Below are 49,693 nucleotides of genomic sequence, written 5' to 3'. Positions count from 1 at the left end.
CAGGAACCTCGCTCTGTCTTGAAAGCTAAACTGCGAACGTGATTAAGCCTTTTTCAGTGCCATTGGACTAAAGTCCTCACTACAAACTTATAACATTTTAAGATTTATAGCAACCGCCACAGCCGGCGCGGACATAAATAACCTCATGAATAGAGCCGATACCCGTCAAGCATAAATGGTTTGATTCCCGTACTGTCAACTGTCAACTGTCAACTGTCAACTGCTTTAAGAGATATCGGAATCTGCAAAATTAACTCGGTTCCTCGGCCCGGAGCAGAAATACAACTGATTTGACCTCGATGTTTTTCCACTACAATATCGTGACTGATTGCCAACCCTAATCCAGTACCGCGGCCTACAGGCTTCGTAGTAAAAAATGGGTCAAATATCTGGTGGCGCACTTCCTCACTCATCCCACAACCGTTATCGGCAATGTTAATCACAACGGATTGAGTGTTTTGAGTGGCTAATATTGAATCGTGATTGTGCAGCGCAGCTTCTGACTCAAAACCTACTGAAGTGCTGATGGTAATTTTGCGGGGAGACGATTGATTTTCCAGGGCATCAATAGCATTAGTTAGCAGGTTCATGAATACTTGATTTAACTCACTGGCGTAACAGGGGACTCTGGGCAGTTGGCTGTAGTGTTTAATGACCTCAATCTCACCAGCTTTGTGTGAGCCCTTCAGTCGGTGTTGCAAAATAACTAAAGTATTGTCAATGCCTTCATTAATATCGACTCGCTTGTACTTTTGTTCGCCAAGGTGGGAGAATTTCCGCAAAGACATCACAATTTCACTAATCCGAGAAGCACCCTCTGTCATCGAATTCAGCAGTTTTGGATAATCCTCTGCGATGAATTCGGGTTGAATCTCATCCAATTCGCCGATAATTTCTGCAACTGGGTGGGGGTAGTAATGTCGGTACAATTCAACGAGGCGAAGCAAATCTCGCGCATAGTCGGCCGCTAGAGCAATATTGCCGTAGATAAAGCTGACGGGATTGTTGATTTCGTGAGCAATTCCTGCCGCTAGCTGACCTAAAGAAGCCATTTTTTCCTTCTGTACTAACTGAGCTTGAGTTTTCTTTAGTTCAGTGACGGTTTGTTCGAGTTCCTTGGCATAGGATTGTGTTTGCTGGAACAACTGGCGCTGCACGAGTTGATTTGAAACGCGGGCCAAAACTTCTAGTTCGTGAAACGGTTTTGTGATATAATCTATACCACCAACTTCAAAGGCTTTGACTTTATCAAACACTTCATTTAAAGCACTGATAAAAATAACTGGAATGTCCTTGGTTGTGGGAGAAGCTTTCAATGCTTGGCAGACTTTGTAGCCGTCCATACCGGGCATCATGATGTCGAGCAAAATCAAGTCAGGAGGAGTTAACTCGATCGACCGCAGCGCTAGTTTGCCGTCGGGTGCGGTGCGTGTTTTGTACCCTTGCTGCGAGAGTATTTGAGCTAAAAGTTGCAAATTAGCCGGAATATCATCAACAATTAAAATATTCCCTTTTATGACGGGAGTTGATTCGTAATTCATATCTAGTGCTGTAAAATAACCTTTATAGGTTTGTAGTGAGTACGATCGCCCGATCGCGTTTTAGGAGGACGATCGTACTCACTACAAACCTATCTCATATCCTTATTATTTTGGTTCGGGATGGATGAGAGCTAGTATTTGATTGAACTGAAACTCGTTAGCCAATGTGGCTAGAGCGCTAGCTAAAGCGTCATTGCGATCGCGAATTTGCTCAATGTGGCTCAGAATTAACTCTAAATCGCACTCAATTGTGGCTTTCTCTAAAGCTGCCAGCCAGTCTGTGGGTAAAGCTGCCAGACTCTCTGGAGTCGGAGCCTCAATTTGAGTTGAATCGGGAACACTCTCCGGTTCACCGTAAATGTAACGCACTCCCAGATGTTTGTGCAGGGTCGCAAAAATTTCTGTATCTCGAAAGGGTTTGTGGATAAAGTCATCGCAATCATCTGATACAGTAACGGTTGGCGCTTCCTCGGCGTTACTGGCACTCACGGCAATAATTGCCGTAGCTTGACCTTTAACGGTGGCTTTAATGCGTTTGGTCGCTTCATGTCCATCCATCACGGGCATCCACATATCCATAAAAATTAAGTGTGGCTCAAAACTCGACCACATTTCAATAGCTTCCATGCCGTTGGTGGCTTCTTGGAGTTCAAAGTTAAAGGCAGCGAGGAGTTCGATCAGCAGTTGGCGGTTGTCCGATCGATCGTCCACAATCAAAATACGATAGCGTGGCTGGTTGCGTTCCAGCGCTATCACCCGACGCAGTGGCTGTACGGGTTGAGTCGCCGGGGCATCAACGGCGCTGACGGCGAGATCAAACGCGAAGGTGGTGCCGCGTCCTACTTCACTGCGTACAGTAATCACGCCGCCCATCAGCTTGATAAACTGTTGGCTGATAGCCAGTCCCAAGCCTGTTCCTTGCTGAGATTTTGTTCCTGTTTTGGTTTGCACAAAGGCTTGAAAAAGTTTATCTAACTCATCAGCAGCTATGCCGGAGCCAGTGTCTTCTATTTCAAAATGTAATTGGTAATTACTGATTAGTAATTCCCGATCTTCACCCTCCTTAACCGCACTTACTCTTACCCTAATTTCTCCTTCTTTCGTAAACTTAATGGCGTTCGAGAGGAGATTGATTAAAACTTGGCGCAACTTAAGTTGATCTGTTTGCACATATTCGGGAACTTCGCTCGAGCACTCAAATATTAACTGCAATTGTTGCTCCCTTGCCTGCAGTTGAAACATCTCTTCCAAATCGTTCAACAGGCTGCTTAATTGAAAGTCTGTTGGGTTGATTGTAATGCGTCCCGCCTCTATTTTGGCTAAATCTAATATTTGATTAATTAGAGCGAGCAAGTGTTCTCCGCTGCGGTTGATAATGCGGATATTTTCCTGTTGTTCGCGAGTGAGGTTGGTAGAGCGCTGCATCAATTGGGAGAATCCCAGAATTGCGTTGAGCGGGGTGCGGAGTTCGTGGCTCATATTTGCTAGGAAAGTGCTTTTGGCAAGGTTGGCAGCTTCTGCGGCCCAGGCGGCTTGTTGAAGCTGTACTGCTTGCTGTTGAGTGGCTTCGAGCAATTGAGCTTGTTGTAAGGCGACTCCCAATTGAGTGCTAATTTGCAGCCCAATATTGATTTCTGCTTCGCGCCAAGTGCGGGGGCCAGAATTTTGATAGCTGGCGAGCAAACCCCAAAGTTGACTGCCACAAAATATGGGGAAAATAACGTAGGCTTGAGCTTGAAATTGTTTTAAAAGTTCTAGGTAACAAGGACTCAACCCAGCGCTGTATATGTCTTCAATTATGCGGTAAGGAACGCCTATAGCGTACATACCGCCTTGATGTTTTTGTAGATAGGTATCCAGCACTGGTGTACCGCCGGCTTGCATAGTTTTCACGGTACAGCGAGAGTCTTCGACGAGAGTGTTTGGCACATTAAAATCGTCGGGTTGTTGCATCAGAGATATCCAGCCGGCAGCCATTGACTCGGCAACAAATTCCCCACTCCAATCAGGATTAAAGCGATAGATACCGACACGATCGCATTTTAGGGTTTGTCGCAGTTCAGAGGTTGTGGTTTTGAAGATGGTGTCAATATCTAAGGATTGACGGATGCGATCGATCGATCGGGCGATGGCTTGTTCTCCCTGGGCGCTTTCTCGCAAAGCTGACTCGGCTTGTTTGCGATCGCTAATATCCAAAACAGTGCCGAACAAACGGATCAACTGCCCTTTTTCATCATAAACCGGTTTCCCTCGAACTTCAATGTAACTGAGCGAGCCATCTCTTCGGATCAGCCGCAGATCAATTTCAAAGCTTTGCCCCGACATAGCTTGCTGGCGCACCATTGCCAGATAGCGAGATCGATCTTCTGGATGAAAACGTTCGATTAATTGTTCGGTTGGCAGCGGTTTTTGAGTCGGATCGAGCTCATAAATGCGATATAGTTCCTCACTCCAAGTAGTTCTTTTTGTGGCGATATCGTGTTCCCAACTGCCAATACGGGCAATTTTTTGGGCTTCCAGCAGTCGGGCTTCCGCCAACTGGCGATCGCTAATGTCGCGCGCTACCCAAACTGCAGAGCTATCCGACAGCGGCGAAATTTTAGCAGCAAACCAAACTTCTTGGTTATTAATCTGCAGACAGTAATCAAAACTAATAGTTTGTTGAGCTTCCAATGCCTGTATAACTTGAGCGAAATAAATCTCCGCGTTTTCCTCATCAAAAAATTGTTCGATGATGGAGTCGATCTGATTCGTGTGATAGTTGTATTGAAAAATCCCTTTTGTAGGTATAATTTGGATAGTTTCTTCTTGCACATCAAAAAGCAATACAATATCTGTAATAGACTCAAATATTTTCACAAATTGCTCAGTAGAAGTGTAAAGTTTTTGTTCGAGCAATTTGCGATCGGAAATTTCAGATTGTAAGAGTTCCTTAGCACCAGCTAAGGCGTAGCTACGTTCGGCAACTTCGGTTTCTAAAGTGCGATTGTAGTCGCTTAAGATTTTTTCAGAATGTTTGCGCGGTGCGATGTTATAAAAAGCATTGATAGCATAAATAATGTTTCCGCCTTCGTCGAAAAGGGGTGTGGCGCGCACCTCAAAAGGAATAAATTTCCCATCTCGATAAAGTTCTATATCTTCAAGGAATACTGTTTCGCCGCGCAGTGCTCGGAATGCAGGCAGTTCTTGAGTTGGATACGGCTGGTTTTGGCGGTACATTTGATAAACTTCTACTGCTTCTTCTAGAGTCGAATCGGGGATAGTTTCTACGCCGAGCCAATGCTTGGCAGTTTGGTTGAAGTAAACGACTTTACCGGAGGCATCGTGGATAGATACTCCCGCCGGTATGGCTTCGAGAAATTGCTGGAGTTGGCTCTCTCTTTGCGCTAAAGCTTCATTTAAAGATTTTTGGTCTGCAAAAGCCTGTTGCAGTTGCGCTGCCATAAAATTGAAGGAATTGGCGAGATCTCCGACTTCATCCCAGCGTCTAATTTCTAAAGGTTGATCCCATTTTCCTTTTGCCACATTTTTGGTAGCGGTATTCAAACGCATAATTGGCTTTGTTACCCAACGGGAAGTCAACAATCCGATCGCGATCGCCAGCGGCAGTGTACCGGCCAATAACCACAATGTATTGCGCGTATTTGCTTGAATCGGCCCCACGAAATCAGACTCTGGCACCACCACCACAATCAACCAATCCAAACCACGGACATCTCGGTAGGGAGTGACGCGGACAAACTGCCTATCGCCCTTGTTCGCCAGGGTAAATTTCTCGGTTGTTTGCAACGTACGGAAGTTGCCAAAGCGGTTGGCGAGTTGTCTAGCAATATCTCGCGTTCGGGAATCCTTGCTGTTGGTGGCTAGTAATGGCGCCGGTTGCTTTTTTGCGGGCGTCACCAAGGGGGTTTCTAGTGTGGATGTGGCAATCAGATTGCCCGATCGATCCATAATAAAAGTTTGTCCTGAAGCCGAGAATTGCAGCCTAGCCAAAAAGCTATTGATTGCCGAGGGCCCATTATTATCCGTGAGGCGATCGCTAATCCGTTCTCCTACTTGTTCGATTAACTGATGCGCTACATCTTCGACTGATTCCTGACTACTTTTGAAAGAAAGATAGCCCACTAGCCCAACTATACTTACCGTTTGCAAAACTAACGGAACAATCAGAACCGTTCGCAGCGGCAGCTTGCTGAAAAATTTGGCGGTTAGGCGGTTGAAGTGATAAATGGGCATGGGCGTAAACCAATTGCGCTGATAATCGTATTTTAACTGCTGTAGCGTGCCTTTCCCGGCAATTGGCGCGCCCTAAAAACTGGGAAAATTGCCGCCTGGTTCAATACAGCCAACTACCAGCGAAGATTGGACGCGGATGGGAAAATTTGCTTCTGTTAGTTCTGTTTCTAGCTGTTGGAAATTTGATTCATTTTTACTTGCAAAAACAGTTATTAATTTTTTAAGTGCTTTGTGTTTATAGGCAATCATCTTGTTAATGAAAAGCCAGCGGGGGCGGGTTTATGAGATTGTAGATTAGGGGAAATTATTATTGGTGAAGCCGCCCCTAAAAGATTTAACATCATACAAATCCGAATCAAACGGAAATGATATTATTTGTGGGTTCATCGAACCCGATCGCCCTAATGCAAATTTTTTAACTTGGCTAAAACGGTGGCAAAGAGAGCGGGTTCGATCGGCTTTGTTAAGTGTTCGTTGTAACCAGTGGCGATCGCCTGATCGCGGTCTTCTTCGCTAGCATAAGCTGTCAGCGCCACGGCCGGCAAGCGCTTGATTTTGTCTGATTCGGACGATCGCACTTTGCCGATCAGCGAGTAGCCGTCCTCAACGGGCATACCGATATCACTAACTAAAATATCCGGCGGCGACTGCTGTAAAATGTCGATCGCCTCCGCAGCCGAAGCAACCGCAGTCGCAGTCGCCCCGCACTGTTCCAGGGCAACAATCAAAAACTCGCGGTTGTCGGGCTCGTCGTCAACTACCAACACCTTTAAACCAGTCAAAATACCCGGAGGCGTTGGATTGGATTTCCTTTCTCCTCTCAACTGGGACTGCTTACTCCGAGGCTGTTTGAATGGCAGTGTCACCGTAAATGTCGCACCCTGGTCTTTACCGGGACTTTGCGCAGTCACAGTGCCCCCGTGGAGTTGCACCAAGTGCTCGACGATCGCCAATCCCAGTCCCAAACCGCCCTCAGCCTTAGTTTTCGAGGCGTCTGCTTGTCGGAAGCGATCGAACACGTAGGGCAGAAAATCAGCAGGAATGCCCTTTCCGGTATCGCTGACAGTAATTTGCACGTAATTGGGTGATGAGGAATCGCTAACAGCCACCGCAGACAAGCGCAGTTGGACATTTCCCCCCGAAGGCGTAAACTTCACGGCGTTAATCAGCAAATTCCACACTACCTGCTGCAACCTCTGGGCGTCGCCCCACATCAAGCCGACTGCGGGGTCAAGTTCTAACGAAACGGTGACAGACTTGGCCTCGGCTGCCAAACGAACTGAATTATGAGCCGCCTCGATCGTCCTTACCATGTAGAACCAGCCGGGTTTCAGGGCCAGCTTGCCTTGAATAATCCGGGAAACGTCGAGCAAATCTTCCACTAGCTGGATCTGCACCTTCGACTGACGCTCGATGGCTTCCAAACCCGAAGCTAATTTATCTTGGTTGTAGGGGTGGGCGCGCAGGATCTGTGCCCACCCCTGAATCACATTTATAGGCGTTCGCAATTCGTGGGAAAGAGAGTCTAGAAACTCGTCTTTCCGGCGGCTGATCGCTTCTGCTTCCGCCCGGGCGGCCTGTTCGCGATCGAGCAACTGAGCGCGTTGGGCCTCGACTTGCTTGCGATCGCTAATGTCGGCGATGATCGACATACAGTTGATATTGCCGTTGCTGTCGCGGACTGGAGTTGCCCACAAACTGATGTCGATCGAGCTGCCGTCTTTCCTTTGGCGGTGGGTTTCCATGCCGGCGATCGCATTTCCTTCGCGAATTTTTTTCAAATTAGCCGTGAATTCCTCCCGCTTGTCTGCGGGAAGGCAGGGCACAAATTGACCTACGGCTTCTGATTCATGCCAGCCAAAAATCCTCTCGGCGGCTGGGTTCCACATTTTCACAGTGCCGTCGTCGCAGTCCAAAAGGGTAATTGCTAGGGGACAAGCCTGAATCAAGGCTTCTAAAGTTTGATGGATGTGCGATCGCGCTGCTTCTGCTTGTTTGCGAGCGGTGATATCGACGTTCACCCCGATCATCCGCAAAGGCAAACCGATCTCGTCCTGAAACACCTTAGCCCTGCAAGCAATCCAGCCCACGCTTTTGTCCGGGCGGCAGATGCGGAACTCTATGTTTAATTCCTCCCCGGACACCGCCGCAGCTTTTACCTGCTGTTGAGTCAAAGCGCGATCGTCTGGATGCACCATTTCCACCCAACTTTGATAGCTGTCGATACCGCCGATCGGCAGCCCGTACAAAGCCTCTAACTCCGGCGTACACGCGATATCGCCAGTTTGGACGTTCCATTCAAAAGTTCCGATTTTGCCTGCTTGCTGAGCGATTTGCAGCCGTTCTTGATTGTGTTTGAGTTCGGCCTCCACCCGCGAGATTTCGGTCAAGTCGATGTAGAATGCGACGATCGTCTCTGGTTCGCGATCGTCCGGGGACAGAGTGGTTCCGCCCATCAGAATCGGCACGCGGCTGCCATCTTTGCGGATGTACTCTTTCTTGAAAGGAGTTGCGACTCCCTTAGCCCGCAGTTCCCCGACCGCCTGGGCGTCTAGGTGCAGGTATTCGGGGGGGGTCATAATGTCCCACCGCATTTGACCCGATAGCAACTCTGAGCGGGTGTAGCCGACCATGTTGAGCAGGGATTGGTTGGCGTAGGCGATGCGGCCGCTAAAATCGCCGATCGCGACTCCAAAAATATTTGACTCGAACAGCCGCCGGAATATGGCTTCGCTTTGCTGCATTACCCGTTTTGCTTGTTTGCGATCGGTAATTTCGGCAATCACGGTGCTGACTCCCAGCAGTGTTCCTGATTCATCGCTCACTGGGTAAAAGCTGATTTGCCAATCCCGCAAAACTCCCGGCTGTTGCTTGGTTTCGGCCTTAACTTCCAAGTCGAGCACGGGGGTTTGCGTCGCCAGCACTTGACGGTAAATCCGCTCTACCATATCGGCCATTTCGGGAATTACTTCTCTAACGGTGCGCCCGATGTGATCCGCGATCGATCGGCCGTTGATCGCAGCGAGGCATTCGTTCAGGCGGATGTAGCGCAAATTGGTATCGATAAAGCACAGCCCAACCGGTGTTGTCTTGTAAACTAAGTCGAGTTCTGCTAGTTGGCGGCGAATGCGTATTTCGTTTTCTCGAAGTTGATTTTGGGCTTGTTTGCGATCGGTGATATCGAGTACGAAGAATGCTCCTTTGTCTTTGCATCCTGGGAAGTTTCCGCCACCGACTAAAACTGGGAACCGCGTGCCGTCTTTGCGGAGATATTCTTTTTCAAAAGGTGTGCAACTTCCTTCTGCTTCGACTTGCGCGATGGCGACGCGATCGAGTTCTAGATATTCCGGCGCGGTAAGTTCGAGCCAGCGAATCTGTCCCGAAACTAAGTCTTCCCTTGTATATCCGATCATTTCCAGTAAGGCGTCGTTAGCGTCCGTAACTTCCCCGCTGACATCCCAGAAACCGATGCCGATCATGTTAGATTCTACCACGCTGCGGCAGCGCATTTCGCTTTCCCGCAAAGCTAATTCGGTTTGTTTTTCTGCGGTAATATCTGTGATAATTAGGCCGACTCCGATTATTTCTGCCCTTTCATTTTTTACTGGGTAGTAGTTGGCGAGCCAGTAGCCCAAATATCCCGGTTTCCCATCAGGTTCGCCGCTCATTTCTAAGTTTAAAACAGGCTGACCCGTTGCTAAAACTTGCTGAATTATCGGCGCAAATTTGGCTGCATGTTCTGGCAACAATTGCCGGAAGTCTTGGCCGAGATGCTGTTCTATAGGCAAACCGTTGAGTTCTGCTAAAACTTGATTGATACGAATGAAGCGCATTTCGCTATCCAGAAAGCAAATCGCTAGGGGAGATGCTTCTAATAGCGAGTCAATTAAGGCGAAGGATTGCGATGTTTGACATAGTGCTTCCTGTGCTTCTGTGTAAAGTCGGGCGTTGTCTAGGGCGATCGCCACGCGATATGCTAAATCTTCTAGCATTGCCAAGTCTTCTGCACTGTAGCGGCGGCCAAACTTTGACGTAAAGCAAGTGATGGAACCCATTACCCGCCCGCGGGCTTTCAGGGGTACGCAAGCGTGAGATCCGATATTGAGCGATCGCAATATTTCCATTTCTGCGGCATTTTCCGCTCCTGCTGCTAGAATCTCCTCATCCACTTCGGTAATTAGTTCGGATTTCCCGCTGCGGATTACCAGCGGATAGCCGTTAACAGCATTGTCGGCGCTCAAACTTCTGATTCTCAAGTTATTCAGAGTATCAACTATAGAGGCTTCTGCGTGAGCCGCAGCGACTCGGCGCACTTTTGAGTCGGTTTCGGTCAAATGAATGCAGCACCCGTCGGCGATCGAATTTATTGCTAATTCTGCTACCTTTTGCAGCACCGTTTCCCCGTCAAACGCATCGGCCAGCATTTTGCTGACTTCTGCTAAAAATGCCGAGCGCTGCTGTTCTATTTCCGCTTTTTCCCTTGCTGTTTGCTCGATTGTTAACTGCAATCTTTGAGCTTCTGCAAGTTTTATTTCTGTGATATCGCGGGCGACAATTAAGGCGGATTCTGGTACGCCATTTTTGTCCAATTCTGGAACTACGCGGGATTGATAACTTCGGATGCCGTTGATTGAAAAAGCCTGAAATTCGACAATTTCTTCTCGACCTGTTTCTAACACTTTGTGCAGGGTTTCATCCCACTTCTGGCACAGTTCCGGCGGCACTCCTATTTCTTGACTGGTTTTACCCAAAAAGAATGAAAGTGGTTTTCCTTGGGTTCTTGCAACTGCTTTATTGACATAAATATAACGCAGATCTTTGTCAGTGCGGATAATTACATCTGGCGTATTTTCTAGCAGCGTTCTCAGTTGCTGTTCGCTACTTGCCAAAGCTGCTTGCGCTTGTTGTCTTTCCGTGACATCTCTCACCGTGCCCACGTATCCGATGAGTTCGCCGGAGTCGGAGAACATCGGCGAGGAACAAACGTTAATCCAGCGCACAATCCCCTGTGGTGTTTGCAGGCGATACTCGATCGCATATTCCCCACCTTGCCGAGTATAATCCAGCCATCGGGCCAATACGCGAGATCTGTCTTCCGGGTGAATGCACTTCTCCCAACCGTCTCCTAAAAGTTCTGTCAAACTCAAGCCGCAAATAGCCTGACAGCGAGGGTTGGCATAGGTGTAGCGCCCCTCACAATCTGCCATAAAAATGCCGACAGGCGAACAGGAACTTAAACAGCGAAATCGTTCTTCTTGAGCTTGCAGCGCTTCTTTAGCTACTGTTAGTTCTGCTGTGCGTTGTTTGACGCGGTTTTCTAGCTTAGTGTAGGATAAAGCCAGGGCTATTTCTGCGGCTTTGCGCTCAGTAATATCAATGCCAGTCCCTATCACGTATTCCACCAAACCCTCGCCATCTATGGTCACAGTATTAGACCAAGAAATTAAGCGCTTCTCGCCGCTTTTAGAGCGCCAATTGTTTTGATATTCGCTGTTATAATTTTCGACTTTGAGGTTGGTAAAAACTGTTTTAACAGGCTCTATTTCTTCGGAAATTAAGAACAAATCCCAAACATATTTATTGATTACTTCTGCTTCCGAGTAGCCTGTAGTTTTTTCGCAAGCTTGGTTAAACCGGACAATCCGTCCTTGGCTGTCGAGAACTACAATCAAGCAAGCCGTCGTGTCAATTACTTTGGAAAAAATATTACGTTCTATTTTTAGTTCTTTTTCTGCGGACTTTAAGCCAGCATACCAAGCGATAACCGCCGCGACCAAAAGTAAGATTGCGGGAGTTGCCTGGAAGGAAAACAGTAACAGAGTTGTCAGCAGTAAAGCCGTGCCGGCACTAAATGTAGCAATACTGTAAGATTTAATGGGTAAGGGCAAGACCTCAAACTGGCTCATTTTTGTTGACCTGTAGCGATGGCGCGATCGCACTATAGCTTATGTCGATGAAACAACCTTGTTAAAACTTAGTTAAAACTAAGTATTTATTTTTTCTATACAAAACCACATTTGTGGGTCGCGTGCCATCTTCCCAGAGACAGATTGGCAGGGGGATTTATGCTGAATCAACTGCTATCATAGATCCAGGGACAAATTAGATTATCTAATTTTTGGGAGCAATAAGCTAGTGAATGACAAGCTGGCAAAAATTATTGGGTTATTTTTCGCAGCCGCCATCCTCTTTGGATTCGTCGGTTACGCGCTGCAAAATCCCAACTTCGCCAGCAACTGTGCGATATCGATCGGCTTCCCCAATCTTACCACCCTGGCCGCCGGGGCGATCGACAACAAACGATCGCAAATCTATCTCAACGGAACTTGGCAATTTGTCCCCGCCGTTGGCAACCCCCAAAACCCCCCCGTCTCCCCAAGTTGGGGTTCCATCCAAGTACCCGGAGACTGGCAAAAAGAAAACAACGAATCCGTACCCGGAATCATCACTCGCGGCAGTGGCAAAGATTGGGAAAACTTCAACAGTAAACAACTATCAAAAGCTTGGTATCAGAGAAATATAGACATTCCCGGCGACTGGACAAACCGCCGAATTTTTCTCGACTTAGCCAGAGTCAGCACCGATGCAGTCATCTTTGTCAACGGCATTAACTGCGGTGAAATCCCCTGGCCCTACGGCACTATTGAAATTACCAAAGTAGCAAAACCAGGTCAAAACACCCTATCTATTTTAGTGGTGGCAGTATCCGATGAAAAGGAAAAAGCCGTCATCATGGGCCCCACAGAAATCTACACAGAAAAATCCCAGTTGCAATCGCGGGGAATCATCGGCGAGGTACGACTTCTGAGCCTTTCCCCCGGCCCGCTGATTAGCGACGTATTCGTCCAAACTTCCACCCGAAAAAAGCAAGTTAAATTAGATGTAGAACTCAAAGACGTTACCCAAAACGGTCAAGTTGAATTAATCGCGGAAATGCTCGACGAAAAAGGCAAAGTACAACAAAAATTCACCGCAAATGCCAAGGTTCAAGCTAAACCCATTCAAACCCTACAAGTTCAGTGGAATTGGCAAAAGCCCCGTCTTTGGGATGTCGGGCAACCAAACCTTTACACCCTGCAATTAGAAGTAAAAGGCAGCGGCATAGACACGCAATACCACCAACCTTTTGGCTTCCGCGAATTTTGGATAGAAGGTCGCAAATTTTTCTTAAACGGAACCGAATTGCGGCTGCGACCCATCTTGCACTCCGAGTCTTGGCAAGGCGGGACATTAGAAGTTGCTGATAGCCTAATTGACAGCTATGTCAAAGCCGGTTTTAACATAACAGAAATGTGGCCTTGGAATCACGACGAACGGGGTAAGTGGCACTTCCGAGAGTTATTTTCCGAAAGAGCAGACCTCAAAGGTTTTCCCATTATGGCTCCCGCTTTAGACATTAGTCCTATTGCTTGGAACGGCAAGTGGAGGAATCCCCTATGGAAAAACCGCTGGAAAGACCGAATGGTGACTGAAATGCGTCGCTACCGCAATCATCCATCAGTATTAATGTGGGCGACAAGTCCTAATTTTTTCGGCAACGCTGACGACCTAAATCCGCGTCGCATCGGCAAAAGCAAAGTAGAAGGAACTCTCGGTTCCTCGGAAAACCAGCGTTTGCGGGCCAACACTCCCCTAGGAAATGACGCTATAGCTGCGATTAAATCGGCAGACCCAACCAGACGTGTGATGGTACACCAAGGCGCCAACTTCGGCGATGTTTATGCGCTAAATTCTTATTTAAATATGATTCCCTTGCAAGAACGGGAAGAGTGGATTTCTGAGTGGAGTAAAACTGGCGAAAGCCCCTACATGGCAGTCGAGTTTGGGACTCCTTTGCACGCAACGATGATGCGGGCACGCAAAGGTTTCGGTCAGGCGATTCTCAGCGAACCTTGGATGACTGAGTTTACGGCAATTTATTTGGGCAAGCAGGCTTACGAGTTGGAAACGGCCGCTTATAAATCTAAAATTCGCGAGCAGTTTGTCAGGGGTCAGGAGTATCAAAGCTGGCATTTTAAAAAAGAGTTGGATTTTGCACCAGCTTTTCAAAAGTTGCAGCAGTTATTCAGTACCAATACTTGGCGGAGTTGGCGGACTTTGGGAATGTCTGGGGGGATGATTCCTTGGAATGACGGGCATGGTTGGGAAGTTTCCGAAGCGGGCAGAAAAAAGGTGGATATTGGGGCATTTCAACCCGGTCGCCGTGGAGTTTATTTGAAGCAAGTCTCGAATAATCTTTTGAATTATTTGCAGCCCGAAGCTTACACTGTTCATCCTGGGGGCGAGGCAATTATGAATAATAATAGCTCGACTTTGGCTTGGATTGCTGGTGCTAGCCCGGTTTTTACTGCGAAAGATCACAATTTGTTTGTGGGCGGAAAACTGGCCAAGCAAGTAGTGTTAATTAACGATACGCGGGCGGCGCAAGAATTTTCGTTTGAGTGGCGAGTTGTGGTGGGGGGGAAAGAAGTAAAAAAAGGCGATAACAAAGGGATAATTGCTCCGGCAGGTACGCTATTTTTCCCAATAGACGTAAATTTGCCAAATACCGTTTCTAGCAAGGCTGACGGCGAAATACGCTTGACTGCGCGGGTGGGCGAGCGATCGCATTCTGATACATTTGCTTTCCGGGTTTTTCCCAAGCAAGCCAAAAGCAAAGATACGCTGACAATCTTCGATCCAGCGGGCAAAACCTCGGCTATGTTAAAACAGTTAGGTTATCAGCTTGTACCGTGGAATGGTTCGCAAGTTTCATCGCTATTAATTATCGGTAGGGAAGCGTTTTCTAGCGGGGAAAAATTGCCGGGAAGTTTAGAAATTTTTGTCCGAAACGGTGGCAAAGCAATTGTGTTTCCTCAGCCCAGGGAATGGCTGCAAAATACGGGTTTCCGGGTTGCTGCCCACGTCAGCCGCCGCGCTTATCCAGTTGACAGCAACCATCCGGCAATTAGCGGTTTAGACAGTGAAGATTTGCGGGATTGGGTGGGGGAAAGCACGCTGGTTGAAGCTTATCCAGATACGATCAAAACTGGCCCTAATTTGAGTCCGGCAAATAAACCTTGGTACGGCTGGCGTTGGGGAAATCGCGGCGGTGTCAGTAGCGCTTCTATTGAGAAACCGCACCGCAGCGGTTGGCGTCCCATTTTGGAATCTGAGTTTGATTTAGCTTATTCGCCGCTGATGGAATTGGATTACGGAAAAGGGCGGCTGATTTTAAACGAGTTGGATTTGGAAGACCATTATTCTGTAGATGCTGGGGCGGCGCAGTTAGTGCAACAAATTGTGAGTTACGGGATGAATTCTCCGGTACTTGGAAAACCGGATAAAGTGGTTTTAATTGGGGGAGATGGAGATGCCCAAAAGTTGGACAGTTTGGGGGTAATTTATCAGCGCGGTAGTTCGCTTTCTAATGATGTTGCTTTGGTCATTGTGGGGAGAGAAGCGAATCTGAAAGATGCAGATTTGCGCGGTTATTTGAATGCTGGCGGGAAGGCGTTTTTCTTGCCGCGTCAAGTGCCTGCTGCGGGTTTGGGTGTGGGTTTGCAGCAAGCGCAGGAGTTCGGGGGTTCGCTGGCGGTTCCGAGTTGGGATGAGGTGAAGGGGGTTAGCGCTTCAGATTTGCGATCGCGCTCTTTTTATGATACTTGGTTGATTAAGTCTGGGGGAGAAATCGGTGCTGACGGTTTGTTAAGTCGGGTAAAAGTTGGCAAGGGTGTGGCGATTTTCTCTCAGATAGAACCGGACAGTTTGAATGCTGATACTAAGACTTATTTGCGTTTTACTCGCTGGCGGCAAACCAGGGCAAATGCTCAGATTTTGGCTAATTTAGGGGCGAGTTTTAAGGCGGATGGAGATATTTTTAACGGTGGGAGTCGGGATTTTTATCACTGGGATTACAAGGCGGATTTTGAGAAGGGGGACGATCCTTATCGGTATTATCGATGGTAGACTTACCACTCTATTTTTACTGGATAGTTCGCTAGTATGGAATCGCCACTCACCAGCACAGCGTCTTCTACAATCGCTTGAGAAATTAACAGCCTATCGAACGGATCTTTGTGATGGTTGGGTAGGCTATCCAAGGTGAAAAGATGAGTTAAATTAATAGGTAAGACTTCTATATTATTAGTCTGTTGCTGACTTTCTATAAGTTCTGGTAAAGGCAGATTGAGACTCAGCTTCCCCAGTTGGAGCTTGATTTGCATTTCCCAAATGCTGCCCATGCTTAAAAGCAAAATATTTTCTGGGTTTTGGCACAATGCCAAAGCCTTTGGTGAAAGCTTTTGGGGGGAACTATCCCACCAAATGAATGTATGAGTATCCAGCAGTAATTTCATAGATTCCCTGTCCAAAATTCGTCTGGTAACGGTTCATCAAAATCATTACTTGTCCAGATTGCTCCTGCGTGCAATCCTGCTGTACGCTGCTTAGTTGGGGATGCAATGGGCGCTAAACGGACAAGGGGAATGCCGCCTTCTGTGAGAACAACCTCTATGCCTTTAAGTGCTAGAGATAATAACTCTTTTAAATTTGTCTGTGCTTCTTGCACGTCAACTGTTTTTGTCAGCATTGCAGTTATCCAAGCTAGGGATTAAAAGTGCGATCGAACAGAGGTTAGCAATTTCAAGCTTAAATTGCTGATTTTATTATACTGTTAAATATCAAAGGTCAAAGTGTCGCCTGAAGCGCGGGTCTAGTTTGTCTGTTTTCTTTTGGTTGCAGGTGCCGCAGAGGGTTTGCAAGTTGCTGATGTCGTTGCTGCCGCCGCGCGCTAGGGGGATGATATGATCGATCGACAGTTGGGTTTCTAGTTTGGTTTGGCCGCAGCTTTGGCACTGGTATTTATTGCGAGTAAATACGTATTTTCTGACTTCTGGTGGAATGGGGATTCTAGGGGTTTTAGTCATGATGTATTTTAACCGCAGATGAACGCGAATGAACGCAGATGTTTGATGGATTAGCTGGGCGAGTTTTCTTGATTGAGAAGTTGGCGGCGCAAATCATCAAGGGGGGATTCTGGTAGGCTAGTTTCTGACTCGTTGTTTTCTGGTGTTTCTTCAACTTCTGGTTCGTCTGGGCAAAATTCCAGAATGACTCTGATTTTAACTTTACCTTTTTGCCAGCCTTGAGCCCCAATTTTTAAGGCTTCACAGTTTATCCCGTCGCGAAACCATTGTTGTTGCCAGCTATTTCTACTCTGCGGATTATATTGACTGGTATTTATTTGCAATCCTGGAGTCTTACATAACTCCTGAAGTGCAGATTCTAGCCGAGGAACAACTGACGAGCTCATTATTTCTCTAAGCCTACCTACTTTAAATATCGTTGATTGAAAGGAAAAAACATCATCATTTCCGTAATTTTCTAGAAAAATATGTTCTTGCATATTGATTGTTGATTTTTTCAAAATACTCTATTAACGATTATCGGGTATTGCCTCATTTTTGGCAAGAATCCCCGCGAATAGAATTCGCGTCTACACAAACGAAGTCCGCCGACGCGGACTAAGAGAATGTCTTCAACCCGCGTCGGCGGGTTTTGTCTTTGTAGCCGCGATTTCCAATCGCCGGATTTCCGATCATCATTCACCATCCACCGAAACACCATCATTTTGTCCAATTACAGGCAACAAATGCTCGTGCAACTTCATCGCCTGCAAACAACTATTAATCCCAGAAACCGCCCGATCGTACTCTTTGATCTTTTCTTCATTCTCAGCTTGCAGCCGCTGGTTGCGGGCAATTTTCTCCTCCGCTTCCTGTGCCAAAGTTTGCTCTAAATAATCGCGGGCTTGACTGTATTTCTGCAAAATATCATCAGCTTGATTTTGGGCCAGCGGCAACAAATGCTCTTTCAGGGTTTGGTTGACAGTTTGGCGGAAAGTTTGCCGAATAGTTCTAGATACTTTCGGCTCGAAATCTAGCCGCAATAATTGCCGAATTGCCGGTTGGGCGTCCACCATGTTTTCGCAGTCGAAACCTTGGGAAGTTTGCTGCAATGTTTCCCGGAATTGATAAATCGAAAATGTGCCTTCGTCGTAAAAACGGGGACTTTCTCGCACGTAGCGATCGCACTCAACGCCCGCCGCATTTACCAAAGCATCAGAAACCCGCTTTGATAAATCCTCTAACTGCTGTTCAATTCCCCCGTCGTTCCCCAACAACCGATAAAGTAATCGATAGTATTCCGACTTGCGAACACTGTCTTTCAAATACTGGAAATAATTATCAACCAGTGACTTAGTAGCCTCTACTAAAATATCTTCCAACTGATTCGCTAAATAGTAAAGTGCCTCAACTAAAACAGCAATTAAAGGTGCTGTCGCATTGCGGGGATGATTCCGCAAAGTGCGTCCGTAAGCCGCCTCAACAGAAAATCCGTCTAACAATTCATCCAAGCGCCGGATCATGCGAGATTGCAGTTGCCGAAAGTCTGTATCGAAAATATCGCATTTATTCATAATCATTTCATTGACTTCTTCGGCGATATGTTCCCGAAAATCCTGTCCGACTTGCTGCAATTCTTGATTTAGCCGCAAAAGTTCCTGTGCTTTCATTGCTTCAATTTCGCGGGGCTGGCTGTCCAAATTCCGCTGAATTGTTTGGTAATGTTTCCGCAGTTGAATGCACAAGTCTTCCAAGTCGTCGGCTAAATTTTTGAACAGTTGCGGGCGTTTTTCTTCTGTGAGGTAACGGGTGATGGCTGTGCGAAAATCTTCGATACCGCTATCTTGAATTAATTGAGCAATTAATGGTTGTCCTTGCTCTGCAAGAATCCGCACGTAGTTTTCATTGGGTGTTTCGTAGCTGTTAACTGAAATGCGAAATTTGCTCGGAGATAGCTTGCCCGAATTCGCACAGTATCGGTTAAACTCGCTGACAAATTGCGGTGTTTCTTCACTATTACCGAGAAACTCTGAATCTAATTTATCATCTCCAGAAACTCCCCCTTGACTGCTGGCAAAGATTGTATTTAAACCAAAGCGATCGCGCCCTGTTGTCCCTCGAATCAAACTCCCGTAAAATCCCAACAATCCGCTAGTTTTGTAAACTCTCGCAGTATCGCGAAAGTCAGAATTAATCAAATTTTCTAAGCGCTGTCGCAGTTGCGTGTTGTACCAAGTTTCGTCGATGCGGTTGAAAATGTAAAACAGTCGATCGCGAATTCCCGGATTTCCCCGTGTTTTTTCCATCAACTCGGTTTCCTCCGTCGTCATTTCCCCAGACGAAGCCGCTTTCAAAACGCAGACAACCGCCGAAGTATCCGGGCTTTCAATCTTATCATAAGTCAATTCTGCATCCCGTTGCACCGGCGCATCAATTCCCGGCGTATCGATAATAATATTGCCATCTTGTAGCAAGGGATGATAACAGTAATATTCAACTCGCTTGAGTACAGCACTGTTGCTACCGCGACGGGCATAACTAGCAGCTTCCTTGAGATTGGAAAAGTTAAACTGTTCCATCGAGTAGGTAGCGTTTTCGAGAGTTTGGATGCGATCGCGATTTGCCTCAAAACCTTCTAACAGCAGCATCAAAGCCTTAGCTTTTTTTGCTACCTCGGATTTATTTTCGCCGCCTTCCGTTTCAATAATTATGTTACATCCCTGAGACAACAGCGACACTACATCTGTTTGATTAATATTAAGTTCAGTAGTTAAACCTAACTGATGGCAAAGCACAGAAGCTTGCTGGCTAATCTCAAACTCGCTCAAAAAAGTTAGAACAACGCGCTCTTGTTCCGGCTCAGCAAAGGCGATATAACATTCCGTACCTGTCGCGTGTCCTTCAGCACTGTAGAGCAATTCCCGCTCCAGCAAAGCATTAATCAGCATCGATTTTCCCGCACTGAAAGCGCCAGCAAACACAATTTCAAACTCAGGAGAAATTGCCTTTTTCAGAGAAGCTTGTACCGCCGTGATATCTTGTTGTCGCAAAGAAGATTCCTGACGCAGCAGTTGCACTAAAGAATCAACTTGCTCTTGCAGATTGTTGCATTGAGGGGGCATTTGAGTCATCGCTGCAGACTGCTCCTGATTGTGGGAAAATTACCTTATTGTTAATTCTCTGCTAGTTCAGGAATAATCACAACAGTAATTTTACTTATGCGATTCAGGATTGCTGAAAGTGCGATCGGCTATTGGGCGGGTAAATCTTGTGTTTGCAGCCAAGCTGTTAAATCTGATATGTCGTTAAAATTTAACAAGGCTTCTCCTAAGTTTTCCAATTGGTCGATCGACAATTCCCCGATTTGAGTTTGAACTTCGGGAGTGACAGCACCTACACGACGTTCCAACAGACGAATAATTAGTGCTATTTGTCCTGTTTTGATTCCTTCTTCTCTGCCTTCTTCTCTGCCTTCTTTTCTGCCTTTTTCTGTTCCGATTCGCACTGCTTTAGAGATTGCACCTCGCCGATCTTGGATATAAACTTCCTGTCTTTCCAAATCCTCTAACTCATCACGATTTAAATTAGCTTTACTTGCTATTGCAAAGGCTTTGTTAATTTCTGGCACAGCTTCCATTGTCTCAGGTACTGCATTTAAATCTCTAGCTGTTTTGAGGAAATAAAGCCACTTGTCCGTCAAGGTTTCTAACTCATTCAGACCTTTTTTGAACTTAGGTAACTCGACAAATACCAATTCAATATCGTAACTCAGATAGTCACTCAAGAACTCTCTTTCCTTAAGAACAAACCGCGAAATTACTTTACTGAAATCCTCGAACATTTCAAAATCAGTAATTGTCAAAGCAATCACTGGATTCAACAGTACATATTGTTCTGCTGTTTCTAATTGCGTGGAATAAGCTTTAGCTGCATTGTACAAAATCCGCTTTTCAAAAGCCTCTACGTTCAAAACCTGCATCTCGATAATTACTGATGTGCCGTCATTTAACTTAGCTTTCACATCTAAGTAAGTATCCTTGAGACCTCGAATTCGCGGAGCTGAATAAGGATCGAAAATTTGTAAACTTTCGATGGTGGGCTGACTGTCATACAGCAAAGCATTCAAAAAACTAATTAGAATGTCTTTGCTATTTTCAGAACCGAAGATTTTTTTGAAGGCAAAATCCGTCTTAGGATTGATAAATGTGAACATATAGGTAATGGGTAAATTTGTAATAGTTAAGGCTTCAGGTGCGGGAGGCGCACCCTATTACATTATACCAACAAGGTCTCCGGTGTGCATCGCGCACCTTACATTAAACCGACAAATCTTGACGCGGTTTAAAAGACTCAACCTGCCGCAACTTTTCGTATAATTCCCGTTCCTCTTCACTAATTTCTTTGGGAATTAACACCTGAATTTCTACTAGCTGATCGCCCCGATCGCCATTTCCTGTTGGATATCCCTTGTTAGCCAGCCGCAACCGCTTTCCAGACGTTACTCCCGGTGGCAATTTCATCTTTACCAAGCCGTCCAGCGTCGGTACTTCAATATCTCCGCCTAACACCGCTTCGCTGGGAGTCAGTGGCAATTCGCAGCAAACATCCGACATTTCCAATCGAAAAAATGGATGGAGAGAAACCGTGATTTTCAAATATAAATCTCCGCCGCCAATACCTTGATTTCGCAAGCGAATTCGCTGGCCTGATACCATAGCAGGTGGCAGATTTACCTCGATCGCTCGCCCATCTTCCAGACGAATTCGCTCGGTACCGCCCGAATAAGCCCTTTCCAAAGGTAGAGTTAGCCTGGCCTCAATGTCTCTTCTCGTTTCGCGATCGACTGTTTCTCTAATTTCCCGTCGCATTTCGCGATCGGCTATATCCCTTCTGATTTCGCGATCGACTATCTCCCGTCGCATTTCTCGATCAACTGTTTCCCGTCGCATTTCGCGATCGTCTGTTTCCCGTCGCATTTCGCGATCGTCTGTTTCTCGTCGCATTTCGCGATCGTCGAAATCCCTTCTAGGTGGGCGAGAATTAGCAACATAACTCGTTTTCTTAGAAGCCGTACTCCACGGTTCAGAGGAGGCTACTCCCGCTGTATCATTCGCTGTCGCCATCCTCACTTCCCGGCGTCTTCCGAGCACTTGGTCGAGAAATTTATTAAAATCCGAGTAATCACTAAAATCGACATCCTCGGCCGGTTTTTTGCGGGTAGTTTTACTGTTTCCCCAAGTTTTGAAATTGGGAAGCCGCACCCCTTGCTTTCCTTGAAATCCCTTTTGTTTCCAGAATTTACTAAACTGATCGTATTGAGCCCGCTTGTCGATATCGGAAAGAATATCATAAGCTTCATTAATATCCTTAAACCTATCTTCAGCAGATTTATCACCTGGATTTACGTCAGGGTGCAACTGTCTGGCTAGCCGTCGATAGGCTTTTTTTATCTCATCAGCCGTGGCATCTTTGGGCACTCCCAAAATTAGATAGTAATTGCGAAAATTCTGCATAGTTTGAGAAGGAAGAAGGAAGAAGGAAGAAGGAAGAAGGATGAGGGAAGAGGGATGAAGGAAGAAGGAAGAAGGATGAGGGAAGAGGAAAGAAGGAAGAAGGATGAGGGAAGAGGGATGAAGGATGAGGTTTTATTCTTGTAGTTTGTTGATTGTACTGACAATTAATCGTGTGAGTTCATCTGCTTCTTTGATAACTGGTGAGATTTTTTCGGGTGCTGCTAACCCTACTCTTTCAGAAATCACTAGATGAGTATCCAGTTCTCTGAGCGAACCGAGAGCTATTCGCAAATATCGAATATACTCTTGTCTAGTAACTCGCCCATATCCCTCCGCAATGTTAGCTGGTACTGATACAGATGCACGGCGAATTTGACTGGTAATACCATAAATTTCCGAGGAATGAAAAGATTTAGTTAATTCGTAGCAAAGTTGACAAAGATAAATACCCCGCTGCCAGATGTATTGTTCTCTATGGGTCATACAACATAATTTTCTCCTTAGTTATCATAGTAATCTTTATCTAATTCAAAGAAGTCTAGTGTAGGAGAGGAGAAAGAAAGGAACCCAGAAGAATTAGGAAAAGAGCCGTCACACATTCTCTGCTGAAAATCCGCTATTTTCCTTCTTCCTTCTTCCCTCTTCCTTCTTCCCTCTTCCTTCTTCCTTCTTCCTTCAATTACAGCCAATCGTCGTCATCATCCCAATCGTCGCTTTGATTTTGATAAGGGCGAGTGGGGCGATTAGCACTGCTTCTACGATCGCCCATACGATCGCCCATGCGATCGCCCATACGATCGCCCATGCGATCGCCCATGCGATCGCCCATACGATCGCCGGTGCGATCATAGGATCGATCGTATGGGCGATCGGGAATTGGATCGACAGTCGATCGCCTGTACGGCTTAGGATTGGTATAATAGCTGCTGTCATCGCTGCGCCGCTTGGTACCGTCGCCCGTAAAAGTCCGCTTCACCGACTCAAAGAAATCGTCATCGTCGTCATCCATCGCAAACGCGGAAACTTCCCGGCTCAAATCGTAAAGAGCATCCTGCAAATCCGAACCAACTTGGTCAACTCCCCGCTCATCATTGCGTTCCAAACTGTCTCGCAATTCGCGAATTAAAGTTTCAATTCGCTGGCGGCTTCTTTGAGCAAACTGCATTCCCCGATCGAGCGCAACTTCTCGCAACTGCCGCTCAGCTTGATAAGCTAAAGCTTCAGCGCGATTGCGTTTTTCTACCTTTTCCCGCTGCAACTTATCAGCTTGAGCAAACTGTTCCGCATCGCGAATCATTTGATTCACTTCCTGCTGAGTCAGCGTCGAAGCACCTTGCACAGTAATGCTTTGTTCCCTGCCGGTAGTTTTGTCCAAAGCAGTCACCAACAGCATCCCGTTAGCGTCAATATCAAAAGCTACTTGCACCTGCGGAATCCCTCGCGGTGCCGGTGGAATTCCAGTTAATTTAAACCGTCCCAAAGACTTATTATCTCTGCCTAATTCCCGTTCCCCTTGGATCACGTGAATTTCTACCACAGTTTGATTGTTTTCAGCAGTGGAAAAAATGTCCGATCGCCTGACGGGAATAGTAGTATTGCGAGGAATCAATTTTTTCATCACCCCGCCGATAGTTTCCAAACCCAGCGACAGCGGCGTCACATCCAACAGCAGCACATCACGGACATCCCCACCCAAAATACCCGCTTGAATTGCCGCACCCACCGCCACAACTTCATCGGGATTCACATTTTGATTCGGCTCTCGATCGATCAAGTTGCGAACAACTTCCTGCACCAAAGGAATGCGAGTCGAACCGCCGACTAGCACAACTTCATCAATGCGAGAAGGACTCAAACTTGCATCAGCCAAAGCTTGTTTCACCGGACGCCGCAGCCGCTGCACCAAATCTGTGCACAGCCCCTCAAATTGACCGCGAGTCAGCCGCGTTTCCAGATGCAAAGGCCCATCTTCATTCGCATCGATAAACGGCAAATTAATCTCCGTGACACCGACTCCCGACAGTTCAATCTTGGCTTTTTCGGCCGCTTCGATCAAGCGCTGCAAAGCTTGGCGGTTGCGACGCAAATCAATTCCTTCTTTTTCTAAGAATTGTTCTGCCAACCAGTCAACAATTTTAGAGTCAAAATCATTGCCACCTAATTGAGTGTCGCCGCTAGTTGCTTTAACTTCAAATACTCCGTCTCCTACGTCTAAAATCGACACATCAAAAGTACCGCCGCCCAAATCAAACACTAAAATAGTTTGACTTTCTCGCCTCTCCAAACCGTAAGCCAAAGAAGCCGCCGTCGGCTCATTTAAAATCCGCTTGACATCAAGTCCGGCAATTCGTCCCGCATCGCGCGTCGCCTGTCGCTGCGAGTCGTTGAAATAAGCGGGAACAGTAATTACAGCCCCCGTTACCTCTTGTCCCAGATAGCGGCTGGCTTCATCGGCCAGTTTCCGCAACACCATCGCCGAAATTTCCTCTGGGGCAAAATCTTTTTTCAGGCGGGGACACTTGATTTTGATGTTGCCGTTTTCGTCGCGGCGAGTTGTGTAAGGGACGCGCTTTGATTCTGGAGTCAGTTCGGTATATTTGCGTCCGATGTACCGCTTGACGGCGTAAAAGGTGTTTTGCGGGTTGAGAACAGTCTGGCGTCTGGCCATCTGTCCCACCAGGCGTTCTCCTTCCTTTGTGAAAGCGACTACCGAGGGAGTTGTCCGCATCCCTTCTGCATTGGCAATCACAACCGGTTTGCCGCCTTCCATGACGGCTACTACTGAGTTTGTTGTTCCGAGGTCAATGCCAACTACTTTACCCATGCGTCAGTTGTCTCCTGTGGCGTTGTGTGTAGCCTTTTCAATATAAGCGTTAAGTATGATTGCATTTATTGTACCGCGTCGAGAAGCGGGGGCTGCGGGGGGATTGCCTCACTTTGGTCAAGCGGCTGCGGTTGGCTGGGTGCGATCCGCTGGTGGATTGGCGATCGGCTTGAGGAGTAGGAGTGTCAACGTGGGAAAGCCGTGTATGTCCATCTTTTGACAGCAAAAAAAGTTGAGAATTGATTAACTACTGCCTTTTGCTAAACTAAAAACAGCGAGCAGGATTGTTGAGCAAACAGGAACATAAAAATATGACTGTCAACTCTGTTCAAAATTCAGAATCCTCTCAAGAACACTCGATCGTTGACGTGCAGCATACCAACTGCTGCATTGTGGGAGGTGGGCCTGCAGGTGCTGTTTTAGCATTACTTTTAGCGAGGCAAAACATTCCAGTCATCCTGCTAGAACTACACAAAGATTTCGATCGAGAATTTCGCGGCGATACGCTGCATCCGTCAGTAATGGAAATTATGGAGCAATTGGGAATAGCCGAAAAATTGCTGGAATTGCCCCATACAAAAATGCGCCAACTCACCATCCAAGCTGCTGGAAATACCGCCACACTCGTAGATTTGTCCAGTCTCAAAACCAAGTATCCTTACATCACTATTCTTCCGCAAGTCAAGTTTCTCGAATTCATCACTGCCGAAGCGCAGCGCTACCCCAGTTTTCAGCTAGTAATGGGAGCTAATGCACAAGAAACGATCGTAGAAAATGGGGTTGTGTGCGGAATTCGATACCGGGGACGCGGGGGATGGCATGAAGTGCGATCGACCCTCACTGTCGGTGCAGACGGTCGCTTTTCCCGCCTGCGCCAATTAGCAGGTTTTGAACCGATTAAAACTTCCCCGCCGATGGATGTCCTTTGGTTTCGTTTGCCGCGCAGTGCCCATGATGTCCAAGAGCTCGGGGTAGGAGGTCGAGCTGTTGGAGGTCATTTATTAGTCATGATTGACCGCTTGGATTATTGGCAACTCGGTTACATTATTCTGAAAGGCAGCTATCAGAAATTGCGCGAGTCAGGAATAGAAGCTTTGCAAAAATCTGTTGCTGAATTAGCACCAGAATTTGCACATAGGGTCGAGCAACTAAAAGATTGGTCGCAAATTTCTTTTCTGTCCGTTGAATCGAGTCGCCTTCCCCGCTGGTATCGTCCCGGTTTGCTCTTAATTGGGGATGCCGCTCACGTCATGTCGCCCGTAGGGGGTGTGGGAATTAACTATGCTATTCAAGATGCTGTCGTGGCGGCCAATGTACTCAGCGCCCCCCTGAAAAACGATGGCGTGCATCTGTGGGATTTGGCAGAAGTGCAGCGACAGCGGGAGTTGCCCACACGCATCATTCAAGCATTCCAGTCGTTTGTACAGGAGCGAATTATTAAAGGCGCATTAGATACAAATCGACCGTTTACACCGCCACTTTTGTTGCAGTTACCAATTTTGCGAAATATTCCAGCGCGATTAATTGGTTTTGGATTAAACCGGGTTCGGGTGCGAAATCTATGAGATACCACACAAACTTAAGGAGGCCAGAGTTATGCAAAGTATTAAAGTACGATCGCGCGTCGGTGCAGACAGGATTACTTCTTGAGAAATATTGTTGGCCGACTTAGAGGAAAACGATGATCGAACAACTGACCCCGCAACAAAAAGCCCTGATTCCAGTTTATCGAGAAAAATGGCGAAAACTTGCACTCTCCACTGAGCCGATAGACCGCAAAAAAGCCACACAATCAGTAAGATGTGCCTATGCAGCCCTCGGCTATAAAGAGCCGCAGATCATAATCTGTGATAGCCCCCGTGCAGCTTTCGATCGCATCTTTATCCCAATTTTTGAAACCTGCCAAAAATCTCCATGTGGGAGAAATATCAAACAGGAAATAACCGCAGTTTTAGGCCACGATCTGACCTACAAAATGCTGACTCAAATAGTGACCAGAAAAGAGGAGTTTTTTTTTCTCTGCTGAATACAGAGGTATATATTCTAAGAGAATTGGTAGACTATTTTAACCTGCTGCTGTGGTCAGCATTTGGCAGTTTAGAAAGCTGTATCAATTTTCGCAGGCAAATCACCGGAATTTATACATGGCACGAAAGATGGCGTAAATTCGATAGGTTTGCCAGACACCAACACAATGACATCAATAAATTTTTTTTTGCATCGATATCTCGCGGCGCGTTAAGTGATTTCTATATTTCAGTATTAAACGGCGATCGCGATCCAGTTAAATGGAGAGCATTTCAGTTGCTAGTTGCCAACTGTGGGTGGATTTATCCTTTTGAAAAGACTTGTATTGTGTGCGATCGCCCCCGCATCCTCTCCTTCGACAGTCAACACCGCCTCCACGCCGAAGGAGGGCCCGCCATTCAATTTGCTGACGGATACAGCCTCTATGCTTATCACGGCGTCACCTTACCCGAAAAATACGGCAAAATCCATCCGAACGAATGGCGATCGGAATGGTTGTTATCAGAGGATAATATTAATTTGAAGAAATTCATAATTCAAACAATTGATGACAGGCGATTAAATGGGTGAATCAGAGAATTGATCGGGAGTAATTTTCAGTACAGACTTGAATAGCTAACGGAGCTATAGTTAGTTAGTAATTAAACATTTTACATGAGTTATAATTTAAATTAAAAGCTCGATTGCTCTCCATCTCAAAAACACCTGCAATCCAAATAAAACTATGAAATTCACCTTAGATGTAGAAAACAACCCTACAGGCTGGCCCGACCACACTCATCTACCCGAATCCCACGGTACTTTTGTGAAAAACTTTCAAGAACATCCCCAAAGCATTCTGTTAACCGATTCAATTACTCCCGTCTTCCAAAGCATTCATCCAGATGGTAACTATGCAGCAGGCGAGCGCGCCCATCCCCAGCGATCGCGCCTAAAAACTTTACAATGGCGATCGGGAACATCGATCGCTCCTCTTGAAGCTAAAATCAAACAACAACCCCAAATAAATCTATGGGACTCTTTGACAAGATTCGCGGCGAATTTGTCGATATCATCGAATGGTTGGACAATACCAGCGACACCATTGCCTATCGATTTGAGCGTCACCAAAACGAAATTAAACAAGGTGCTAAACTAACTGTACGACCCGGACAAATAGCAGTCTTTGTCAGCGAAGGCCAAGTTGCCGATGTCTTCAATCCGGGAATGCACGAACTGTACACCCGCAACTTACCCGTTCTTAGCACCTTAAAAGGTTGGCCCTACGGTTTCAACTCTCCCTTTAAAGCAGAAGTCTACTTTTTTAACACCAAAATATTTACGAACCTGAGATGGGGAACCTCTAACCCTGTAATTATCCGCGATCCAGAACTCGGCCCAGTGCGAATGCGGGCTTTTGGCACCTACAACATTAAAGTTTCCCATCCAGAACAACTCTTAAAACAACTAATCAGCACTGACGGACTATTTCAAGTAGATGAAATCACCGATCAACTCCGCAATACAATAGTCAGTGCCTTTGCCAATTGGGTTGGCAGTTCCCGCGTTCCCCTGCTGGACTTTGCAGCCAACTACACCCACATGGGCGAACAGGTGCGAGTTGCCATACAGCCAAGTATCCAGCAGTTTGGGTTAGAGTTAACTCAGCTATTAATTGAAAATATTTCGATGCCTCCAGAAGTTGAAGCAGCACTGGACAAACGAGCCTCAATCGGACTTCTGGGAAATATGCAGCAATATACCCAATATCAAGCTGCTAACGCCATAGAAGCATCAGCAAATAACCCCAGCGGCGGCAATCAAGGATTAGAATTGGGCATGGGAATGGCACTAGGTCAGCAAATGACAAATATGATGCAGCCGCCAGCATCGCAGACTCCGCCGCCACCTCCCCCACCAATACAAACTCAGTGGTATATTGCCCAAAACGGTCAACAAGTAGGCCCTTTTGAATTGCATCAACTTGTGCAAAATGGTTTGACACATCAGGTAATGGTGTGGCGTGCGGGTTTTGACGGCTGGAAGTTAGCATCGCAAGTGCCGGAATTAGCATCTTTGTTGGCGACAGTACCGCCGCCTCCCCCGCCAGCCGCCGCCTAAAATTTTGCATATTTAGTTAATTGGTAATTGGTAATTGGTATGGTTTCCCGATTACCAATTAGCAATTACATCACCAATTAACCATTATGAATACTTCTGAACCTGCTGTTAAACGTTTTCCTTGTCCTAGCTGCGGGGCTTATTTAGAGTTCAACCCCCAAGCAGGAAAGCTCAAGTGTGCTTACTGCGGCTGGGAAGATGCAATTCCCCAAACTGCTGAAGAGGTAAAGGAGAACTCTTACGAACAATATCTCCAAGTCGATCGCACAACGCTGACAACTTTATCAACAACAGCCGTTGAAGTAAAATGCAATGATTGCGGAGCAAGTGTTACTTTTGAACCGCCGAAAGTAGCGGGTAAATGTCCCTTTTGTGCTTCGCCAATTGTGACGCAACCTGCAAAGGCTAGCCCTAGCGTGCATCCAGAGGGAATTGTTCCTTTTGAAGTTACGGATAAACAGGCCAGAGAAAGCATTCAGAAGTGGCTAAGCAACCGCTGGTTTGCTCCTTCTGCTTTGAAATCCCTAGCGCAACAGGAGAAAATTCAAGGGGTTTATTTGCCGTTTTGGACTTACGACACTTATACCGTTAGTTACTATCAGGGTTCTCGCGGAGAACACTACTACGTGACTGAAACTTATACGGAAACAAACTCGCAGGGCGAAACTGAAACTAAAACTCGGCAAGTGCAGCATACCAGGTGGTGGCCTGCTTCTGGCAGAGTCGATCGCCCTTTTGATGATATTCTGATTCCGGCTACAACTTCAGTCGATCGCCCGCGTCTGGATGCCTTAGAACCTTGGCATCTCAAGGAGTCGCTGCGCGCTTACAATTCATCTTATTTAGCAGGGTTTGAAGCGCAGCGATCGCAAGTTTCTCTCACTCAAGGATTTGAATCTGCTAAAAATGTCATGGCCGGTACTATTCACTCGGATGTTTGCAGGAATATTGGTGGCGACGAGCAGCGAGTTCACAGCATTTCCACTGATTACAATGCGATCACTTTTAAGCATATTTTGCTACCTGTGTGGCTGTGTGCCTATCGTTATCAAAACCAACGATATCAAGTAATGGTTAATGCACGCACCGCTGAAGTTCAAGGCGAGCGTCCCTACAGTGTTTGGAAAATTACTGCTGCTGTTGTTAGCGGTGTCGTGCTTGCTGGTGTTATGTACCTATTTTTTACTGGTAATTGGAGATATATCCGTGTTCCCGGTCTGCCTCAACCCCAACCCCAACCAACTTCCTTACCTGTACCGAGCCAAAAATTACCACCAGCGCCTGTTCCCTCTACCGCACCTGTACCGAACAAAAAATTACCGCCAGCGCCTGTTCCCTCTTCACTCCAGTAATTCTGGATGGAGCAGTCACCGGAGGCCGCGGAGGCATCGTCGTCGGTGTAGTAGTCGCGATCGATGTCAGTAAAATTAACTCAATTATTATTTGCTCCGAATCAATAAATTTAATGTAAATCTGCCTTAAGGAGTACACAACAGTGTTTGTACGTGTATTTTTTTAAACACCTAAATTAAAGAGGACAACCTCTCTTTAATTTAGGTGTTGCTTTAAGGATAGATTATGGGTACAGTCGATTTAATTGTACTGAGGATTTTAATAAAAACCAATCCTATTTTCAGAAATGATAGATAAAATACAAAATATCTATCTTTAAAAAACCCTCCAGAAACTGCTCTTTATAGCCTATCAAAAATACAGAAAAAGCGAAAATAGGTATATATTTTCTCTAAAACTTAAACAAGTATTTAGTAATTAGTACAATGAACGAAGTTTTAATAACATAATTTGAGGATAAATTGTATGAATCAAAATCAAATTAAATGGTTGGCCGCCGTTCTAATGCTAATAGACCACATCGGATTTATGCTTGAAGCAGAGCCCATGCGTATCGTCGGCCGCCTCAGTTTTCCGTTGTTTAGTTGGGTGTTTGCTCAAAATTGGAAACGACCGGGGGACAAAAATCCTCTAATTACTCGACTGATATTATTTGGGGTAATTTCTCAAATACCTCATATGTTACTTTTTGGCAATTTACAGTTAAACATCATGTTTAGCTTTGCCGTAGCAGCACTAACTTTGAGCTATATCCGACGCTTCGATCGCAAAATTGCAGTTTTATGCACAGGTCTAGTAACTGCTCAAATTTTAGGAGTGAGTTACGGCTGGTATGCAGTGGCTTGCCCGCTATTGATGATTAGGTGGAAAGGAGAAGGATCTCGCCTTTGGTGGTTCCGCTGGACTATAGCAAATATCGGATATGCAATTAGTTGCAACAGCGAGATTCAAATTTTCGCCATATTCGCGCCGCTAGTTCTGGCATACTACGATACCTCTAAAGACCAAAAACCAACGCATCTAGAAAAAAGATTTTTCTATTATTTTTACCCACTACACCTTGGGGGGCTAGCGGCACTGCGAACAATTGTCTAATTAAAACTGGGGATTCTAATTAGCTGATTGTTGATTTTTTATTTAAACGAAGTACAACCGCGTCTCTGAGCGATCGCCCTCACAGAAGAGTGCGATCGCTTTCCTGTAACTTGCCTTCACTCTGTCCAGCCGCTGTTTTTCAGCATCATTGATTTCTGCTCAATCATCTTGCCAATCGCGAAATAATTGGTCATCCTCAACCCACTCAATTTTTAATTGGGTTTCCCAATCGTTCAGTGCAATATTTCTAGCTTGAATTGTTTGTACCATAAATTTAAGCAATTTCTCAAAATTTGCTCTTAATTTATGATAGCAATAATTGCTAAATTTCCGTTAATACTGAAGTATTGCGTCTTTTAAAACAGGACATCGCTGAATGCTGAATAACGATATTGCCCGCAGTTCGCTTAGTCCGGCAGGGGTTTAAACCCCTGCCTCAAAGCAAAAGTCCTCTGAAAGAGGACTAATGTATTCTTCAGTCCTCTTTCAGAGGACTTGCGCTATGAGACAGGGACTGAAAGTCCCTGGCGGACTTTCGGGCTAAGCCGACACCTCCAAGCACTGCCGTGTCCCTACAGATTTCCCAAAAAAATGTAACGAGTTGTAAAGTATAATTAAACCGAAGCGAACACAGAGGCCAAGTAGTATCAAATGCGAGTTGCGATCGCCGGAGCAGGCTTAGCAGGACTTTCCTGCGCAAAATATCTTACCGACGCGGGCCACACCCCCATAGTCCTAGAAAGTCGAGACGTACTCGGCGGCAAAGTAGCCGCCTGGAAAGATGCAGACGGCGACTGGTATGAAACCGGCCTCCACATCTTCTTCGGCGCATACCCGAATATGCTCCAACTATTCAAAGAACTTGACATCGAAGACAGGCTGCAATGGAAACAGCACAGCATGATTTTCAATCAGCCGGAAACCCCCGGAACCTATTCCCGCTTTGACTTTCCCGACCTTCCCGCCCCCTTCAACGGCGTCGCAGCCATCCTGAGCAACAACGATATGCTCACCTGGCCCGAAAAAATCCGCTTTGGCATCGGTTTGATTCCGGCGATGCTTCAGGGTCAAAACTATGTCGAAGCAATGGACAAATACTCGTTTTCCGACTGGCTCAAAAAGCAAAACGTCCCCCCCAGAGTCGAAAAAGAAGTATTCATCGCCATGTCCAAGGCGCTCAACTTCATTGACCCCCACGAAATATCTGCAACCATACTGCTGACAGCCCTCAACCGCTTCTTGCAAGAGAAAAACGGCTCGAAAATGGCCTTTTTAGACGGTTCCCCCACAGAGAGGTTGTGCCAGCCGATGGTAGACTACATAACTGAGCGCGGCGGTGAAGTACGGCTGAATGCACCCATCGAGGAGTTTTTGCTCAACGATGACAACACGGTGCGCGGGTTCCAGATTCGGGGTGTAAAAGGGGCTGAGTCAGAAATTCTGACGGCCGATATTTACGTTTCCGCGATGCCGGTTGACCCGCTGAAGCTGATGATGCCGAAACCTTGGGGCGAAATGGATTATTTCAAACAGCTCGAAGGCTTGGAGGGAGTACCCGTCATTAATGTACACTTGTGGTTCGATCGCAAATTAACTGACATCGACCATTTGCTGTTCTCGCGATCGCCCCTGCTGAGCGTCTACGCCGACATGAGCAACACCTGCCGCGAATATGCCAACCCAGACAAATCAATGCTGGAACTGGTTTTAGCACCGGCAAAAGACTGGATAGGCAAATCAGACGAAGATATCGTCGCAGCCACAATGGTCGAGTTAGAAAAACTCTTTCCCGATCAAATCCCAGAACCAGCCAAACTGCTCAAATATCACGTAGTCAAAACCCCACGTTCCGTCTACAAAGCCACTCCCGGACGCCAGCAGTGCCGTCCCACACAAACAACTCCCATTAGCAATTTCTATCTAACGGGGGATTATACGATGCAGCGTTATCTTGCGAGTATGGAAGGTGCCGTGCTTTCTGGTAAGCTGACAGCGCAGGCTATTTCGACGGCCAATAACAAATGAAAAATTAAGAATTTTTCATAAAGACGTAAAAGAATCTCCCGTTTTCTAAACGGGGGAAAATCAGTTCTAATCTTTAAATTTCTTATTCTCGGATGCTGCAACTGTCAAAACTCCAGTGCATGAGAACTCTGGCTTCTGTGGATGACTCTTACGAACTGTGCCGCCAAGTCACGGCGAGTTATGCCAAAAATTTTTATTTAGGCACTCAACTCATGCCCGAAGCCAAGCGTCGGGCGATTTGGGCGATTTACGTCTGGTGCCGCCGCACCGACGAACTCGTAGACGGGCCGGGTTCTGAGGCAACGACCCCTGAAACCCTCAATCTGTGGGAAAAACGGCTAGAATCTGTGTTTGCCGGCCATCCTCACGACGACTACGACGTAGCGTTGGTGGATACGCTGTCTCGTTTCCCGATCGACATTGGGCCGTTTCGAGAGATGATTGCGGGCCAGCAAATGGACTTGTACCGTAGCCGCTACGAAACTTTTGAAGAACTCAATCTTTACTGTTATCGAGTAGCGGGTACTGTAGGGCTGATGTCGATGTCTGTCATGGGTGTAGGCGAATCGAGCTCCGCTGCTAACTGGAATTGGCACTGGGGGAATAGAATTCCCAAAGAAGAAGCCATCTCCCTCGGGATTGCCAAGCAGTTGACTAATATTCTGCGCGATGTGGGAGAAGACGCCCGCCGCGGCCGCATTTACATTCCCTTAGAAGACTTAGCCTTGTTTAACTACACCGAAGAAGATTTATTCAACGGTGTAATTGACAACCGCTGGCGGGAATTGATGCGGTTTCAAATTCAGCGAGCTCGCAAATTATACGCCAGCGCCGAACCGGGAATTAAAGTGCTCAGTCCCGATATCCGCTGGACAGTTTGGGCGGCTACAATGCTCTACAGCAGGATCTTAAATGCGATCGAACACAATCACTACGATGTTTTCCAGAAGCGGGCTTACGTTCGCAATTCTCAGAAACTGCTGTGTCTCCCCGCCGCTTGGATGAAGTCAAAAGTGCTTTAGCCGCGGGCAATTTTGCTGGCGATTGGGCAACGGGTAAGGGGTATTTGTCAAGTTACAAATTATATGATGTCCAGCAAATTGCATATTAGGTTTGTGGGGACGCGGTAATGGCGTTTCCCTACCTTTGGTGTGTTAATTGGAGTCAAAGTGGTGGTGTAGCTGGCGGAATTTGCAATTGGGCGATCGAACTTTCCAACAATTGCTTTTCCTGCTGGAGTTTTGCTTCTAAATTTTGAATTTGTTCTCGGCGGGCTTCAACTTCAATCAAGCGGCGAGACAATTCTTGACTCTGCAAAGTGAGAGATTGCCGCCAATCTTCTGCTTTCTGGGCTTCTTGCTGCAAAAAATCGGGGGTAAAGCCTGTTGTTAAATATTTTTCAACTAATTGTAGTACCCAGTTTGTAGCTGCTTGAATATTTAAAACCTGGTTATTTTCGCCAATATCTGCTAATACTAAAATCCCTTCATTTAAAACATTAGTTGCAGAGTTAATTGGATGTTGATCAGAAGCTTTCTGTAATGTCAAGAAACTTTCTTCACTAAGAATAGCCCAAGTATCATCAGAATTTTGGCAAGCCAGCAATTGCAGACTTATCTCGCCTAAATTTTCCTGATAGTGTACTTGGGCTAAATATAACATGAGGGTAATTGGTTATTGGTAATTGGTAATTGATAGTTGCGGATTCGTAATTGGTAATATTAGGACAAGTTGTTATATTATTGAAACCAAATTTGTAGGGGCGGGTTCGCCAACCATTTACGGTAAAAATGAATAATATTATAAACCCGCCCCCGCCCACCAACAATAAAAATGTACGATGAATTTATGGCTGAGGAGGGCGGGTTTATGAGATTATTTGTGAATTTCATAGATGGTTTGTGAACCCGCCCCTACAGGATTGTGGGATGTTTTTTATGACGCAAGGCTTCACCATAAACAAGAATGGCAATAACCTGGTGAAACCCGGTTTTGTTCTAGATTTCTCGTGACCAAACAAAAAATCTCGTAGAAACCGGGTTTCTCGCCCAATGCGCGACTAATGACTGCTGACTACTGACTAATGACTCCTTAAAACAACTTTAGCCGATCGCGCAAAATCTCCGCTTGTTTTTCGGCTTCCGCCAAAGCATCTCTCGCCCCCTGAACCACATCAGGAGTAGCCTTATCCACAAACTTCTGATTAGTCAAACGCGCCGCAGTATGCTTAATTTCAGCTTCCACCTTGCTCAACTTCTTCTCTAATTTAGCACGCAAAGCTGCCAAATCGACCACCCCAGCCAGAGGAATCAATACTTGCACAGTACCGACAACCCCAGCAATTGTCTGTCCCAAATCTGCATCCAAACTAGCAGTTACGGTCAGATTCTCGACTTTTGCCAAATCCTGAATGTAAACGCCTCCATCTGAGAGGATTAGACGTTCTTTCTCGCTTTCGCTTTGCAAAATCGCCGTCACCTTCACACTGGGTTTGATATCAGAATCTGCCCGCAAATTGCGAATAGTGCGAATTGTACCGAACAACAACTCAAACTGCTGTTCTAATTCAGCATCAATTAGCGAGATATCAGCTTCAGGATAAGCTTGCAAAGCCAAACATTCACCATCACCTGTTTGAGTCAGAGTGTGCCAGATTTCCTCAGTAATGTGTGGCATAAAAGGATGTAGTAGTTTCAAAATCCCTTCCAAGACAAAAGCAAAAGTTTGCTGTGCCACTTTCTTAGAATTTGGTTCAGCATCCTGTTGCAAGCGAGACTTGACTAACTCAATATACCAGTCACAGAAATCGCCCCAGATAAACTCGTAAAGTCCCTTCGCCGCTTCCCCCAAACCGTAATTTTCCAAACAATTGCGACTTTCTTGCACAACTTGATTGTAACGAGAAAGAATCCAGCGATCGCACAATTCCAAACCACCTCCCACAGAAGGACTTCCCAACTGTTGCGGAGTCTGTCCCTCCAAATTCATCATCACAAACCTGGCCGCATTCCACAACTTATTCGTGAAGTTCCGGGAAGCTTCCACTGATTTCGATTCATCAGTTTTGCGATCGTACTCCATGCGAATATTTTGACCGGCACCAACCACTTCCTTAACCAAAGTGTAGCGCAAAGCATCAGTACCGTACTTGCCAATCAACAGCAGTGGATCGATACCGTTGTTTTTACTCTTAGACATTTTTTGACCGTTTTCATCCAACACCAAACCGTGAATGTAAACAGTATCAAAAGGCATCTTTTCAGTAAAATGTCCTGCCATCATCGTCATTCTAGCCACCCAGAAAAAGATGATATCAAAACCTGTAACCAAAGTAGTTGTCGGATAGTAAAACTCCAAATCTTTAGTTTCGTCCGGCCATCCCAAAGTTGAGAAAGGCCACAACCCGGACGAAAACCAAGTATCCAATACGTCTGGATCTCTGGCTAGCTGCACGTCATTACCAAATTTAGCCGTAGCTTTTTCCTTAGCTTCAGCTTCAGTTTTCGCAACTATAAAAGGTGTTGTATCAGTAATTTCTCCTTGGGTTTCGCTAACAGCATACCAAGCCGGGATTTGGTGTCCCCACCACAATTGGCGGGAGATACACCAATCTTTCAGCTTCACCAACCAATCCCGATAAACCTTTGTCCATCGGTCAGGAACAAAGACTGGTGAGTTATTTTGGTCTAATGCTTCTAAAGCGCGTTTAGAAAGAGGATCGATCTTCACAAACCATTGCGTAGATAGCAACGGTTCGACCGGGACTTTGCCGCGTTCGCTGTAGGGAACTGTATGCTTATAATCTTCTATTTTAACCAAAACCCCGTCAGTTTCTAACCGCTGCACCACATTTTTCCGGGCAACAAATCGGTCTTGTCCTTGGAACTCTCCGGCATTTTCATTTAAAGTGCCGTCCTTATTCATAATGTTAATAAACGGCAAATTGTGACGCTTACCCATCTCGAAGTCATTCGGATCGTGGGCGGGTGTCACCTTGACACAACCAGTTCCGAAAGTAGGATCGACAAACTCATCAGCAACGATTGGGATTTCGCGATGTGCGATCGGCAAAGTGACAGTTTTACCGATAAGATGCTTGTAGCGATCGTCCTGTGGATTCACCGCCACTCCAGTATCGCCCAACATCGTTTCCGGTCGAGTCGTCGCCACCTCCAAATAACCAGAGCCGTCCGTCAAAGGATAGCGGAAATGCCACAAATGCCCGTCAACTTCCTGCTGGTCTACCTCCAAATCCGACACGGCAGACTGACTGGCCGGACACCAATTCACCAAGTAATTGCCGCGATAAATCAGCCCCTCATCGTACAGACGGACAAACGCTTCTAAAACCGCAGCGGATAAGCCTTCATCCATCGTAAAGCGTTCGCGCGACCAATCAACAGACACGCCCAAACTGCGTAATTGATTAGTAATAGTATTGCCCGATTCCGCTTTCCACTCCCAGGCCCGTTCCAAAAATTTTTCTCTACCTAAATCGTGGCGAGTTTTGCCTTCTGCTTTGAGTTGCTTTTCGAGAATAGTTTGAACTGCGATGCTAGCATGATCCGTTCCCGGCAACCACAGGGTATTGCGTCCAGTCATGCGGTGATAGCGGACGAGGACATCAATCAGCGTCTCTTCAAAAGCGTGTCCCATGTGGAGACTGCCGGTGACGTTGGGCGGCGGGATGACGACGCAGTAAGGTTCGCCGCCTTTTTCGGGGTCAGCTTTGAAGGTTTGGTTGTCTTCCCAGTATTTTTGCCACTTGGTTTCGGTGGCTTGGGGGTCGTATTGCGGGGGTAGGTTTGCGGTCATGGTGGCTTGAGAGTTTGATCTTATTTAAGATTGTGCCATAGAAGGGAGGAGAAGAGTTTTGAACCGCATCCGCGTCAGAGGCAGAGGGAAGAGCGATATTCAAGGCGGGGCGGGTTTACGTTAAAATGAAGGTAAAATTAAAAGATTTGATGGCATTATGAATGTAGCAGCACTTCGACATCAAATCGATCGATGGCTCGATCGACTCTCTCCAGAACATCTGGCATTAGTTGCGAGTTTTATAGAGTTTCTAAGCCAAAAGCAACGTCAGGGGGTAATCATTTCGCAAAATAATCTGCCAGAGGTTTTCTCAGCAGAAATACAAGAGATGCCTCCTGCTAATTCTTTTAGTATTCCAGAACCCTCAGAAATTGACGGAGAGGGCCAATCTAAAGCAGCGCTTCTACAAGATTTTCGGCAAGCTTGGCACGAAGCCATGACTGGGCAAACCATTTCGGTTGCTCAAATGTGGGAAGGAATTGAAGAGGTTTCGACATCTTCGGTGGTAAAATCCTTTTAATATCTTATTTGACAGAAAGCCCTAATCCAAAACCCGCCTTCTATCGGAGAAAGCCACGATTTTGCAGACAAACCGATTTTCTTTTTGCCTTAGTCCTAGTGGTAAAACAACTGGCAATAATTAAGAATCGCAATGAATAACAGAGATCAAACTCCAGGAATTGCGTTTTTTTTTCTCAAACTCAAACAAAAATTTCTAGTTTGTAGGCGGGGTTTAAAATAGTATAGCAACACGGGCGACTGCTATACCTCGATTACTTCACCTCCTTATAATCAACTCCATAACTCGTATCTCTCCCCGACAAATACGTAGTTTTCCCGGTTAAAGTCTCCAGAGTTTTTTTCGTTTCAGCCGAAGTAATCGAATTCAGAGGTACGCCGAACTTGCTAGCCAAGGCAGCGGCCACGCCCACACCTTGTCCTTGATAAATATTCACCGTCGCAATTCGCCCGACAGATACAGCCATACCCACATAACCGGACGATCGCCCGACAATGGCTAAATTCTTGACTTTGCTAGCTAAAGCGCTTTCTATGCCGAAATTATAGACTGGCAGCGGCGGAATTCTCGCAGATAAATTCTTGACTCCGCCTCGCATATCGAAATCGTAGGAAAAACTGCCGATCGACTTTTCGGGTACTGTTCCCCCTTTGATAATCTCCTTCCCCGTCACCGGATCTACCACATCGCGAACGTTCAAAGTTTGCCTGATATAAATTTCGTCTGGAAGAAATACTCTCACATCTTTACCAGACTTCTTTTGTAGCCAGTGTTGGAGATGTGACATTTCTTTAATCATTTCAGGAGTCGGTTTTCTGCCGTTAGCTTCCATCTTCATGATTTGGTCAACTTGGTATTTAAACAGAAACCCGTTCCAGGAGAGCACATTTTTGTTATAAACGCAGACATTGCCCTTATCAAAAAAGAATCCTTTATTTTGACTAAATGGCAGATTTCTGTCTATGTGATACGCTGCACCTATAGCTACGCTTCTGATGTCGTAGCCGTCTGTATATGGCTGATAAATCGTACTCCAGAAATTCCTCATCCAAAATTTTGTACTAGCCGGGTCTTTAGATTTTGTAATGCTTTCTTTAATCTTTTTTACCAAAGGTCTATTGTATAGAATGTCATCTTCTATTCTGCGGAATTCAGACATCGTTATACCTGTAATTCTCGGAACTACAGAGACAGCTAAAGTTTCATTTTTGGATTTTATATTTTGAGATTCATATCCTGTATAATAAGATAATCCTGCTTTTCTAGCCAATTCTGCGTCTTGAGTTACGTCAATAAAAGAGTTGGCTATAATTTTTAGATTGCTGCCTTTTACTTCGGCATATTCGATTTTTTTATCTACGACGTGGGGAGTAAGGGTTGAGTTGGAAATAACTCTTACTTTTGCTGCTGAAAGCATTTGCCTGAGAGCTTGATCTGCCCTTTTTGGGTCTAAGCAAGATTCGCGCGCATCCGCTTTATCTAAGAATTCCTTAAAACATTGGGCGTAGGGTTGGCGATACCAACCGGGGATTTTATCTAAATCGATGTAAGCTAAACCGCCGCGGGTGAGTAAGCCGCCCAAAGGATCTCTTCCGTAGTTCGATCGCACGATCGCAACTTTGCCCTTTGCGCCTAAAGTTTTCTTAGCCCATATCGCCGCACATATCCCCGGTACTTCATCACCATATACTACTACATCAAACTTTTGCTCCGGTGATTTTTTGGGAACTACCGGAGGCGGGCTGCTGGGTTTTTGCGGCAGATTTCCAGCGTCTAAGGTAGCACTTGCTGGGTCTCTATTTGCGATATAATTTTCTATTTTTCTGAAAGGCGGATAATTAAGTAAAAGTTTTAGGGCGGCAAAAATGATTGCAATTGAAGCTAATTTCTTAAAAGTAGAGAGCATTCAGTTGACTCGTTTGTAAATTTGCATTACCTGAAAGCGCAGTTCAGGGTTTACGGAGTTGAATATAGCACGTTTAGATAATTGCGACACAAGTTTAAATTTTCCGGCAACTGTTGTTAGCGGTTTTGCCTGTGTTACTGGTTTGGCAGGGCAATTGATGAGGCTAAGGATGGCGGGTGCGATCGCCTCTCAGATGTCTGGTGTCGGGAAGGGGGATCGGCTACAATAAGTTAAGAACAACAATTGAGTCACCTTAAACATACAGAAAAAATGGAAAAAGTTTTTGTACATCCTGAATGCCCTTTTTCGGTAAACACATTTAACCTATTGGCACAATTTTATGAAAACCCCAGTTCAGATTTTTACCGGGAACACAAAAAAGATTTCTTAAAATATGTAGAAGAGCCAGTCAAGTATATTTTAAGCCAGGTAGAAGAGCAGTTGCCTGATTTTATTAAAAAATATATAGATATCAAGAAGGAGAGCTTTGGCCACATTCAACCAACAAAATCTTTGAAATCAGCAGTAGGCTACACTGTAGACTATTGTTTTAACGGTAGCACTCATACCGTATCTTCTAATTTAATGTTAAAATTTGAAAATCAGACATTAACTTTTGGTTTGTATACACCCTACAAGTTGTTTAATTTAATGGTAGATGATTACAAAAATACTTATAAAAATAACGTTAATTTAATCAAAATACTTAAACGTTATAACCTCCCCAATAGACATTGTTTTTATATAAATAATTATAAAAGCAACATAGATAATGAGGGGGAAACTTTTCACAACCTACTAATGAGTAATTCGGAAAAATGTCTTTATGAAATATTAGAAAGTCTGTTATCAATGAGGGCTTTTAGAGCAGAACCTCAAGCGTTTTATTTTTCTAATCTTCAAGTCTCTATCTCACTTCACTCAGAGGAAATACTAAGAAATTCTGCCAAACACTTAATACACAAAATATCACAAAGCTTTAAAAAACTCTTTCCCTTATTATTAATGCTTAATCCTAAAAATAATAAATCCGAGCTTCTCATAAGTCAATATTTTTCAATATATCAAAAGGAATTTAATCCAGAGTATCAACTAGAAACAATTTCTCAAATTACAGGTTTTCAAACAACCCAACTAACCCAATGGATACACGCCATTAACCGCAAAGGCCAAACCATCATCCAAGGCCCACCCGGAACAGGAAAAACCTTTATAGCCGAAAAACTAGCCAAACACTTAATCGGCGGCGGTGACGGTTTCTCAGACATTATCCAATTTCACCCCGCCTACACCTACGAAGACTTTATCGAAGGCCTCCGCCCAACAACTCAAAACGGACAATTAACCTACTCAATAGTTCCCGGTAGATTCCTAGAATTTTGCGAACAAGCCGAAGTCTGTGAAGACACTTGTGTTCTCATTATTGATGAAATTAATCGCGCAAATTTATCTCAAGTCTTTGGCGAGTTAATGTATCTCCTAGATGACCGACAGGACACAAAACGCTTTATTACACTGGCCAGCGGTCAAAAGTTTAGAATCCCTACAAATGTCCGCATTATCGGCACAATGAACACCGCAGACCGTTCTATTGCGTTAGTCGATAACGCACTCCGCCGCCGCTTCGCATTCATTCCCGTTTATCCTAATTATGAAGTCCTGCAACACTATCACCAAAAATGGCACACTGGTTTTCCAGTTGATAAATTAATTAGTATTCTCGAAGATGTCAATCGAACCATTAACAACAAACACTATGAACTAGGCATCTCCTTCTTTTTGACAAAAACCTTATATGAAGATATTATTAAAGATATTTGGCAAATGGAAATTGAGCCATACCTAGAAGAATACTTCTTTGATAACAAGGCAAACATGAAAGAATTTCTCTGGGATAATATCAAGAAAAAATTGGGATATTGACAATCTAACGCCGTCATTAACGCCGATAGGGTGGCGTTTCTACATCCACCAAAATTATGAAACCAGGCTCTCCCCGAATTATCGAACTTACAGAATATCAATTAGCTACTTTTGAACGAGATTTTATCCCCGAATCAGTAGGACAAAAAATACACAAAAATTATGCCAAGGAAATCGAGATAGAATTTCCCAACTTTAAAACACAATATCAATGGCATTTAAAATCTAAACGCAGAGTTGGCACAATTCCCATCACTCCAGAATTTCACATCGCCATCCGCCCAAAGGTTCCCATAAACAACCTCTTCGGAATGCTTGACTATGCCTACCAGATAAAATTTCTTCAAGGATCGATTCAGTGCCAATCTTTAGAAGAAAGTTACGAGGGATTAGCTGACGAACTTGCCCAAAAAATTCTAGAACGCTGTCGCAAAGGATTATATCGCGATTACTTATCCAAAACAGAAAGACTCGCCTACATTCGCGGCCGCGTCGATTTGCGGTCAGCCCTGCAAAAACCTTGGGATGTTAAACTAAAATGCCACTACAACGAACAAACAGGCGACATCGAAGATAATCAAATACTCGCTTGGACACTTTTCATCATTGGCCGCAGCGGTTTGTGCCGCGAATCTGTCTCATCGACGGTGCGAAAAGCTTTTCACGCACTCCAAGGATTTGTTACCGTAAAATCTTTTAAACCTGAAGCTTGTATTGATAGAAATTATCACCGTTTGAATCAAGATTATCAACTTTTACACGCCTTATGTCGATTTTTTTTAGATAACACAGGGCCGAGTCACGAAACAGGCGATCGCGAAATGCTCCCTTTTCTCATAGACATGACCAATTTATATGAAAAGTTTGTCGCTGAATGGCTCAAAGCAAATACACCAAAAGGCTTTTTTGTCAAACAACAACACCGAGTCATACATGACCAAAACTATTTCGATCGGATTGACTTACTGCTGTGCGATATTGCAACAAAAAAAGTCCAATACGTCCTCGATACAAAATACAAAGCTCCCGATAAAGTAGGCAGTGATGACCGTCATCAAATAGTTGCTTACGCCAATGCCTTAAAGTGCCAAAATGCAATTCTCGTCTACCCGCAAAACCTCAAACAGCCACTAGATATAAAAAATGACGATATCCGAGTTCGCAGTCTAACTTTTTCCCTAGATAGCGACCTGAATGAAGCCGGAAAAACCTTCTTAACCTCTCTACTTCCAAACACCCTCCCCTAACTCTACTCTGCGCCCTCTGCGCTCTCTGCGGTTCATTTCTCCACAAAAAAAGAGGCGCGATCGCGCCTCCCAAATCTTTCAGGTCTGTGTTCTAAACACTAACAGCCACTTTCGCTTCCTTCGCAGTCAACTTCTCGTAAGTCGCCCGCATCTTCAATCCGACTAACACTTGGAACAAACCAGTTCCATTGTTGGAACCAGGATATTCGCGGTGCTGAAGCAACAGGTGAGTTAACTCGCCTTCATACTTCGTAGAAGTCTTGCTCAAATGGCTTTCGATGTAAATAACTTCTTCGAGATTCTCGAATTGACCATCTACTTCCAAAATCGAGACTTCGTGACCGTAGAAAGCATCGGGCCCGTAGTACATCTTAATTCCGGGATAAGAACAAGTCAGCTTGCGGCCGCAAGGAACCCAGTTAATTGTTGAACCTTCGTCAAACAAATACGCAGGCTCAAAATTGGCGATGCCTTCGCGCTGGATCATCTGCACGCGCAGAACCTTCCGCTCTTTGTCATCTTTGATCAAGTTGGTCGGCAACACTTGAATTACCACATCAGCATATTGCTTTTGCGGGTCGATGTAGGCTGTAAAATCGGGTTTGCGAGCATTGATCGCAAACAGCACGTCTTCGTAACGGTGGCCCCGTTCCGCCATGTCGCGCTGGATTTTCCAAGCAATTTTTACCTCGTCGCTGATGTCGAGGTAGACGCTGAAGTCGAGAAGCGATCGAACTCGCTCGTCGTACAGGGGATGCAGCCCCTCAATCACAATCACGTGATTCGGCTCTACCCTTTCGGGCGGGTCGATCATACCGGTTTCGTGGTTGTAGATCGGCTTGTCGATCGCGTGACCTTCTTTGAGCGCCTTCATTTGCTCGGCCATGAGGTCAAAATTGTTGGCTCTGGGGTCAAGGGCAGTAATCCCTGTTTCCTTGCGCTGCTTGCGATCGAGACTGTGATAGTCGTCGAGGCAGATTACAGTCACGAAATCTTCCCCGAATAAATCTGTCAATCGGCGTAAAAAAGTAGATTTTCCGCATCCGGAATCTCCGGCAACGCCAATTAAAACCACGCGATCCGGCTTACTGGTCATAGTTTCCCTCTAACAAAATCACTGTTTACTAACTAACTCAAGTCTAGATTCCACAAAATTTCAGCCCGCAGGTAGCCGCAAGCAGGCTTTGTGCTGCTTTGCTACCCCGAGAGGATCGAGTTCTCACCAGCATACAGCAGTGAGTTGACTGCCTGCCCGGAAAGACCCAAGCAATCTTCAAGGCAAGTAATTAATACTAACTTTAGCGGTTAATCTTACCAGAATGCGTCCGCCCCCTACAAGCTCAGCCTCAATCGATTTTAGATTTTAGATTTTAGATTTTAGATTGGAGAATTAACGCCGTCAGTCAGCAGACGTGCAGGCATAAATCCAGAACCTTATAGCTGGCTGCTGTCGGTCAATAGAAGCTATTTTTGCCCCGATGCCCCTACTCCATCCCCGACTGCCGATCGAAATGACTTATCGGGGCAGATCCCCCGATCGGGTAAAATATTGGCAGTACGCAGACAACAATAGCTATAGGTCAACAGCCGAACGCAAAGCGGGCTCGGTGAGCGCGGCGTTCGGCTAGTAGGGATTTGATACGCGAGCGATCGCAACTTCAACACTCCCGCCGGCGTGGCGAGGCCCAAAAATTGGCGAGGCCAATTAGTCCCGATGGCCTTAAGAAAAAAGTAAATTGAGTCTAACGTCACATTCTCTTTCTTTATAACTCTGTATCGTGAAGGAAAATCAACCAATGTACAGCCCAAGCATATCTGGTGTGGCGGCAAACTCAGAATCAGGCAGCCGCATCTTTGTTTACGAAGTGGAGGGTATGCGTCAGAGCCAAGCAACTGACCAAACAAGTAACCCGATTCGCCGTAGCGGCAGCGTATTTATCTCCGTGCCCTACGAGCGCATGAATCAGGAAATGCGTAGAATTGCTCGCATGGGTGGAAGAATTGTCAGCATCCGCCCCTCAAACAGCGCTCCCGAAACAAATGGCAAAGTCGCACCAGAAGCAGGGCTACAGAGTCAGAAATCTGGAGAAAAAACTAAGCCCATGACTCAAGCCAAGGAAAAAGTTCAGGTTCCTGTTAACCTCTACAAGCCGGCCAATCCCTATATTGGTAAGTGCATTTCTACAGAAGAATTAGTCAGAGAAGGCGGCGAGGGTACAGTCCGTCACGTCAAATTTGACATTTCTGGAGGCAATTTGCACTATCTCGAAGGTCAAAGTATCGGGATTATTCCCGATGGGACGGATAAAAACGGCAAACCTCACAAAATTAGGCTGTATTCGATCGCCTCCACCCGTCACGGAGACGATGTAGACGACAAAACAGTCTCTCTGTGCGTCCGCCGCCTAGAGTACAAAAGCCCAGAAACCGGTGAAAAAGTCTTTGGTGTTTGTTCAACTTTTCTCACCGGTTTGCAACCTGGAGATGATGTCAAAATCACCGGCCCCGTAGGCAAGGAAATGCTGTTACCCGACGACGAAGAAGCCACCATTATTATGATGGCTACCGGTACGGGTATTGCTCCTTTCCGCGCTTATTTGTGGCGGATGTTTAAAGAAAACAATCCCGATTACAAATTCAGAGGTTTAGCTTGGCTGTTCTTTGGAGTTGCTTACACTCCCAACATTCTCTATAAGGAAGAGTTGGAACAATTGCAGCGCGAGTTCCCCGATAATTTCCGCTTAACTTATGCAATCAGCCGCGAGCAAAAGAATGTTGACGGCGGCAAGATGTACATTCAAAACCGGATTCAAGAGAACGCAGACCAATTGTGGGAATTGGTTCAAAAACCGAATACTCACACTTATATCTGCGGTTTGAAGGGTATGGAAGGCGGAATTGATGAGGGAATGTCGGCCGCGTCTAGCAAGCACGGTGTTGAGTGGGCTGCCTATCAGAAACAGTTGAAGAAAGAGCACCGTTGGCACGTTGAAACTTATTAATGTGTTACCTGATTTAATCTGATTTGTAGGGTGGGCTTGGCTCGCCCTACAATTGTTTTTAGGGCAATTGTCTCCGACTTGTAATATCGTTTCCGGTTGCATCGGAATAATAAAATCGAGTCAAGAGTTAACACTCAACCATTCAGTTTTTCGACCCGCCCGTCAACAGTCAACAACCATGTATGAGTGCAACCGGAATTGATATAAGGTACCGAATGCGTACCCTACAATACTATTTTCATTGCTCCGGTACGGGAATAGCCTACAATGGTTGTGGCTTAATTGAGTTTCTACGGGTCAAAGTCGTGGCTTTCAAAATTGGTTTGTTAGGTTTGGGTACAGTTGGCGCGGGAACAGCAGAGATTTTGCTCTCCCCAGATGGCCGCCATCCGCTGTTGCAGGAATTGGAAATCTATCGGGTGGGAGTGCGCGATATTTCTCGAACTCGGTCTTTACAATTGCCAGAAAATGTGCTGACAACTGACCTAGAAGCGATCGCAACTGACCCGGAAATTGATATTGTAGTAGAATTGATTGGCGGATTGGAACCGGCGCGATCGCTCATTCTGCAAGCTATTGCCAGCGGCAAGCACGTCGTCACTGCCAACAAAGCAGTTATCGCCCGCTACGGTAATGAAATCTTCGAGGCCGCCAACAAAAAAGGCGTTTACGTAATGCTAGAAGCTGCTGTCGGCGGCGGCATTCCAGTCATTCAAAGCCTCAAACAATCTTTAGGTGCAAACCGCATTCAAACTGTCACCGGCATCGTCAACGGCACAACTAATTACATCCTGACGCGGATGCAAACAGAAGGCGCAGACTTTGCCGAAGTGCTCGCCGACGCTCAGCAATTAGGTTATGCTGAAGCTGACCCCACTGCAGATGTAGATGGATTAGATGCGGCCGATAAAATTGCTATTTTAGCCTCGCTAGCTTTTGGCGGACGCATCAAATTAGCAGATGTTCACTGCGAAGGTATTAGAAAAGTTAGTGCGGCTGATATTAACTACGCCGACAAGCTGGGATTTGTGATTAAATTGTTGGCTATTGCTCAAGAAACCTCCCGCTACAATGGCAAGCAAGCGGAGGCAGAAAGCGAACTGCTGTCAATTCGAGTGCATCCTAGTTTTGTGCCGAAAACTCATCCGCTGGCGAGTGTTAACGGAGTTTACAATGCAATTTTAGTCGAAGGAGAGCCGATCGGGCAATTGATGCTGTACGGGCGCGGCGCTGGTGCAGGCCCAACAGCTAGCGCCGTAGTATCCGACATCATGAATGTGGCGGCAATCCTGAAAACCGAAACTGTTCCCATTCCCCATCCTTTACTCAGTTGCAGTCACCAACACTACTGCAAAATTGCTCCGATGCAGGAACTTGTTACTCGCTTTTACGCCCGTTTTCTGACGCGCGATACTCCGGGGGTAATTGGCAAACTAGGCACTTGTTTCGGCAATCACAAAGTTAGTTTGGAATCTGTTGTGCAGACGGGAATTCGCGGCGATTTAGCAGAAATTGTCGTCGTGACTCACGATGTTAGGGAAGGTAATTTTCAACAAGCACTCGATGAAATTCGCGCGCTGGAAGCAGTCGATAGTATTGCTAGCACCTTGCGAGTTTTGTAAAAGTGATGGGATAGGGGCGGGTTTTACAAACAATTTTTCCCAATCATTGATAATCAATAAAACTCGCCCCAACCCAAGCATAAATCAGAATGTACCGGGTGCTTGTAGGGGCTGGTTCACAAACAATAATTGCCTAAAACAAACAATCTCGAAAACCCGCCCGGACCGAACCATAAATCATCATGTACATTTTCCGGTGCAATGCAAATGGCGGGTTGACGTAGGTTATCGGTGGTGGGGGGCGGGTTTATCTAGATGGTTGGTAATTGTTAGATATTGTTGGTGAACCCGCCCCTAAAAAGTTATGTTTTTTACTTCCGTTAACAAGGGCAACTCTATATTTCCACACACCTACTCTGCACAATTCCACTGTCGCAAATACTCCCAAACTTCAGAAATAATCGCATTTGCTGCATCTAAATCTCCTGCTTAATCAGCATGATAGTGCGCTCTAATTAGGGCTTAATATCCTCGATTTCTTGCCATTCGGATTCGGGTTTGAGGGGAATGCTGATATAATAGTGATAGGCTGTGCGATTCGTTTAGTCGAAATGAGTAGTAATACTCAGGGATGGCTAGTATGGCTACAGAGCCATAACAACTAGATACATATCTGGGTGCGGTTCATTCCAAGTCCCAGTCCGCAAGTGCAGCGGTAAAAGCATATCCCCTATTTTGGTAGGTAGCAACTAACAAGATAAAGCGGGGATAAAAAGCAGACTACTGGTAGCCGAAACTGGTAACTGTTGAGCAAGAGTTCATGTGTAGCGAAAGCAAAGATGTGTCCGAACCATCGTTACACTAGATGGTCTAACGGCTTAATCAGAATAAACCCGTTGAAAAACACGGTAAAGACTGATAAAGACCAAGCCAAAAGGCAAGGATAAGGCATAGGCGATTAGCCACTCGACCTATAGAACCCATTTGAGATCTAGGAAGCTAGCCTCTTAATCATCAACCTAATAAAACAAAGATTCATTTTGGCAGTTGCATTATCTAAGGTTCTCTCGAAGTTTTTGATGAGAATTTTACACCTTTCCATCCAAGAATTGGAGCG

At 45.8% G+C, this 49,693-nt stretch carries 32 protein-coding genes and 1 pseudogene; 16 read left to right on the top strand and 17 right to left on the bottom strand.

Annotated features, from left to right (window positions below; genetic code table 11):
• Positions 1-209: 209 nt before the first annotated feature.
• The 4 genes from QUB77_RS27360 to QUB77_RS27345 all read right to left on the bottom strand — a co-directional run bounded on the left by QUB77_RS27360 (position 210) and on the right by QUB77_RS27345 (position 11,683).
• A complete protein-coding gene (locus QUB77_RS27360; RefSeq protein WP_333179533.1) occupies positions 210-1,541 on the bottom strand; it encodes a response regulator in 1,332 nt (443 codons plus the stop codon).
• Positions 1,542-1,646: 105 nt separating this feature from the next.
• Entirely contained in the window at positions 1,647-5,777 is a 4,131-nt protein-coding gene (locus QUB77_RS27355; protein ID WP_333179531.1) for an ATP-binding protein, read from the bottom strand.
• 72 nt (positions 5,778-5,849) lie between these two features.
• Positions 5,850-6,026: a hypothetical protein gene (locus QUB77_RS27350; RefSeq protein WP_333179529.1), complete on the bottom strand. Its 177-nt coding sequence runs from the start codon at positions 6,024-6,026 to the stop codon at positions 5,850-5,852.
• Between the two features lie 152 nt (positions 6,027-6,178).
• Complete coding sequence (locus tag QUB77_RS27345; RefSeq protein WP_333179526.1) at positions 6,179-11,683, bottom strand: PAS domain S-box protein; 5,505 nt, start codon at positions 11,681-11,683, stop codon at positions 6,179-6,181.
• A gap of 229 nt (positions 11,684-11,912) precedes the next feature.
• On the opposite strand from QUB77_RS27345, the gene QUB77_RS27340 reads away from it, so the two are divergent.
• Positions 11,913-15,725 (top strand): sugar-binding domain-containing protein, encoded by a 3,813-nt coding sequence (locus QUB77_RS27340; protein WP_333179524.1) that lies wholly within the window; start codon positions 11,913-11,915, stop codon positions 15,723-15,725.
• A 2-nt stretch (positions 15,726-15,727) separates the two neighbouring features.
• Here QUB77_RS27340 and QUB77_RS27335 read toward each other — a convergent pair whose 3' ends face one another.
• The 7 genes from QUB77_RS27335 to QUB77_RS27305 all read right to left on the bottom strand — a co-directional run bounded on the left by QUB77_RS27335 (position 15,728) and on the right by QUB77_RS27305 (position 22,176).
• Positions 15,728-16,114: a type II toxin-antitoxin system VapC family toxin gene (locus QUB77_RS27335; RefSeq protein ID WP_333179521.1), complete on the bottom strand. Its 387-nt coding sequence runs from the start codon at positions 16,112-16,114 to the stop codon at positions 15,728-15,730.
• Positions 16,111-16,347: a type II toxin-antitoxin system Phd/YefM family antitoxin gene (locus tag QUB77_RS27330; protein WP_172186585.1), complete on the bottom strand. Its 237-nt coding sequence runs from the start codon at positions 16,345-16,347 to the stop codon at positions 16,111-16,113. Before QUB77_RS27330 ends, QUB77_RS27335 begins: the two co-directional genes overlap by 4 nt.
• A 91-nt stretch (positions 16,348-16,438) precedes the next feature.
• Entirely contained in the window at positions 16,439-16,684 is a 246-nt protein-coding gene (locus tag QUB77_RS27325; protein WP_333179519.1) for an HNH endonuclease, read from the bottom strand.
• A gap of 50 nt (positions 16,685-16,734) precedes the next feature.
• Complete coding sequence (locus tag QUB77_RS27320; protein WP_333179517.1) at positions 16,735-17,163, bottom strand: KGK domain-containing protein; 429 nt, start codon at positions 17,161-17,163, stop codon at positions 16,735-16,737.
• Positions 17,164-17,358: 195 nt separating this feature from the next.
• Positions 17,359-19,794 (bottom strand): dynamin-like GTPase family protein, encoded by a 2,436-nt coding sequence (locus QUB77_RS27315; RefSeq protein ID WP_333179515.1) that lies wholly within the window; start codon positions 19,792-19,794, stop codon positions 17,359-17,361.
• Positions 19,795-19,913: 119 nt separating this feature from the next.
• Complete coding sequence (locus QUB77_RS27310) at positions 19,914-20,876, bottom strand: Rpn family recombination-promoting nuclease/putative transposase (RefSeq protein WP_333179512.1); 963 nt, start codon at positions 20,874-20,876, stop codon at positions 19,914-19,916.
• Between the two features lie 103 nt (positions 20,877-20,979).
• Complete coding sequence (locus tag QUB77_RS27305; protein ID WP_333179509.1) at positions 20,980-22,176, bottom strand: DnaJ C-terminal domain-containing protein; 1,197 nt, start codon at positions 22,174-22,176, stop codon at positions 20,980-20,982.
• Positions 22,177-22,179: 3 nt separating this feature from the next.
• On the opposite strand from QUB77_RS27305, the gene QUB77_RS27300 reads away from it, so the two are divergent.
• Entirely contained in the window at positions 22,180-22,320 is a 141-nt protein-coding gene (locus QUB77_RS27300; protein WP_333179507.1) for a hypothetical protein, read from the top strand.
• On the opposite strand, the gene QUB77_RS27295 is transcribed toward QUB77_RS27300, so the two are convergent.
• Together QUB77_RS27295 and dnaK are read right to left on the bottom strand one after the other, a co-directional pair.
• Complete coding sequence (locus QUB77_RS27295) at positions 22,309-22,659, bottom strand: four helix bundle protein (RefSeq protein ID WP_333179504.1); 351 nt, start codon at positions 22,657-22,659, stop codon at positions 22,309-22,311. The genes QUB77_RS27300 and QUB77_RS27295 overlap by 12 nt on opposite strands.
• A 196-nt stretch (positions 22,660-22,855) precedes the next feature.
• A complete protein-coding gene (gene dnaK, locus QUB77_RS27290; RefSeq protein ID WP_333179501.1) occupies positions 22,856-25,000 on the bottom strand; it encodes a molecular chaperone DnaK in 2,145 nt (714 codons plus the stop codon).
• Positions 25,001-25,055: 55 nt separating this feature from the next.
• Between dnaK and QUB77_RS27285 the strand changes: the two genes are divergently transcribed.
• From QUB77_RS27285 to crtB, 9 genes and pseudogenes are all read left to right on the top strand, one after another.
• Complete coding sequence (locus QUB77_RS27285) at positions 25,056-25,220, top strand: hypothetical protein (RefSeq protein ID WP_333179498.1); 165 nt, start codon at positions 25,056-25,058, stop codon at positions 25,218-25,220.
• 91 nt (positions 25,221-25,311) lie between these two features.
• Complete coding sequence (locus QUB77_RS27280; protein WP_333179495.1) at positions 25,312-26,565, top strand: FAD-dependent oxidoreductase; 1,254 nt, start codon at positions 25,312-25,314, stop codon at positions 26,563-26,565.
• A gap of 487 nt (positions 26,566-27,052) precedes the next feature.
• A complete protein-coding gene (locus tag QUB77_RS27275; protein ID WP_333179493.1) occupies positions 27,053-27,598 on the top strand; it encodes a DUF6745 domain-containing protein in 546 nt (181 codons plus the stop codon).
• 154 nt (positions 27,599-27,752) lie between these two features.
• Positions 27,753-27,935: pseudogene (locus QUB77_RS27270) on the top strand (Uma2 family endonuclease); the annotation flags it as partial.
• A 104-nt stretch (positions 27,936-28,039) separates the two neighbouring features.
• Positions 28,040-29,128 carry an SPFH domain-containing protein gene (locus QUB77_RS27265; protein WP_333179485.1) on the top strand — a complete coding sequence of 363 codons (1,089 nt, stop codon included), beginning with the start codon at positions 28,040-28,042 and terminating at the stop codon, positions 29,126-29,128.
• Between the two features lie 86 nt (positions 29,129-29,214).
• Complete coding sequence (locus tag QUB77_RS27260; protein ID WP_333179482.1) at positions 29,215-30,480, top strand: hypothetical protein; 1,266 nt, start codon at positions 29,215-29,217, stop codon at positions 30,478-30,480.
• Positions 30,481-30,946: 466 nt separating this feature from the next.
• Positions 30,947-31,576 carry a TraX family protein gene (locus QUB77_RS27255; RefSeq protein WP_333179481.1) on the top strand — a complete coding sequence of 210 codons (630 nt, stop codon included), beginning with the start codon at positions 30,947-30,949 and terminating at the stop codon, positions 31,574-31,576.
• A 651-nt stretch (positions 31,577-32,227) separates the two neighbouring features.
• Positions 32,228-33,601 carry a 15-cis-phytoene desaturase gene (gene pds, locus QUB77_RS27250; RefSeq protein WP_333179479.1) on the top strand — a complete coding sequence of 458 codons (1,374 nt, stop codon included), beginning with the start codon at positions 32,228-32,230 and terminating at the stop codon, positions 33,599-33,601.
• Positions 33,602-33,693: 92 nt separating this feature from the next.
• Complete coding sequence (gene crtB / locus QUB77_RS27245) at positions 33,694-34,623, top strand: 15-cis-phytoene synthase CrtB (RefSeq protein ID WP_333179476.1); 930 nt, start codon at positions 33,694-33,696, stop codon at positions 34,621-34,623.
• 142 nt (positions 34,624-34,765) lie between these two features.
• On the opposite strand, the gene QUB77_RS27240 is transcribed toward crtB, so the two are convergent.
• Together QUB77_RS27240 and QUB77_RS27235 are read right to left on the bottom strand one after the other, a co-directional pair.
• A complete protein-coding gene (locus QUB77_RS27240; protein ID WP_333179474.1) occupies positions 34,766-35,263 on the bottom strand; it encodes a hypothetical protein in 498 nt (165 codons plus the stop codon).
• A 429-nt stretch (positions 35,264-35,692) separates the two neighbouring features.
• Positions 35,693-38,416 carry a valine--tRNA ligase gene (locus QUB77_RS27235; protein WP_333179471.1) on the bottom strand — a complete coding sequence of 908 codons (2,724 nt, stop codon included), beginning with the start codon at positions 38,414-38,416 and terminating at the stop codon, positions 35,693-35,695.
• Between the two features lie 157 nt (positions 38,417-38,573).
• On the opposite strand from QUB77_RS27235, the gene QUB77_RS27230 reads away from it, so the two are divergent.
• Positions 38,574-38,936 (top strand): hypothetical protein, encoded by a 363-nt coding sequence (locus tag QUB77_RS27230; RefSeq protein WP_333068154.1) that lies wholly within the window; start codon positions 38,574-38,576, stop codon positions 38,934-38,936.
• A gap of 253 nt (positions 38,937-39,189) precedes the next feature.
• On the opposite strand, the gene QUB77_RS27225 is transcribed toward QUB77_RS27230, so the two are convergent.
• Positions 39,190-40,842 carry an FAD-dependent oxidoreductase gene (locus tag QUB77_RS27225; protein WP_333179469.1) on the bottom strand — a complete coding sequence of 551 codons (1,653 nt, stop codon included), beginning with the start codon at positions 40,840-40,842 and terminating at the stop codon, positions 39,190-39,192.
• A gap of 270 nt (positions 40,843-41,112) precedes the next feature.
• Between QUB77_RS27225 and QUB77_RS27220 the strand changes: the two genes are divergently transcribed.
• Entirely contained in the window at positions 41,113-42,765 is a 1,653-nt protein-coding gene (locus QUB77_RS27220; protein WP_333179467.1) for an AAA family ATPase, read from the top strand.
• A 56-nt stretch (positions 42,766-42,821) separates the two neighbouring features.
• A complete protein-coding gene (locus tag QUB77_RS27215; RefSeq protein ID WP_333179465.1) occupies positions 42,822-44,012 on the top strand; it encodes a 5-methylcytosine restriction system specificity protein McrC in 1,191 nt (396 codons plus the stop codon).
• A 91-nt stretch (positions 44,013-44,103) separates the two neighbouring features.
• Here QUB77_RS27215 and QUB77_RS27210 read toward each other — a convergent pair whose 3' ends face one another.
• Positions 44,104-45,108 carry a phosphoribulokinase gene (locus tag QUB77_RS27210; protein WP_015179263.1) on the bottom strand — a complete coding sequence of 335 codons (1,005 nt, stop codon included), beginning with the start codon at positions 45,106-45,108 and terminating at the stop codon, positions 44,104-44,106.
• 700 nt (positions 45,109-45,808) lie between these two features.
• Between QUB77_RS27210 and petH the strand changes: the two genes are divergently transcribed.
• Positions 45,809-47,014, top strand: coding sequence for a ferredoxin--NADP reductase (petH, locus tag QUB77_RS27205; RefSeq protein ID WP_333179462.1), 1,206 nt, complete (start codon positions 45,809-45,811; stop codon positions 47,012-47,014).
• A gap of 305 nt (positions 47,015-47,319) precedes the next feature.
• Positions 47,320-48,636, top strand: a complete 1,317-nt coding sequence (locus QUB77_RS27200) for a homoserine dehydrogenase (protein WP_333179536.1) — start codon at positions 47,320-47,322, stop codon at positions 48,634-48,636.
• The last annotated feature ends 1,057 nt before the right edge of the window (positions 48,637-49,693 follow it).

Origin of the sequence: Microcoleus sp. AT9b-C3 (assembly GCF_036705485.1) — a bacterium.
Classification (GTDB): Bacteria; Cyanobacteriota; Cyanobacteriia; order Cyanobacteriales; family Microcoleaceae; genus Microcoleus.
This window is presented reverse-complemented; position numbering and strand designations above follow the sequence as displayed.

Coding starts and splice junctions, on each gene's coding strand:
- QUB77_RS27210 (WP_015179263.1), bottom strand. CDS start 45,108: ATGACCAGTAAGCCGGATCGCGTGGTTTTAATTGGCGTTGCCGGAGAT.
- QUB77_RS27240 (WP_333179474.1), bottom strand. CDS start 35,263: ATGTTATATTTAGCCCAAGTACACTATCAGGAAAATTTAGGCGAGATA.
- QUB77_RS27230 (WP_333068154.1), top strand. CDS start 38,574: ATGAATGTAGCAGCACTTCGACATCAAATCGATCGATGGCTCGATCGA.
- QUB77_RS27260 (WP_333179482.1), top strand. CDS start 29,215: ATGAATACTTCTGAACCTGCTGTTAAACGTTTTCCTTGTCCTAGCTGC.
- QUB77_RS27235 (WP_333179471.1), bottom strand. CDS start 38,416: ATGACCGCAAACCTACCCCCGCAATACGACCCCCAAGCCACCGAAACC.
- QUB77_RS27285 (WP_333179498.1), top strand. CDS start 25,056: ATGATTGCATTTATTGTACCGCGTCGAGAAGCGGGGGCTGCGGGGGGA.
- crtB (WP_333179476.1), top strand. CDS start 33,694: ATGCTGCAACTGTCAAAACTCCAGTGCATGAGAACTCTGGCTTCTGTG.
- QUB77_RS27360 (WP_333179533.1), bottom strand. CDS start 1,541: ATGAATTACGAATCAACTCCCGTCATAAAAGGGAATATTTTAATTGTT.
- QUB77_RS27255 (WP_333179481.1), top strand. CDS start 30,947: ATGAATCAAAATCAAATTAAATGGTTGGCCGCCGTTCTAATGCTAATA.
- QUB77_RS27345 (WP_333179526.1), bottom strand. CDS start 11,683: ATGAGCCAGTTTGAGGTCTTGCCCTTACCCATTAAATCTTACAGTATT.
- QUB77_RS27315 (WP_333179515.1), bottom strand. CDS start 19,794: ATGACTCAAATGCCCCCTCAATGCAACAATCTGCAAGAGCAAGTTGAT.
- QUB77_RS27265 (WP_333179485.1), top strand. CDS start 28,040: ATGGGACTCTTTGACAAGATTCGCGGCGAATTTGTCGATATCATCGAA.
- QUB77_RS27310 (WP_333179512.1), bottom strand. CDS start 20,876: ATGTTCACATTTATCAATCCTAAGACGGATTTTGCCTTCAAAAAAATC.
- QUB77_RS27325 (WP_333179519.1), bottom strand. CDS start 16,684: ATGACTAAAACCCCTAGAATCCCCATTCCACCAGAAGTCAGAAAATAC.
- QUB77_RS27335 (WP_333179521.1), bottom strand. CDS start 16,114: ATGAAATTACTGCTGGATACTCATACATTCATTTGGTGGGATAGTTCC.
- QUB77_RS27355 (WP_333179531.1), bottom strand. CDS start 5,777: ATGCCCATTTATCACTTCAACCGCCTAACCGCCAAATTTTTCAGCAAG.
- QUB77_RS27280 (WP_333179495.1), top strand. CDS start 25,312: ATGACTGTCAACTCTGTTCAAAATTCAGAATCCTCTCAAGAACACTCG.
- QUB77_RS27305 (WP_333179509.1), bottom strand. CDS start 22,176: ATGCAGAATTTTCGCAATTACTATCTAATTTTGGGAGTGCCCAAAGAT.
- QUB77_RS27320 (WP_333179517.1), bottom strand. CDS start 17,163: ATGCAAGAACATATTTTTCTAGAAAATTACGGAAATGATGATGTTTTT.
- pds (WP_333179479.1), top strand. CDS start 32,228: ATGCGAGTTGCGATCGCCGGAGCAGGCTTAGCAGGACTTTCCTGCGCA.
- QUB77_RS27225 (WP_333179469.1), bottom strand. CDS start 40,842: ATGCTCTCTACTTTTAAGAAATTAGCTTCAATTGCAATCATTTTTGCC.
- QUB77_RS27215 (WP_333179465.1), top strand. CDS start 42,822: ATGAAACCAGGCTCTCCCCGAATTATCGAACTTACAGAATATCAATTA.
- dnaK (WP_333179501.1), bottom strand. CDS start 25,000: ATGGGTAAAGTAGTTGGCATTGACCTCGGAACAACAAACTCAGTAGTA.
- QUB77_RS27350 (WP_333179529.1), bottom strand. CDS start 6,026: ATGATTGCCTATAAACACAAAGCACTTAAAAAATTAATAACTGTTTTT.
- QUB77_RS27220 (WP_333179467.1), top strand. CDS start 41,113: ATGGAAAAAGTTTTTGTACATCCTGAATGCCCTTTTTCGGTAAACACA.
- QUB77_RS27330 (WP_172186585.1), bottom strand. CDS start 16,347: ATGCTGACAAAAACAGTTGACGTGCAAGAAGCACAGACAAATTTAAAA.
- petH (WP_333179462.1), top strand. CDS start 45,809: ATGTACAGCCCAAGCATATCTGGTGTGGCGGCAAACTCAGAATCAGGC.
- QUB77_RS27295 (WP_333179504.1), bottom strand. CDS start 22,659: ATGACCCATAGAGAACAATACATCTGGCAGCGGGGTATTTATCTTTGT.